Below are 57,671 nucleotides of genomic sequence, written 5' to 3' on the forward strand. Positions count from 1 at the left end.
GATCGTCGTCGCGGGGCATCCGGCGGTGGCGATGACCGGCTTCGCGCTGATGGGACTCGGCATCGCCGTGGTCGTACCGCTGTGCTTCGCGGCGGCCGGGCACGCCGGGCCGAACCCCAGCCTCGCCATCGCGGGTGTGGCCACCATCACGTACACCTCGGGGCTGATCGCGCCCAGCCTGATCGGCGGGGTGGCGCAGGCGACCAGCCTGACGGTCTCGTTCTGCGTGGTGACCGCTCTGACCTGCGGGCTCGCCGCGTTCGCGGGCGTGCTGCGCACCGCCGGGGGCGGGGACCGGGCCGAGGTCGAGCGGCAGGCCGCGGCAGTGCCCGACCCGCGGCCCTGAAGGCGCCGCACCACGGCGCGGGGCGGCGACAGGACGGCCAACGGGGCGGGCGCGGGACGGCGACAGGACGGGCGCGGGACGGCGTAGCGCCAGGTGAATCCGGCTCACCAGGGGGACCGCGCGGACGAAGTGCCGCCTGGTACCCCTGACAATGGTGCAGACCGTCTTCATGTACAGAGAAAGCGAAACCCCACCATGGACCTCGGCGTGCGCTGGAAGCTGCACGGTGACGGGAAGTCTCCCGCACCCGGAGCGGTGGTACGCCCCGACGAGAGGCTCACCTGGCCGCGCACGGTGGGCCTGGGCGCCCAGCACGTCGTGGCGATGTTCGGTGCCTCCTTCGTCGCCCCCGTGCTCATGGGCCTGGACCCCAACCTGGCCATCATGATGTCGGGCGTGGCGACCGTCATCTTCCTGCTCGCCACCCGCGGCCGGGTGCCCAGCTACCTGGGCTGCTCCCTGTCCTTCGTGGGCGTCGCCGCCGTGATCCGCGCGCAGGGCGGCACCAGCGCGACCGTGACCGGCGCCATCTTCGTCGTCGGTTTCGTGCTGTTCCTGGTCGGGCTCGCGGTGCAGCGCTTCGGCGCGCGGATCATCCATGCCGCGATGCCGCCGATCGTCACCGGCGCCGTCGTGATGCTGATCGGCTTCAACCTGGCCCCGGTGACCGCCTCCACGTACTGGCCGCAGGACCAGTGGACGTCGCTGCTGGTCATGCTCTTCACCGGTCTGGCCGTCGTCTGTCTGCGCGGTTTCTGGTCGCGCATCGCGATCTTCCTGGGCCTGCTGTTCGGGTACGGCATCTCGTGGCTCTTCGACCGGGTCTTCGGCAAGATCCACTCGAACGACGGCAGCGGCAAGGTCACCGACCACTGGCGGCTGAACCTCTCCGGCGTGGGCAAGGCCGACTGGATCGGGCTGCCCCACTTCCACGGTCCGGCCTTCCACTGGTCGGCGATCCTGGTCGCGCTGCCGGTCGTGATCGCCCTGGTCGCGGAGAACGCGGGCCACGTCAAGGCGGTCGGCGAGATGACCGGCGACCCGCTGGACGACAAGCTCGGTACGGCGATCTCGGCGGACGGCGTCGCCTCCATGCTGTCGACCGCGGTGGGCGGACCGCCGAACACCACCTACTCCGAGAACATCGGCGTGATGGCCGCGACCCGCGTCTACTCCACGGCCGCCTACTGGGCCGCCGCCTGCTTCGCGCTCCTCTTCGGCGTCTGCCCGAAGTTCGGCGCGATCGTCGCCGCGATCCCCGGCGGTGTCCTCGGCGGCATCACGGTCATCCTGTACGGCATGATCGGCCTGCTCGGCGCCCAGATCTGGCTGCACGGCAAGGTGGACCTGCGCAACCCGCTGAACCTGGTGCCGGCCGCCGCGGGCATCATCATCGGCGTCGGCAACGTCACCATGAAGTTCTCCGACAACTTCTCCCTCAGCGGCATCGCGCTGGGCACCCTGGTCGTCATCACCGGCTACCACGCGCTGCGCGCCTTCGCCCCGGCCCATCTCAAGGGCCAGGAGCCCCTGCTGGACGAGGGCACGTCGTCGTACGACGACTCGGCGGACGGCACGGACCCGCACACCCAGCCGTAGCGGCACGGCCGCCCGGTCACGGGTGAGGCCGCCGGGGAGGCGTACGCGTACGCGTCCCCGGCGGCGCGCTACCGACCGCCGGAGATCCGCGCCGATCCACGCCGATCCACGCCGGTCCGCGCCCTTCCGCGCCGCCCCGGAGTTCTCCCCGTCCCCCTTTTCCTCCGGCCCCCGTTCCCCCGTTCCGGCGAAGCGGCGGGCCGGTCGGCGCGCGGGCGGGCCCGGGGCTGGGACCCTTCCCCCATGGCGCAGTTGGAACACTTCACCACGCCCGTCGACGCGGTCCTGTCCCGTATGCGCGCGCTCGACGCGGAGCTGCCCGAGCGGGACGGGGTCGCCGTCTTCAACCGCGTCTATCTCACCGTCACCGGGGAGGTCGACCGGCGCCTGGACTCCGGGGAGTTCCCGGATCCGAGGGCGGCGGCAACGCTCGACGTACGGTTCGCCGAGCGGTACCTGGCCGCGGTCGACACGGCCGCGCGGGACCGCCGGCCGCCCGCCTGCTGGCGGCCCCTGTTCCAGCTCCGCCGCCATCCCGGTGTGCGTCCGCTGCAGTTCGCCCTGGCGGGCATCAACGCGCACGTCGGGCACGACCTGGCGCTCGCCGTGGTGGACGCCTGCCGCTCCCTCGGCTGCGAACCGGCGGACCTGGAGGACGAGTTCGACCGCGTGGGCGACCTCCTCGTCGCGCTGGAGGAACAGGTCCGCGAGGATCTGATGCCGGGCCCCGACCTGCTCCAGCTCGCCGACCCGCTGACCCATCTGCTGGGATCCTGGAGTCTGGAGCGGGCCCGGGACGCCACCTGGGCGACGGCCCGCGCCCTGTGGGCCCTGCGCCACTGCGAGGACGTCGCCGAGGAGTTCACCGAGCGCCTGGACGCGGCGGTCGGCTTCGCGGGCCGGATGCTGCTCACCCCGCTCGGCGACCGACCCGTCGCCGATCGCGCGCCGTAAGGGGAACCGCCGTACGGGGAACTGCCGTACGACCGTCCCGCGTTGAACCTGCGACCACCGATCGCGAAGGAGCAGCGGTATGACGATCCGGCTCGGCCTCGGTCTCCCCCAGATGCGCCAGTACTCCCCCGGCCAGGACGTGCCCGACGTGGCACGCACGGCCGAACGAATCGGCTACGACAGCCTGTGGGTCTTCGAACGGACCCTGTTCCCGGAGCCCGCGACCCAGGGGCTGTACGGCGTCGAGGGCCTTCCCTGGCCCGATCACTACCGGAACGTGGCGGACCCGCTGGTCACACTCACCCTGGCCGCCGCGGCGACCGAGCGGGCCGAGCTGGGCTCCAGTGTGCTGGTGGCGCCGCTGCACCTGCCGTTCCAGCTCGCCAGGACCCTGGCCACGCTGGACGCGGCGAGCGGCGGCCGGGTGATCGCGGGCTTCGGCACGGGCTGGTCGCTGGACGAGTACGCGGCCTCGGGGGTCAGGCCGTTCGAGGAGCGCGGCGCGGTCCTGGACGAGACCATCGAGGTGTGCCGCGCGGTGTGGGGCCCCGATCCGGTCGTCCACGACGGCCCGATCAGCAAGATCGCCTCCGCCGTGGTCGGGCCGAAGCCCGCCCGGCCCATCCCGATCCTGCTGGCCGGGGGCAACGGCAGGGCCTGGCGCAGGCTGGTGGACCACGCCGACGGCTGGCTCCCGGCAGGCATGGGAGCCGAGCGGCTCGCCGCCCAGTGGGGCCGGCTGCGGGAGATGGCCGAGGAGCGGGGCCGTACGCAGCCCATCCGCACGGTCCTGCGGGTGAACCTCGAACCGCGGGCGAAGCCGTACGACGGCGCCGACCGCCGGCCCTTCCAGGGGGACATGGAGCAGATCCTGGAGGACCTGGCGGAGCACGCGGCGCTCGGACTGGACGAGATGCTCGTCGATCTCCAGACGACCTCGCGGGACGCCCAGGAGCTGAAGGACGTCGCCGCCGAGGTGTTCGAGAGGGCGCGGGCGGCCGGGATCTGACCGGCCCGGCCCCCACCGCGGCGCCGCCCCCACCGCGGCGCCGCGACCGGCCCCGCGCCGCGCCCGGCCCGGCCCGCCCGGTCAGTCCTCGGGCAGTTCGGTCAGTCCTCGGGCAGTTCGACGGGGGCGATCTCGTCGTAGACGTCACCCGGGCCCGGGTTGGTCCGGTCGGTCTCGCCGCCGAAGTGGTGCATGACGCCCCAGACCGCGTTCAACGCGGTCTGGATCGCTCCCTCCGCCCAGCCGGCCGTCCAGGAGATGTCGTCGCCGGCGAGGAAGACGCCCCGCTTGTCCTCGGGCAGCCGGTCCTGCATGAAGTGCGTGAACAGGCGGCGCTGGTAGCGGTAGTGGCCGGGCAGGTTGGCCTTGAACGCGCCCATGAAGTAGGGCTCGTTCTCCCAGGAGACGGTCACCGGGTTGCCGATGATGTGCTTCCTGATGTCGACCTTCGGGTAGATCTCGCCGAGCGACTTGAGCATGACCTCCAGCCGCTCGTTCGCCGACAGAGGCAGCCACTTCAGGCTGTCGTCGCACCAGGTGTAGGACAGGCAGATGACGGCGGGCTTGTCCGGACCGTCGTCCAGCAGGTAGGTGCCGCGCGTCATACGGTCGGTGAGCGTCATCGACATGACGTCCCGGCCCGTCGGCTCTCCCTTGTCGTCGACGGCCTTGTCCAGCCAGAACGGCCGGTCGACCGGCACGAAGAGCTTGGAACTCTCCATGTAGTGGGTGCGCTCCATCGCCGTCCAGTGGTCGATGGGGAAGAGCGAGTCGTCGCAGGCGACCTTGGACAGCAGCATCCAGGACTGTGCGGTGAAGATGGCCGCCTGGTACGTACGGATGTCGCCGTTCGCGTCCGTCACGGTGATCTGGTTGCCTGCGGTGCGGTTCAGCCGGGTCACGGCCGGGCGGGGCTCGCCTGCCACGTGCAGGGAGCTCAGCGAGGTGCCGTACGGCCAGTGGACGATCTTCTCCGGCTCGCGCTCCCACAGGCGCAGCGGCAGTTGCTGCGAGCCGCCGACGATGCCGCGGTGGTGGTCGTCGGCCTCGGTGTAGACGACGCGCAGGATCTCCAGGATGGAGTTGGGGAAGTCGGTGTCCCAGCCGCCGGTGCCGAAGCCGACCTGGCCGAAGATCTCGCGGTGCCGGAAGGACTTGAACGACTCCGACTCGCAGAGGAAGCCGTAGAAGGTCTGGTCGTCGAGCTTCTCGACCAGCTTGGCCCAGATCTCGCGGATGCGCGGGACATCGCGCTCACGCATGGCGCGGTTCATGTCGGAGAAGTCGGCGCCCTCTTCGAGGCACCGGTTCCAGGCCTCGGCGACGTCACGGTAGACCTGGGGCAGATCCTCGACCGTCTCGGCGTAGTGCGACTCGCCCTTGAGGTCGACGACGGTCGAAGGGGTCGTCTCGGCAAGGGGGTTGGGGAAGGGCCTGGTCTCCAGACCGACCATGTCGATGTAGTGCTGGAGCGCGGTGGAGGAGGGCGGGAAGCGCATCGCGCCCATCTCGGCGGTCAGCGACTCGTCGCAGCCCTCGAAGCCGACCGTGCGCAGACGGCCGCCGATCTGGTCGGCCTCGTAGACGACCGGCTTGAGGCCCATCTTCATCAGCTCGTACGCGGCCACGATGCCGGACAGACCGCCGCCGATGACCGCGACCTCGGTGCCGTGCTCGGTGGCCGGTATCTGGCCCAGGCCCGCGGGGTGGGCGAGGAAGTCGTCGTAGGCGTAGGGGAAGTCCGGGCCGAACATGGTGATCGGCGGCTGCTGCTCACCGGCGTGCTCGACGGCGTTGGGCACCGTGGACGTCATGGGGTACGGACTCCTTGCGCGAAAGAACTCGGGGAAAGACTCAGGGGATTCAGACCAGGGACCCGTACAGGCCTGGACGGCGGTCCCGCAGATAGGGGTTGGCCTCGCGGGACGCGGCCAGGAAGGCCGGGTCGGCGTCGGCGAACACCAGCTGCTCCGCGCGCCCGGCACGGGCGCGGGCGACCCCGTCGGGCCCGGCCAGGGTGGACAGTCCGAAGAACTCGAACTCCCCCTCCTGGCCGACCCGGTTGGCGTACGCCACGTACATCTGGTTCTCGACCGCGCGCACCGGGATCATCGACTCGGCGACGAACTCGAACGGGTGCATGTTCGCGGTGGGCACGACGAGGAGGTCCGTGCCGGCCAGGGCGTGGGCGCGGACGATCTCCGGGAACTCGACGTCGTAGCAGATCACCAGGCCCACGGTCAGGCCGTTCAGTTCGGCCTGGACGACCCCGCGCTCGCCCGGCGTGAAGTGGTCGCGCTCGAAGCCGCCGAAGAGGTGCGTCTTGCGGTAGTTCGCGAGGCGGGTGCCGTCGGCGGAGATCAGCTGGGCGGAGTTGAAGACGCTCTCGCCGTCGCGCTCCGGGTAGCCGTACGCGATCGCCAGACCGTGCCGCGTGGCGATCTCCGCCACCGCGTCCGCGGATTCGCCGTCGGCGGGCTCGGCGAGGCGGGCGACGGCGTCGCCGATCGCGTACCCGGTGAGGAACATCTCCGGTACGACCAGCAGCCCGGCGCCCGCGGCAGCGGCCCGGCCCGCGGCCTCGTCGAGCACCTTCAGGTTCTCGACGGCGAAGCCGGGGCGGCCGGAGCTCTGCAGCAGGGCTGTGCGCATGCGGGATCCTCACCAGGGAAAAGAGGGGTTCGGGGTCGGTATGACGGTACGGGCGGGGTACGGGGCCGGACAAGAAGCAGCCGTTGCGCGCGGGTGTGCGGTTTGTTGCGTGGGCTGGGCCGCGGGCGGCGATTCGTTGCGCGCCGGCGGAAACGGTTCCCGGGGACGGTGGTCGCCCGGGGCGACGGACTCCGCACCGGCGCACGTCACCCGGAACTCCGGCGCTGGCCGGGGAGCCGCCCGCGCAGGCCGGGCTAGAGCTGCTTCAGCCGGTGCACGATCTCCCGCAGCAGGTCGGGGTCGGCCGCCGGACCGGTGACCGGAAGGCTGCGGGGCGCGTGGATGCGGACGAGTCCGGCCTCGGCGAGGTCGTCGAGGAGCACGCGTACGACGGTCAGCGGCAGGTCGGCGCCTGCGGCCAGCTCGACCACCGGGCGCGGGCCGCGGCGGATCTGGTCGAGCAGGGCCGCCTTGGCGTGGTCGACGCCGGTACCGGCCGGATCCGTCTCCAGTGCGGTGACCCAGGACATCAGGTTGATGGCGTGCCGGTCCGAGGGCCGGGTGCGGCCCCGGGTCACGGTGTACGGACGCACCATCGACCCGGTCTCGTCCTCGTACCAGTGCTCTTCGCTCACCGCGGCATCCGGGATCAGGGGGTCGAGCGGGCGGCCGCGTCCAGGTGGCGGCCGAGGCGGCGGACGAGCAGGGCCATCTCGTGGGCGAGCTGCCCGACATCCGTCCTGGCCTCGCTCAGCACGGCGAGGCGGCTGCCCTGGCCGGCCGGGGTGATGAAGAGGTAGGCGTCCTCCAGCATGACCATGGTCTGCCGCACCTGTCCCGCCTCGAAGCGCTCCCCCGCCGAACGGGCCAGACCGTGGAATCCCGAGCAGACGGCGGCCAGGTGCTCGATGTCGCGCCGGCGCATGCCGTCCGAGCAGCTCAGCGGAAGCCCGTCGGCGGTGAGCAGCACCGCCTGCCGCACGTGGTCGGTCCGCGCCACGAGATCGTCGAGCAGCCAGCCGAGATCCGTACCGGGGGCCCCGGCGGGCACGGCCGGGTTCTCGGGGTTCTGATCGTCACCGTACATCGTCGGTGTGCGTCCCTTCGTTGGCGGTCGGGCGGTCGGCTTCGGGGGGCACGGACGGGTGCCCGGTGGACGGGTGGCCGGTGGACGGTCGGCCCGTGGGCGGGTGGCCGCCGTCGCCGCGGGAGTCCTCCGTGAGCGCGGGCAGGCCCTTGCGGCCGCGGTCGAGGCCGCGCTGGAAGGAGCCGAAGATCGCCCGCATCTCCTCGGCGCCGACCTCGCGCTCGGGAGCCGTGTCGCGGGGCGGCGGATCAGCGCGCAGCTCGCGGGCGAGGGAGGCCTGGCGGGTGCGGGTGGGCAGCGCGGGAGCCTCCGGCTCCGGGCTGTCGTGACGCGGGGACTCGGCTCCCCCGCCGGGCCCGGACACCGGCGCCGGCCGCCGCCTGGCGGGCAGCTCCGCCACCTCGCGCCCGGTCGGCGCCGCGTGCCCGGTAGGCGCCTGCTGCCCGGTCGGCGTCTCACGCCTGGCGGGCACCTCACGCCTGGCGGGCACCTCACGCCTGGCGGGCACCTCGCGCTCGGTGGGCACCGAAGGCGCGATGGGTTCCTCCTGCCCGGTCGGCGCCGAAGGCCCGGCGACCTCGGCCGGTTCGGCCGGGCGCACCGCCGGTGGCCTTCCCGGCCCGGTCTCGGCGGACCGGCGCCCCCGTCGCTCGCGCCTCCCGGTCCGGCCGGCCGCCGCACCCACCGGTTCCACCTGCGCCAGCACCCCGTCCGGCAGGAGGACGACAGCGGTCGTACCGCCGTACGGTGAGTCCGCGAGGCGTACCTCGATGCCGTGCCGGGCGGCGAGGCGGCCGACGACGTACAGGCCGAGCCGGTCGTGGCGGGTGGGGTCGAAGGCGTCGGGGTCGGTGAGGGTGCGCTGGGCCTCAGCGCGCTGGTCGGCGTCGAGGCCGAGACCCCGGTCGTCGATCTCCAGGACGAAACCGCTGCCGACGCGGCCGGTGCGGAAGGTGACCTGGGTGTGCGGCGGCGAGAACACCGTGGCGTTCTCCAGGAGTTCGGCGACGAGGTGGACGACGTCGGCGACGGCGTCCGCCGCGACTCCGATCTCCGGCATCGGCGGCACCTCGACACGCGCGTAGTCCTCGATCTCGCTCACCGCCGAGGCGACGACGTCCGCGACGGGCACCGGACCCCGCCAGCGTCGGCCGGGCGTCGCGCCGGAGAGGATGATCAGGCTCTCGGCGTGCCGGCGCATGCGGGTGGTGAGGTGGTCGACGCGGAAGAGCTGCTGGAGCACGTCCGGGTCCTCGGTACGCCGTTCCAGGGTGTCGACGAGCTTCAACTGCCGGTGTACGAGCGCCTGGTTGCGGCGCGCGATGTTGAGCAGCACCGCGAACAGGCCGCGGCGCAGGGTGGCCTGCCTGACGGCGGCCTCGACGGCGGCGAGCCGCGCGGTGTTGAAGGAGCGGCCGACCTGCCCGATCTCGTCGTCGCGGACGTCGTCGGCGGCGAGCGGCGGCGCCTCGGCAATGGCGTCGACCTGTTCCCCGGCACTCAATCGGCGCATCACATCGGGCAGTTGACGGCTGCTGAGCAGGTCGGCGGCGTCGCGCAGGGCCTCCAGACGGCGCGAGACGCGTCGGGCGCCGCGTACCGAGAACCACAGCGACAGGACCACGGCGGCGAGCCCGGCGGCGCCGACGACGGCGGCCTTGGTCAGCTCACCGTAGGCGAAGGCGCGGCCGCGCACGGCGGAGTTCTCGGCGGCGCGGGTGCACAGCCGCATATAGCGCGTGACGGCGCGGTCGGTGACCGACCGCCAGGTGTCCGCCGAGACGGCCTCCCCGGCCGCGGCTGGGCCGGCCCGCAGCAGCGCGTCCTCGCCCCGTTCGAGCGAGCGGTGCAGGTCGCCGCGCTGGAAGCCCTCGAACAGGTGCCGCGAGTCGGCGGGCAGGTCCGGCACGTACGTCCGCTCGAAGACGCGCCGGTCCTCGATGGCCGCGGTCAGGGCGTCGTACTGCCGGTCGGTGAGCGTGCCGGCGGCGCGTGCCCCGGCGACCAGGGCGTCCTCCCGGGACACGAACTCCCGTACCCGGACCAGTTCGACGACGACCTGCGCCTCCCGGGCGAGCTGCCCGGCCTGGAGCGCGGTGAGCGCGGACTGGACGTCGAAGCCGGGTTCGACCAGCGCGCTGTACCCGGCGACGGCCCGGTCCCAGGTGACGCGCCGGGACAGTACGTCCTGGCGCAGCTTCTCCAGCTTCCCGGTGGCGGCGACCGCGGTGTCCAGGACGTGCCGCTGCCGGTTGGTGAGCCGGTCCCGGTCGCCGTCCCGGATCGCCCGCCGCATGTCCTCCACGGCCCGGTCGGTGCGGCGTTGCTGTCCGAGCAGGTCGCTCGCCCTGGCGGTGTCGAGCCCGGCGCCGAGGTAGGCGGCGGACAGTCGGCGTTCGATCTGGATCTGCCCGATCGCGGTGTCCACGGGGGTGCCGAAGTCCTCGTACACCCCTTGGAGCCGGATCAGGGCGCGCAGTTCCGAGGTGACGGACACCATGGCGAAGCTCCACAGGGCCATCAACGCGACCGCGGGGGCGAGGGCGAGGGCCACGATCCGCGCGCGGACGGTGGTGGGACGGCCGACGGGCCAGCGCATGGATTACCTGCCGGGGTTACCAGTCAGTAGAGTGCCGCACAACCTACGGGATCGTCATCTCGTATGCAATTGGTGACCGCCGGTAACCCGCGCCGTTTCCGTGGCGCGGCGCACGCTCGGCCCGGTGTCCCCGCCGCTCGGTCCCGCGCCCCGCCACTCGGCCCGGCGTCACCGCCGCTCAGCCCGGTGCCCCCGCCGAGAAGCGCCGCAGCAGGGGCGACAGCACCAGCACCGACTTGGTGCGCTCCACGAACGGCTCGCCGGCGATCCGCTCCAGCACCCGTTCGAAGTGGCGCATGTCGGAGGCGAAGACCTGGGCGATGGCGTCCGCGTCGCCGGTGACGGTGGACGCGGCCACGACCTCCTGGTAGCGCTCCAGGCCCCGCTGGATGGTCTCGGGCGAGGTGTTGCTGCGGCAGAAGATCTCGATGTACCCCTCGGTCTCCCAGCCGAGCGCCGCCGGGTCCACCCGGACCGTGAATCCGGTGATGGCTCCGGTCGCGCGCAGCCGGTCCACCCGCCGCTTGACGGCGGGCGCGGACAGTCCGACAAGCTGCCCGATGTCCGCGTAGGAGCGGCGGGCGTCCTCGGCGAGGGCGTGCACGATGCGTTCGTCGAGATCGTTCAGCACAGGGGTGGTTCACTTCTTCGGATCGGTCACTTGCTGCACGACCGTCGAGGCGCCCCGGTGGTCACGCGAGGGGGACGACGTCGGCCGTGTACGAGTAGAACACGAGCCCGGCCGGCATCCGGACATCACGGCGGCGGGCCCGCCGGTGACCACGCGCGGACACCCGTGGACACCCGTGGACCCCGGGAACGCCGCACGGCCCTCGTCGCCCCGGGCGGGGCGACGAGGGCCGTGCGGACGGGACGCGGGTCAGCTCCAGCTGGCGTGCAGCGGCTTGCCCTCGGCGTAGCCGGCCGCGCTCTGGATACCGACGATGGCCTTCTCGGCGAACTCCTCCAGGGAGGCGGCGCCGGCGTAGGTGCAGGAGGAGCGGACGCCCGCGATGATCGAGTCGATCAGGTCCTCGACGCCCGGGCGGGCCGGGTCGAGGAACATGCGGGACGTGGAGATGCCCTCCTCGAACAGCGCCTTGCGGGCACGGTCGTAGGACGACTCCTCGGAGGTGCGGTTGCGCACCGCGCGCGCGGAGGCCATGCCGAACGACTCCTTGTACAGGCGGCCGTTCGCGTCCTGCTGGAGGTCGCCCGGGGACTCGTAGGTGCCCGCGAACCAGGAACCGACCATCACGTTGGACGCGCCGGCGGCGAGAGCCATCGCCACGTCGCGCGGGTGGCGGACACCGCCGTCGGCCCACACGTGCTTGCCGTACTTCTTCGCCTCGGCGGCGCACTCCAGGACGGCGGAGAACTGCGGCCGGCCCACGCCGGTCATCATGCGGGTGGTGCACATGGCGCCGGGGCCGACGCCGACCTTGATGATGTCCGCGCCCGCGTCGATCAGGTCCTTGACGCCCTCGGCGGAGACGATGTTGCCGGCGACGATCGGCACCTGCGGGTCGAGACCGCGGACCAGCCTGACCGCGTTGATCATCGATTCCTGGTGGCCGTGCGCGGTGTCGATGACGAGCGTGTCCACACCCGCGTCGAGCAGCAGCTTGGCCTTGCCCGCCACGTCGCCGTTGATGCCGACGGCCGCGGCGACGCGCAGCCGGCCCCGCTCGTCGACGGCAGGGCTGTACAGCGTGGCGCGCAGGGCGCCCGTGCGGGTGAGGATGCCGGCGAGCCGGCCGTCCTTGTCGATGGCCGGGGCGTAGCGGCGGTTGTGCGCGTCGAGGGTGTGGAAGGCCTCGCGCGGGTCGATGTCCGCGTCGAGCAGCAGCAGGTCCTTGGACATGACCACTTCGAGCTGGGTGAAGCGGTCGACGCCGGTCAGGTCCTGGTCGGTGACGACACCGACGGGCCGCTGCTTCTCGTCGACGACCACACCGGCGTTGTGCGCCCGCTTGGGCAGCAGGGCCAGGGCGTCGGCGACGGTCTGGTGCGGGGCCAGCACGATCGGGGTGTCCAGCACCAGGTGGCGGCTCTTCACCCAGGAGATGACGTCGGTGATCACGTCGATCGGGATGTCCTGCGGGATGACCACCAGGCCGCCGCGCCGGGCGACCGTCTCGGCCATCCGGCGGCCGGCGATCGCGGTCATGTTGGCGACGACGAGCGGAATGGTGGTGCCCGTGCCGTCCGGCGAGCCGAGGTCCACGCCCTGACGCGAGCCCACCGCGGAGCGGCTCGGCACCATGAACACGTCGTCGTACGTCAGGTCGTACGCGGGCTGGATGTCATTGAGGAAACGCACGTGCCGCACATCCCAGTCGATCAGAGGTGACCCCCCGACGGGTGCGCCAGGGGGAAAAGAGCACGTACTTCATTCTCCCATGGCAGGGCTCGGGTCATGCCCCCACAGAACGTCCAGCGTGCCCGGATCGGGGCTGGGACGATCCTCCAAGCGCGAGGACGACGGCGAGTGCGGGAGTGCGGTCCACGGCCTCGGCGAACACGTCCTGGGCGGTGCGCCACTGGTCCGGGTCCGATTCCGCGAACGGCCGCCAGTCCCGTACGACGATCAGCAGCCCGCGTTCCACGGCCCCCTCGGGCCACAGGGTGTGGTCGGAGAGGGAGTCGACGAGCGCGTCCCAGTTGCGGCCGAACCAGTCGGGCAGCGCCAGGGCCGTCGCCGTGCGGTCCATCAGCCCGGCCTTGTCCGTGACCCCGTCGAGGTCGAGGGTGACGGTGACCCGGCCGGTCAGGTCTTCGCTCATCTCAGCACCGCCCGGAACGAGCTGTAGTGGTCATCGGTGTAGTAGATCTCGCCGCGCTGTCCGGTGACGATCCGCCGCGCCCCGCGGTCACGGGATCCCGGGGTCGTGACCGTGTACTCGTGGTAGTAGCCGCGTGCCTGTCCCGGCAGCAGCCGTTCGAAGTTCCCGAAGACGACGCCGTCCCTGGCGTACGGGAAGGGTCCGCCCTTGTCGATCAGGGCCAGGGTCTGCCGGGCCTCGGCCGGGAGGCGGGAGGCCGGGACGGTGGCCATGCCCCGGGCCCACGCCGGGGTGGAGGCGGCCGGGGAGAAGGTCCGGGAGACCGTCGGGGAGGCGGCCGCGCTGGAGGCGCCCGAGGCCGTCGGTGGACCGGTGCTCGCGCTCTTGCCCGAGCACCCGGTCAGCAGGACGGCGAGGGCGAGGAACACCCCCGCGAGTACGCGGGGAAGGCACCGCACCGGCGCACCGGGGCCACGCCTCGGGTACGCGTGGGGGACGAACCGCAGCAACATGCCGTCGATGCTGCCACGGCCGTCCCGTTACGACGTCGCCACGACCCGCCGGGTCAGGAGCCGTCGGGGTCCGCGCGGCTGAGCGCGGGCTTCGGCGTCGGCCCCGCCGTCAGCAGGTAGTCCGCGGCCGAGGTGTCCGTGACCAGGCTGGTGACCAGGCCCGAACGCAGCACCGCGTCGATCGCGGGCGCCTTGCGCTGCCCGCCCGCGATGGCCACGACCTCCGGGATGCGGCGCAGCTGGTCGGCCTTGACCGTGATGCACCGCTCCCCCAGGTCCCGGCCGATCCGGCGCCCGTCGGCGTCGAAGAGGTGCGCGGCCATCTCGGCGGCGACACCGAGCGAGGCGTAGTGCGCTCGCTCCTCGTCGCTGAGCATGTCGTGCACCGTCGAGATGCCCGGCTCCCAGGAGCCGATGGAGACGCAGGCGACCGTGACCTTGTCGAAGTACTCGAAGGCCCGGGCGATCCCGGTCTGGTTGCGCAGGGCCGCCGCGGTGGCGGCGTCCGGCAGCAGCATCGGCGCGTAGATGGGGTGCGCGTCGCCGCCCGACACCTGGGCGGCACGGCGTACTGCCTCGACCGAGCCGCGCTCGGACGTCCCCGCGTCGTACACGCCCGTCAGCTGTACCACCGTGCACGGCGGCAGCCGGTCGAGCGCCGCGGCCATGTGGATGGTCGACCGGCCCCAGGCCAGCCCCAGCACGTCGCCCTCGTCGACGAGTTCCCCGAGCAGGTCGGCCGCGACCTCGCCGAGATTCTCCGGATCCGGGGTCTCCTCGGCCTCGGCCGGGGACTCGACCACGACGGCGTGCCGCAGGCCGTAGCGGGCGCGGAGCGCGTCTGAGCGCTCGGCGTCCAGCTCGGCCGGGACGCGGATCTCGATACGTACGAGATCCCGTTCGAGGGCTGTCTCCAGGACCCGGGCCACCTTGAAGCGGCTGACGCCGAACTCCTCCGCGATCTGGATCTTGGACTTGCCCTCGAGGTAGAAGCGGCGGGCCATGGCCGCCGCCTGGACCAGCTCAGCGGGTCCCATCCGCATGGCTGACCGGCCCGCCGACATACCCGACACGGCGATCTCCTCACTGCTGTTCACACTCTGGATTCGCCGTTCATCCTTGCAGATCCGGCGCGACTGATCCGCCCTCATGGGCGGCGTTCACTTAACCGTTCACGCAGCCTTGGCTCAGTGGCCGCATGCCCAGGACGCCTGGGCGGTGGCGGCTTCCGCCTGAGCGCGCAGCGCCCGCACCGCCTGGGCCGGGTCCTCGGCGCCGTACACCGCCGAACCGGCGACGAACACGTCCGCTCCCGCCTCCGCGCACCGCTCGATGGTGGACGCCGAGACACCGCCGTCCACCTGCAGCCACAGCTGAAGACCGTGCTTGTCGATCAGCTCACGGGTGCGGCGGACCTTCGGCAGCATGACGTCGAGGAACGACTGCCCGCCGAAGCCCGGCTCGACCGTCATGATCAGCAGCATGTCGAGTTCCGGCAGGATCTCCTCGTACGCCTCGATCGGCGTGGCGGGCTTGAGCGCCATGGCGGCGCGGGCACCCTTGGCGCGGATCTCCCGGGCGAGCCTGATGGGCGCCGCCGCCGCCTCCACGTGGAAGGTGATGGACTGGGCACCCGCCTCCACGTACTGCGGCGCCCAGCGATCGGGGTCCTCGATCATCAGATGGCAGTCCAGCGGGATGTCCGTGGCACGGGCCAGGGACTCCACGACGGGCGTACCGAGCGTGAGGTTCGGGACGAAGTGGTTGTCCATGACGTCGACGTGGAGCCAGTCGGCGCCCTCGACCGCCTTCGCCTCGTCCGCGAGGCGAGCGAAGTCTGCGGACAGAATGCTGGGGTTGATCTGCACGGCCATGCCCCAAGCCTGCCATGCCCGGGGCACGGATGTTCGCGCCGGTCCACAGGCGGGACCGTTCGTCCTACTTATACGACGGTATGCCGAACCCTGTGGACAAGAAGTTCCCGGAGATCCGGAGCTTCACGAGCCGGGCGCGGCGCACGGCGATCGCGCACCGGTCTCGCCCGGGTGCCGCCGGCACCGCTGCCGCCGGATGTCGCTTCCGACGGCCCGTCCTGCCCGCTCGATGCCCGCCCGATGCCCGCCCGATGCCCGGCTGCCGCCTCTGTCCGTCGCCTCCGTCAGCCGGTCCGGCGGATGAGCGCCAGGTACATCGCGTCGGTGCCGTGCACATGCGGCCACAGCTGCACGTCAGGGCCCTCGCCGAGCTCGGGCACGCCGGGCAGCAGGGGCCGGGCGTCGATGAGTTCGGCGTCCGGGAACTCCTTGAGCAGGTCGGAGACGACCGCGCGGGTCTCGGCGAGGTGCGGCGAGCAGGTGGCGTAGCCGACGACACCGCCGACCCGCACCGAGTCCAGGGCGGTGCGCAGCAGGGCGCGCTGGAGCGGGGCGAAGTTTTCCAGGTCCTCGGGGCGCCGCCGCCACCGCGCCTCGGGACGCCGGCGCAGCGCGCCGAGTCCGGTGCAGGGCACGTCCATCAGCACCCGGTCGAAGGTGCCGGGCCGCCACGGCGGCCTGGTCCCGTCGGCCGCGATGACCTGGTACGGCCCCGGGTTGCCCGCCAGCGCCTTCGCCACGAGGCCCGCCCGGTGCGGCTGCTTCTCGGAGGCCAGCAGCGTGGCCCCGCGCTCGGCGGCGAGGGCGGCGAGCAGCGCGGCCTTGCCGCCGGGGCCGGCGCACCCGTCGAGCCACTTCTCGTCGGGGCCGTCGAGCGGCGCGTTCGCGAGCGCGAGGGCGACCAGCTGGCTGCCCTCGTCCTGCACACCGGCCCGCCCCTCGTGCACCGCCTCGACGGCACCCGGCTCACCGCCCTCGGAGAGCCGCACGGCGTACGGGGACCAGCGCCCCGGCACGGCGGCCTCCTCGCGCAGCAGTTCCTCGGTGGTGGCCCGGCCCGGCCGCGCGACCAGGGTGACCTCGGGCCGCTCGTTGTCGGCCTCCAGCAGGTCCTCGATACCGGCGCGCCCGCCGCCGAGGGAGTCCCACAGCGCGGAAACGACCCACCGGGGGTGCGAGTGCACGACGGCGAGGTGGTCCTCGGGGTCCTGGTCGTAGGGCGGCGCGACCTTCTCCAGCCACCCGTCGAGGTCGTGCTGCGCCACCTTGCGCAGCACGGCGTTGACGAACTTGGCCCGCCCGTCACCGAGCACGACGCGCGCCAGCTCGACCGAGGCCGACACCGCGGCGTGCGTCGGGATGCGGGTGCCGAGCAGCTGGTGCGCGCCCAGGTTCAGCACGTCGAGCACCGGCGGGTCGACCTCGCGCAACGGCCGGTCGATGCACGCCGCGATGACGGCGTCGTACGTGCCCTGCCGGCGCAGGGTGCCGTACACCAGCTCGGTGGCGAGGGCGGCGTCCCGCGCGTCGAAGTCGCCGTTCTCCCGCGCCTTGCGCAGCAGCGGCGGCAGCACCAGGTTGGCGTACGCGTCCCGCTCGTCGACCGCACGCAGCGCGTCGAAGGCGAGGATGCGGACGGGGTCCTTCTGGGGACGGCGGTAGGGCTTGGCGGGCTTGTGCGGCCGCCGGGACTGCTCGCTCACGAAAAGGTGCTCCGGATGTGAAGAAAGGTGTGCTTGTCCAGCCTACGTCGGGGTACTCGCGCCGCCACCTGCCGGGCTCAGCCCCCGAGCGTCTCCCCGTCGGCGATACGCACCCCGCGCGCCCAGTCGGCGGCCCGCATCGGCTTCTTGCCCTGGGCCTGCACCCACAGCAGTTCGACGGCGAAGGACCCGGTGCCCACGTGCACGCTGTTCTTGCCGACGGCCATCCGGCCCGGTGCGAGGTCCGTCCGCTCGGGCACGGGGGTGACCTGGATGAGCTTGAGCCGCTCGCCCCGGAAGGTGGTCCAGGCGCCGGGCGCCGGGGTGCATCCGCGCACGACCCGGTCGACCCGCAGCGCCGGCGTCGCCCAGTCCACCTGGGCGCCCTCGACGGTGATCTTCGGCGCGAGGGTGATGCCGTCGGCCGGCTGCGGTACGGCCTTCAGAGTGCCGTCCTCGATCCCGTCCATGGTCGCGGTGAGCAGTCCCGAACCGGCGAAGGCGAGCCGGGTGAGCAGGTCACCGCTGGTGTCGGTCGAGCGGATCTCCTCGGTGACGGTGCCGTAGACGGGTCCGGAGTCCAGACCCTCCTCGATGAGGAAGGTGGAGGCACCGGTGATCTCGTCCCCCGCCATGATGGAGTGCTGCACGGGCGCGGCTCCGCGCCAGGCGGGCAGCAGCGAGAAGTGCAGGTTGACCCAGCCGTGGGCGGGGATGTCGAGGGCGACCTTCGGCAGCAGGGCGCCGTAGGCGACGACGGGGCAGCAGTCCGGCCCGATCTCCCTCAGCCGCTCCAGGAACTCGGGATCGCGCGGCCTGACCGGCTTGAGCACCTCGATCCCGGCCTCCTCCGCCCGCTCCGCCACGGGTGACGCGACCAGCCTGCGCCCCCGTCCGGCCGGCGCGTCCGGCCGCGTGACGACGGCGGCCACCTCGTGCCGCCCGGAGGCGATCAGAGCGTCCAGGGCGGGAACGGCGACCTCGGGGGTACCGGCGAAGACGAGCTTCATGGGCGGATCGGAGCCTCTCGGACAGCGTGAACACGGGCGACGTACAAGTCTATGACCACGATCATGCGACCGGACACGGGCGGACAGCCACCCCCGAACAGCCCCACGGGCCGCCCGGCCGGGCGAGCCGTCCGACGGGGCCGGCACCCCACGGGCCGCCCCGCCTCGCCTGCCTCGGGAAACGGGTGGTGCGCGGGTGGCCGACGGCGTACGCATATGCCCGCACGCCCCCACCCCGTGACCAGCGGAGCGCACACGCGTTGGTCAAGAAAGAGTTGACCACACCGGGCCGCTTTCGCCGCCCAATTCCTTTCAACGCCGGTTCGAGAGGCTTGTTCATGGCCGACCACGCAACCCACGACGCCCAGGCCCGGGCCAGCCTGCACTTGCTGGTGCGGGACATCGAGCGGGTCCGCCGCCAGGTGGACGCACTGCGCACGCTCACCGCCCAGCTGGGCAACGTCTACCGCCCGCGCCGCTCCGGCCCGTCCACGGGCTTCGTCGTCTACGGGCGGGCTCCCGCCCCCACGGTCCGCCTCGCCCAGGAACTCCGGGACAGCGTCGAGACCCTGGTCACCGCCGCCGTGGACTTCGACCGCTCGCTCGGCTTCTCGTGGGACGCGGTCGGCTCGGCGCTCGGCGTCACCAAGCAGGCGGTGCACCGCCGCTACGGCGCCCGCCGTGCCGCGGCCCAGGCGGCGGCCGCCGCCGAGCGGACGACGGAGCCCTCGGGCACCCGCACCCTCAACACCACCCTGCCCGCCGTACCGACCGTCCCCGCGGCCCGTTCCATGCCGACACAACCGACCGCCGGCAGCCCCACGCTCCGCGACGAGGTCCGCCCGACGGCCTTCCCCGGCCCCCGCAACGGCTGACCTGCCCCACCGAACCCCACCTCCGCCGCCCTCCCGGGAGCTCCGGGAGGGCAGTCGTACGCACAGTCCAGTCCAGGCCAGGCCAGGCCACCGACGGTCAGCCGCGCCCGGACCGCGACCCGCCCACGGAAGCCGCGCGTGCCCCGCCCACCGAAGCCGGACGACCGGACGGATGCTCGGCAGGACGCTCGGCCGGACGGCAGGACGGACGGCAGGACGGACGGCAGGCCGGACGACCGGCAGAAATACGCGCCCTGATGCCGGGCGGCCATCGCCAGGGCCCCACCGCCGCCCCGGAGCCGGTGCCGGACGGCCCCCGCGCCCGCCCCCGCCTCGCCCCGCCCCGCCCCGCCCCGCCCGTCAGCCGATGTCCGGCGGGTCGATCCGTACCCGCACCGCTTCCCCGCTCCCCCGCGCCATGCGCGCGGCCTGCGCCGCCTTCAGGGCGTCGGCCAGCGTGGCACCGCTCCCCCGCGGCACCCGCACCAGCGCCCGCTCCCACTGCTCGCCCGGCGGCGGCGCCCCGGGCCTGCGCGGCCGTCCCGGCAGGGTGGGCGGCAGCGGGACCGGTCCCAGCACCTCCGCGTCCGGCGGGAGCTCGACGGCCGCCAGGAACTCCGCCACGGCCTCGGGCGTCCCGGACACGGCCGCCATCCGCGACACCGGCGGGAACCCCAGCTCGGCCCGCTCGGCCAGCTCTCGCATCGCGTACCCGACCGGGTCCCAGCGCACGAGTGCCTGGACGGGCCGCAGCGTCGGCTCGGCCACGACGGCCACCGTCCCGCCTTCCCCCTGCGGCCGTACCAGCGCGGCCGCGGCCATCCACCGACGCAGCGCGTCCTCGCCGGCCCGCAGGTCCGGACGCCCGAGCATGGCCCAGCCGTCCAGCAACAGAGCGGCCGCGTAGCCGCCCTCGGCCACCGGCTCGGCGCCCGGCGTGCTCACGACCAGCGCGGGTGCGCCGGGCACCGTGTCGAGCACATGCTCGCGCCCGGAGGTGCGCACCGGTACGGCGGGGAAGGCCCGCCCGAGTTCCTCGGCCGTACGGCGCGCCCCGACCACCTGGGCCCGGAGGCGGAAGCCGCCGCACTCCGGGCAGTGCCAGGCGCCCTCGTCACGGCCGCACCACTCGCACCGCAGCTCACCCGCCTCCTGAGCCAGGAGCGGCCCCGCGCAGTGCCGGCAGCGCGCGGGGGCCCGGCACTGAGCGCAGGCCAGACGCGGCACGTACCCGCGCCGGGGCACCTGGACCAGCACCGGCCCGTGCCGCAGCCCCTCGCGGACCACCTGCCACGCGAGGGTCGGCAGCCGGGCGGCGCGGGCGGCCTCGTCGCGCGCCAGGTCCTCGTCTCCCACGGTCCGCACCAAAGGCGCGGCCCGCCGCACCTGCTCGCGCCCGGCGAGCAGCGGGCGCGCCCAGCCGCTGTCCACGAGCTGCGCGGCCTCCACCGTGCAGCTCCAGCTCCCCAGCAGGAACCCGCACTTGTCCAGTCCGGCCCGCAACAGCAGCACGTCACGTGCGTGCGGCTGCGGGGCGTGCTGCTCGCTGAGGTTGTCGTCGCCGTCGTCCCAGACGGCCACGAGCCCGAGGTCGTGGACGGGCGCGAACATGGCGGCCCGCGTCCCCACGACGGCCCGTACGGACCCCCGTCGCACCGCGAGCCACTGCGCGTACCGCTTCTCGGGGCCGGCGTCGGCGGTGAGCAGCGCGTGCCGCCCCTCGCCGAGCAGCGCGGTCAGCGCGGCGTCGACCCGCGCGGCGGCCCGGCCGTCCGGTACGACGACGAGCGCGCCGCGTCCCGAGGCGAGCGTGGCGGCGACGGCCCGGGCCAGTTCCTCGCTCCAGCCCGGTCCCGGCAGGGCGTTCCACACGGCCCTGGGCGCGCCTCCGGAGGCCAGCGACTCCAGGAAGCCCGGCCCGTGCTCGTACCGCGCCCACGACCCGGCGTCCGGTGCCGGGGGCGGTGGCAGGGGCGCGGGAGACGGCCGCTTCTCGGCCCGCGCGCTGCGCGGGGGTACGGCGAGCTGCAGCACATCGGCGAGGCTGCCCGCGTACCGGTCGGCGACAGCGCGCGCGAGCCCCAGCAGTTCCTCGCCGAGCACCGGCTCGGGCGACACGACCTGGGCGAGGGCGGCCAAGGGCCCCGAGTAGTCGGACTCGGCCCGCCGCTCGATGAGGAAGCCGTCGATGAGGCCGCCGCCCTCACGGCGTCCGTCCCGCACGCGATGCCGCCCGGCCCCGAACCGCACGCGCACCCGCACCCCGGGCTGGGCCTCGGCGTCCAGTTCCTCGGGAACGGCGTAGTCGAAGTACCGGTCGAGGTGCAGCACGCCCTTGTCCACGAGCACCCGCGCGACCGGCAGTTCCCTGGCGAGCGCGGCCCCCCGCCAGGTCCGAGGCTTGGCCCGCGGCACGTCGGCGGAACGCACGGCCTCCCGGATGAAGGCGAGCTGCTCCGGCGGCGCCGCCTCGGCCCCGCCGTCCCCCGGCACGTTCTCCCTGCTCACGCTTGCATTCTTACCAAACCCCACTGACAAACGACCCGCCGGGCAAGGTCCGCCCGAGTGCCCCCGGCCCCCGTGTGGCCGGAACACGCCGAGGCCCGGCTCCCGAAGGGGAGCCGGGCCTCGGTGCGAGAGCCGTGCGGGACCTACAGGCCGGCGGCCTTGCGCAGGGCGTCCACGCGGTCGGTGCGCTCCCAGGTGAAGTCGGGGAGCTCGCGGCCGAAGTGGCCGTAGGCGGCCGTCTGGGCGTAGATCGGACGCAGCAGGTCGAGGTCGCGGATGATGGCGGCCGGGCGGAGGTCGAAGACCTCGTCGATCGCCTTCTCGATCCTGTCGGTCTCGACCTTGTTGGTGCCGAAGGTCTCGACGAACAGACCGACCGGCTCGGCCTTGCCGATCGCGTACGCGACCTGGACCTCGCAGCGCGAGGCCAGACCCGCCGCCACCACGTTCTTGGCGACCCAGCGCATCGCGTACGCCGCGGAACGGTCGACCTTGGACGGGTCCTTGCCCGAGAAGGCGCCGCCACCGTGGCGGGCCATGCCGCCGTACGTGTCGATGATGATCTTGCGGCCGGTCAGGCCGGCGTCGCCCATCGGGCCGCCGATCTCGAAACGGCCGGTCGGGTTGACCAGCAGGCGGTAGCCCTCGGTGTCCAGCTTGATGCCGTCCTCGAGGAGCGCCTTCAGCTCGGGCTCGACCACGAACTCGCGGATGTCGGGAGTCAGCAGGGACTCCAGGTCGATGTCCGAGGCGTGCTGGGAGGAGACCACGACCGTGTCGAGACGGACGGCCTTGTCACCGTCGTACTCGATGGTGACCTGCGTCTTGCCGTCGGGGCGCAGGTAGGGGATGGTGCCGTTCTTGCGGACCTCGGAGAGGCGCTTGGACAGGCGGTGCGCCAGGAAGACCGGCAGCGGCATCAGGGTCGGCGTCTCGTCCGACGCGTAGCCGAACATCAGGCCCTGGTCACCGGCGCCCTGGCGGTCCAGCTCGTCCTCGTCGCCCTCGACGCGGGACTCGTAGGCGGTGTCCACACCCTGCGCGATGTCCGGGGACTGCGCGCCGATGGACACCGACACGCCGCAGGAGGCGCCGTCGAAGCCCTTCTTCGAGGAGTCGTAACCGATCTCGAGGATCTTGCTGCGGACCAGGTTCGGGATGTCCGCGTAGGCCTTGGTCGTCACCTCGCCGGCCACGTGCACCAGGCCGGTGGTGATCAGCGTCTCGACGGCGACCCGGGAAGACGGGTCCTCGCGCAGAAGCGCGTCGAGAATGGTGTCGCTGATCTGGTCAGCGATCTTGTCGGGGTGACCCTCGGTCACGGACTCCGAGGTGAACAGGCGACGGGACACAACGCTCCCTGGGTTTGCAGCGGCTGCTGGCTGATCATTTGGCGGACTTGCCGGGGGCTGCGCCCGACGTCGTCCGAGAACAGTTTATCGGTCGCACGTGCCGTTCGGCCCACATGTCTCGCCTCTCGGGAGCGCTGTGACCTGCGGCACGGCCCTCTCCCGCAAGGCCCGGCGGCCTCGGCCGGGCTCTCCACGGTGCTTCGCGAGCCGGGAAAAACCGTCTAATGGCGGAAGGAATCACGGCACGGACGGCCGAATCAGGTCAACCCAGACGGGATGCCACGAGATCCCAGACCGTCTCGGCGAGGGCCTCCTTCGGACCATGCGGCACGGGGGTCTCGCTGCCGTCGGCTCCCAGGATCAGGGCCTCGTTCTCCTCCGAACCGAAGGTCTTGCGCTCCCCGACCTCGTTGACCACGAGCAGGTCGCAGCCCTTGCGGGCCAGCTTGGCGCGGCCGTTGGCCAGCACGTCGTCGGTCTCGGCGGCGAAGCCCACGACGACCTGCCCGGGACGGGCGCGGTCGGCCGAGATCTCGGCGAGGACGTCGGGATTGCGGACCAGGACGACGGGCTCGGGGTCCTGGCCGTCCTTCTTCTTGATCTTCCCGGCGGCGTAGGCGGCCGGGCGGAAGTCGGCGACGGCGGCGGCCATGACCACGGCGTCGGCGTCGGCCGCGGCCTTGAGGACGGCCTCGCGCAGCTGTACGGCGGTGCCGACCTGGACGACGTCGACGCCGGCCGGGTCGGGCATGCCGGTGTTGGCCGCGACGAGTGTCACACGGGCGCCGCGGGCCGCGGCCGTACGCGCGAGGGCGTAGCCCTGCTTGCCGGAGGAGCGGTTGCCGAGGAAGCGGACCGGGTCGAGCGGCTCACGGGTGCCACCGGCGGATACGACGACGTGCCGGCCCCTGAGGTCGGGCTCGGTGACGCCGCGGGCCAGCACCCGGCGGCAGACCTCGAAGATCTCGCCGGGGTCGGGCAGCCGCCCCTTGCCGGTGTCGACGCCGGTGAGGCGGCCGACGGCGGGCTCGATGACGACGGCGCCGCGGCGGCGCAGGGTGGCCACGTTCTCCTGGGTGGCGGGGTGCTCCCACATCTCGGTGTGCATCGCGGGGGCGAAGACGACCGGACAGCGGGCCGTCAGGAGCGTGTTGGTCAGCAGGTCGTCGGCGAGGCCGTGGGCGGCCTTGGCGAGCATGTCGGCCGTGGCGGGGGCCACGACGACGAGGTCGGCGTGCTGGCCGATGCGGACGTGCGGGACCTCGTGGACGGCGTCCCAGACCTCGGTGGACACCGGGTTGCCGGACAGGGCGGACCAGGTGGCGGCGCCGACGAAGTGCAGCGCGGAGGCGGTCGGCACCACGCGTACGTCATGGCCCGACTCCGTGAACCGCCTCAGCAGCTCACAGGCCTTGTACGCGGCGATCCCGCCGCTGACCCCCAGAACGACCCTCGGCTTGTCCGCCGTCGCTGTGTCCACCGTCTCCACCGTCTCTCCCCGGTTCGGCACCGTACGGGACCATCACACACCACAGGCCCGGCAGCATGACTGCCGGGCCTGTGGATAAGTCAAACGCGATCTGACGGTACTACTGCGCGGGGCCCTCGATGGCCTCGGACGTCAGCAGACCGGCGTTGATCTCACGCAGGGAGATCGAAAGCGGCTTCTCGTGGACGTGGGTGTCGACGAGCGGACCGACGTACTCGAGGAGACCCTCACCGAGCTGCGAGTAGTACGCGTTGATCTGACGGGCACGCTTGGCCGCGTAGATCACGAGGCTGTACTTCGAGTCGGTGGCCTCGAGGAGCTCGTCGATCGGAGGGTTGATGATGCCCTCGGGCGCGGTGATGGAAGAGGACACGCTCTGCCTTCCGATGGATGGGAAAGAATCAGTCGATGTGACCGGTGGACACCGTTCGCTGGACGGCAGTCACGATCACACAACGTCCATCAAGGCTAGCAGCTCGCGGGCCACGTCCTCGACGGAGGTGTTGACAAGGGTCACGTCGAACTCCGGCTCGGCCGCCAGCTCGGTCCTGGCCGCCTCCAGACGGCGCTCGATGACCTCGGGCGACTCGGTCCCCCGGCCGGTCAGCCTGCGCACCAGCTCGTCCCAGGAGGGCGGAGCCAGGAACACGAGCCGAGCCTCGGGCATGGACTCGCGGACCTGTCGGGCGCCCTGGAGGTCGATCTCCAGCAGGACGGGCTCGCCGTTCTCCAGCCGCTCCATGACGGCAGCACGGGGCGTGCCGTAACGGTTGCCGGCGAACTCGGCCCACTCGAGCAGCTCGCCGTTGGCGATCAGCTTGTCCATCTCCTCGTCGGTGACGAAGAAGTAGTGGACTCCGTGCTGCTCCCCGGGGCGGGGCTTGCGGGTGGTCGCCGACACCGAGAGCCAGTGCTCGGGGTGTTCCTTGCGCATATGGGCGACGACCGTGCTCTTGCCGACCCCGGAGGGGCCGGAGAGCACGGTCAGCCGCGGACGTTCACTCATGCAGCGATTATTCCAGCAATCCCGGTATGCCCGGGACTCCTGGTCCGCAGGAACGCGGACTCAGGAGCCGGTGCTGCCGAACTCACGCTCCAGGGAAGCGATCTGGTTGGTACCGAGACCACGCACACGGCGGCTCTCGGAGATGCCGAGTCGCTCCATGATCTGCTTGGCGCGGACCTTGCCCACGCCCGGCAGGGACTCGAGCAGTGCGGAGACCTTCATCTTGCCGATGACGTCGTTCTCCTGGCCCTGCTTGATGACCTCGTGCAGGGAGGCGCCGGAGTGCTTGAGTCGATTCTTGACCTCGGCCCGCTCCCGGCGAGCCGCGGCGGCCTTTTCGAGCGCGGCTGCGCGCTGTTCAGGGGTAAGGGGCGGAAGAGCCACGCCTACGTCACCTCGGATGTCGAACTGTCGGATACGGACCGGTGAGGAACCTAGTCGCCCCACACCTGGGGAGCTACGAGCAACACGCTGCCCGCTCTCCCCCACTGCCTTGCGGGGCGTGGGAGGTGCCCCCACTGCTCGGAGACTAGCGGCCAAGTCCGCCGGAGTCAGCGAGAACAGCGGAAAAGTCCTGGTCAGCCTTGGCCAGGCCAGACATTTAAGGCATAGTGCCCCGGATTTGAGGTTGTATTCACACCTGAGCAGCCCCGTCGGGTGTCGCCGGAGCCGCGAACGGCGGGATCAGACGCCCTCCAGAGCGGTCCGGATCTCTTCCGCGAAGCGCTCCGTGGCACCGCGCAGCGCGCCCACGTCGGGACCGTGACGAAGCACACCCCGGCTGACGTTCGGCACGACGTTGCGCACCGCCGCCCCGAAGACCGCGGGCAGGTCGGCCGGAGTCGCCCCCTGCGCGCCGACGCCGGGCGCGAGGAGCGGGCCGTTGATGGCGAGGTCGTACGACGACAGGTCGCCGACCGTGGCGCCGACGACCGCGCCGAAGGAGCCGAGCGGCTCCTCGCCCGCGTTCTCGGCGGCCAGGTGGGCCAGCATGGTCGCGCCCACGGTGCGGCCGTCGGCACGCACCGCGTGCTGGACCTCCGGGCCCTCCGGGTTCGAGGTCAGGGCCAGGACGAACAAGCCGGCGCCGCTCTCCCGGGCCAGCGCGACGGCGGGGCTGAGCGAGCCGTAGCCGAGGTAGGGCGAGACGGTGAGGGCGTCGGAGAACAGCGGGGCGTCCTTGTGCAGGAAGGCCTCGGCGTAGCCGGCCATGGTCGAGCCGATGTCGCCGCGCTTGGCGTCCATCACGACCAGGGTGCCGGCCGCGCGCGCCTCCTGGACCACCCGCTCCAGCACGGCGACGCCGCGCGAGCCGAACCGCTCGAAGAAGGCGCTCTGCGGCTTCATGACGGCGACCCGGTCGGCCACCGCCTCGACCACCGTGCGGCTGAACCGCTCCAGGCCGGCCACGTCGTCGTCCAGGCCCCACTCGGTGAGCAGGGAGGCGTGCGGGTCGATGCCCACGCACAGCGGGCCGCGCTCGTCCATGGCGCGGCGCAGCCGGGCGCCGAAGGGTTCCAGGAGCGTCATGCGGTCTTCCTCACATCGGCACCGACGGCGTCGGCGAGGGTGGCGTACGGGCTGGTGCGCAGCCGCGCGGCGAGGCCCTTGTGGATCGCGCGGGACCAGAAGGGGCCCTCGTAGACGAAGGCGCTGTACCCCTGCACCAGCGTGGCACCGGCGAGGATGCGCTGCCAGGCGTCCTCGGCGGTCTCGATGCCGCCGACGCCCACCAGGGTGATCCGGTCGCCCACGCGCGCGTAGAGGCGGCGCAGGACCTCCAGGGAGCGTGCCTTGAGCGGTGCGCCGGACAGACCGCCGGTCTCCTTCACCAGGGAGGCTCCGGACTTCAGGCCGAGGCCCTCACGCGCGATGGTGGTGTTCGTGGCGATGATGCCGTCCAGGCCCAGTTCCACGGCCAGGTCGGCGACGGCGTCGACGTCCTCGTCGGCGAGGTCGGGGGCGATCTTCACCAGGAGCGGCACCCGGCGGTGGGCGACCACGCGGTCGGCGGCCTCGCGCACGGCGCTCAGCAGCGGGCGCAGCGCCTCGGTGGCCTGGAGGTTCCGCAGGCCGGGCGTGTTGGGCGAGGAGACGTTGACGACGAGGTAGTCGGCGTAGGGCGCCAGGCGCTCGGCGGACTTCACGTAGTCGCCGACGGCGTCCGCCTCGGGTACGGCCTTGGTCTTGCCGATGTTGACGCCCACGACGGTCTTGAAGACGGGCTCGCGCGTGGCGAGGCGGGCCGCGACGGCGAGGGAGCCGTCGTTGTTGAAGCCCATGCGGTTGATCAGCGCGCGGTCGGCGACGAGCCGGAACAGCCGCTTTTTGGGGTTGCCGGGCTGGGCCTCGCCGGTGACCGTGCCGATCTCGACGTGGTCGAAGCCGAGCATCGACATGCCGTCGATCGCGACGGCGTTCTTGTCGAAGCCGGCGGCGAGCCCGAACGGCCCGTGCATGCGCAGCCCGAGGGCCTCCGTGCGCAGCTCCTTGTGGCGGGGCGCGAGCACGGCCGCGGCGAAGGTGCGCAGCACGGGGACGCGGGCGGCGAGGCGGATCCAGCGGAAGGCCAGGTGGTGGGCCTGCTCCGGGTCCATCCGCTGGAAGACCAGACGGAAGAAGTACTTGTACATCTCGGAAGTCCTCAGTCACTCATGAAGGCGGGGGCTCATGAAGGCGGGGGCTCATGAAGAGGGGGCTCATGAAGAGGGGGCTCATGAAGAGGGGGACACCGTTTCCGGTGTCCCCCTCGAAGGGCCGCTAGTCGCGGGATGCCGTCAGGTGTTCGGCGTGCTCCTGGAGCGAGCGGACGCCCACGTCTCCGTGGTTGAGGGCGTCGATGCCCTGGACGGCCGCGGCGAGCGCCTGGACGGTCGTCAGGCACGGGACCGAGCGGGCCACGGCCGCCGTACGGATGTCGTAGCCGTCGAGGCGGCCGCCGGTGCCGTAGGGGGTGTTGACGATGAGGTCGACCTCGCCGTCGTGGATCAGCTGGACGATGGTCCGCTCGCCGTCCGGGCCGGGGCCCTCGGACTGCTTGCGGACGACCGTGGCGTTGATGCCGTTGCGCTTGAGGACCTCGGCCGTGCCGGAGGTGGCCATCAGCTCGAAGCCGTGGGCGACCAGCTCGCGGGCCGGGAAGATCATCGAGCGCTTGTCGCGGTTGGCGACCGAGATGAACGCGCGGCCCTTGGTGGGCAGCGGGCCGTAGGCGCCCGCCTGCGACTTGGCGTACGCCGTGCCGAAGACGGAGTCGATGCCCATGACCTCGCCGGTGGAGCGCATCTCCGGCCCGAGGACGGTGTCCACGCCGCGGCCCTGGATGTCGCGGAAGCGCGACCAGGGCATGACGGCCTCCTTGACGGAGATCGGCGCGTCCAGCGGCATCTCGCCGCCGTCGCCGGTCCTCGGCAGCAGGCCCTCCTCGCGCAGCTCGGCGATGGTCGCGCCGAGCGAGATGCGGGCGGCGGCCTTGGCGAGCGGGACCGCGGTCGCCTTGGAGGTGAAGGGGACCGTGCGGGAGGCGCGCGGGTTGGCCTCCAGGACGTAGAGGATGTCGCCGGCCATCGCGAACTGGATGTTGATCAGGCCGCGCACACCGACGCCCTTGGCGATGGCCTCGGTGGAGGCGCGCAGGCGCTTGATGTCGAACCCGCCGAGGGTGATCGGGGGCAGGGCGCACGCCGAGTCGCCGGAGTGGATGCCGGCCTCCTCGATGTGCTCCATGACGCCGCCGAGGTACAGCTCCTCGCCGTCGTAGAGGGCGTCGACGTCGATCTCGATGGCGTCGTCCAGGAAGCGGTCGACGAGGACCGGCCGGGAGGGGCTGATCTCGGTCGACTCGGCGATGTAGGAGGCGAGGCGGGTCTCGTCGTAGACGATCTCCATGCCGCGGCCGCCGAGGACGTAGGAGGGGCGGACGAGGACCGGGTATCCGATCTCGTCGGCGATGGCCTTGGCCTCCTCGAAGGTGGTGGCCGTGCCGTGCTTCGGGGCCGGCAGGCCGGCCTCGGCGAGGACGCGGCCGAAGGCGCCGCGGTCCTCGGCGGCGTGGATCGCCTCGGGCGGGGTGCCGACGACCGGTACCCCGTTGTCCTTCAGCGCCTGCGCGAGACCGAGCGGCGTCTGGCCGCCCAGCTGCACGATCACACCGGCGATCGGGCCGGCCTGCGCCTCCGCGTGGACGATCTCCAGGACGTCCTCCAGCGTGAGCGGCTCGAAGTACAGCCGGTCGGAGGTGTCGTAGTCGGTGGAGACGGTCTCGGGGTTGCAGTTGACCATCACGGTCTCGTACCCGGCGTCGGACAGCGCGAAGGAGGCGTGGACGCAGGAGTAGTCGAACTCGATGCCCTGGCCGATGCGGTTGGGGCCGGAGCCCAGGATGATCACCGCGGGCTTGGTCCGGGGCGCGACCTCGCTCTCCTCGTCGTAGGAGGAGTAGAAGTACGGCGTCTTCGCGGCGAACTCGGCGGCGCAGGTGTCGACCGTCTTGTAGACCGGGCGGATGCCGAGCGCGTGCCGGACCTCGCGGACGACGTCCTCGCGCAGGCCCCGGATCTCACCGATCTGGTGGTCGGAGAAGCCGTGCCGCTTGGCCTCGGCGATCAGCTCGGCGGTCAGCTCGGGGGCCTGGGCCAGCTCGTCCGCGACCTCCTTGATCAGGAAGAGCTGGTCCACGAACCACGGGTCGATCTTCGTGTACTCGAAGACCTCCTCGGGGGTGGCGCCCGCGCGGATGGCCTGCATGACCGTGTTGACCCGGCCGTCGGTGGGCCGTACGGCCTCGCGCAGCAGCTCGTCCTTGTCGCCGGGGTCACCCACGAACGTGAACTGGCTGCCCTTCTTCTCCAGCGAGCGCATCGCCTTCTGGAAGGCCTCGGTGAAGTTGCGGCCGATGGCCATGGCCTCGCCGACCGACTTCATCGTGGTGGTCAGCGTGGAGTCGGCCTGCGGGAACTTCTCGAAGGCGAAGCGCGGGGCCTTGACGACCACGTAGTCGAGCGTGGGCTCGAAGGAGGCCGGGGTCTCCCGCGTGATGTCGTTCGGGATCTCGTCGAGGGTGTATCCGACGGCGAGCTTCGCGGCGATCTTGGCGATGGGGAAGCCGGTCGCCTTGGAGGCGAGGGCGGAGGAGCGGGAGACGCGCGGGTTCATCTCGATGACGATCACGCGACCGTCCTCGGGGTTGATCGCGAACTGGATGTTGCAGCCGCCGGTGTCGACGCCGACCTCGCGGATGATCGCGATGCCGATGTCCCGCAGGAGCTGGTACTCGCGGTCGGTCAGCGTCATCGAGGGCGCGACGGTGATCGAGTCGCCGGTGTGCACGCCCATCGGGTCGAAGTTCTCGATGGAGCAGACGACCACGACGTTGTCGTTCTTGTCGCGCATCAGCTCAAGCTCGTACTCCTTCCAGCCGAGGATGGACTCCTCCAGGAGCACCTCGGTGGTCGGGGAGAGCGTGAGGCCCTGGCCTGCGATGCGGCGCAGCTCGTCCTCGTCGTGGGCGAAGCCGGAGCCGGCGCCGCCCATGGTGAAGGAGGGACGGACGACGACCGGGTAGCCGCCGAGCGTCTCGACGCCCTTGAGGACGTCGTCCATGGAGTGGCAGATGACCGAGCGGGCGGACTCGCCGTGTCCGATCTTCTCGCGGACCACCTCGACGACGTCCTTGAAGAGGTCGCGGTCCTCGCCCTTGTTGATCGCCTCGACGTTGGCGCCGATGAGCTCGACGCCGTACTTGTCGAGCGTGCCGGCCTTGTCGAGCGCGATGGCGGTGTTGAGCGCGGTCTGGCCGCCCAGGGTGGGCAGCAGCGCGTCGGGACGCTCCTTGGCGATGATCTTCTCGACGAACTCGGGGGTGATCGGCTCGACGTAGGTCGCGTCGGCGATCTCCGGGTCGGTCATGATCGTCGCCGGGTTGGAGTTGACGAGGATGACGCGCAGGCCTTCGGCCTTGAGCACGCGGCACGCCTGGGTGCCGGAGTAGTCGAACTCGGCGGCCTGGCCGATGACGATCGGGCCGGAGCCGATGACCAGGACGGACTGGATATCGGTGCGCTTAGGCACGCTGGCCCTCCATCGGAGCTGTGCTCATCAAAGACGTGAAGCGGTCGAACAGGTAGGCGGCGTCGTGCGGGCCGGCTGCCGCTTCGGGGTGGTACTGGACGGAGAAGGCGGGCTGGTCGAGCAGCTGGAGCCCCTCCACGACGTTGTCGTTCAGGCAGACATGCGACACCTCGGCGCGGCCGAACTTCGTGTCGCTGACCCGGTCGAGCGGCGCGTCCACGGCGAAGCCGTGGTTGTGCGCGGTGACCTCGACCTTGCCGGTGGTGCGGTCCTGGACCGGCTGGTTGATGCCGCGGTGGCCGTACTTCAGCTTGTAGGTGCCGAAGCCGAGGGCGCGGCCGAGGATCTGGTTGCCGAAGCAGATGCCGAAGAGCGGGGTCTTCCGCTCCAGGACGGCGGTCATCAGCGCGACCGGGCCGTCGGCCGTGGCGGGGTCGCCGGGGCCGTTGGAGAAGAACACGCCGTCGGGGTTGACGGCGTAGACGTCCTCCACCGTGGCGGTGGCCGGGAGGACGTGCACCTCTATGCCGCGCTCGGCCATGCGGTGCGGGGTCATGCCCTTGATGCCGAGGTCGATCGCGGCGACGGTGAACTTCTTCTCGCCGATCGCCGGGACGACGTAGGCCTCCTTGGTGGCGACCTCCTCGTAGAGGCTCGCGCCCTTCATGTGGGGCTGGGCCTGGACCCGCTCCAGCAGCTCGGCCTCGGAGGCGATCGCCTCGCCGGAGAAGATGCCGGCGCGCATCGAGCCGCGCTCGCGCAGGTGGCGGGTGAGGGCGCGGGTGTCGATCCCGGAGATGCCGACCACGTTCTGCGCGTTCAGCTCGTCGTCCAGGGAGCGCTTGGCGCGCCAGTTGGACGGCACGCGGGCGGGGTCGCGCACGACGTAGCCGGAGACCCAGATGCGGCTGGACTCGTCGTCCTCGTCGTTCCAGCCGGTGTTGCCGATCTGCGGGGCGGTCGCGACGACGATCTGGCGGTCGTACGACGGGTCGGTCAGGGTCTCCTGGTAGCCGGTCATGCCGGTGGAGAACACGGCCTCGCCGAAGGTCTCCCCCACGGCCCCGTAGGCGCGGCCGCGGAAGATGCGGCCGTCCTCCAGGACGAGTACGGCGGGAGTCCTGGCGGCTCCCCTGGTGGAGGTGGTCATCGTGCGCCTTCCGTGTCGTTGATCATGTGGTTCAGGGTGTCGACCCATTCGGCGTGCTCGGCCGCGTGCTCGGAGCGGAAGCCGGAGTCGATCTCCTTGTCGCCGTGCGCCCAGGTCACGACCAGCAGTCCGCCCTCGGTGAGGACCTTGCCGGCGATGCCCTTGTCCAGCCGGGCGCCGCGCAGCGCGGCGGCGGGGACGAAGAAGTCGTCCGCTCCGGGGCGTACGACGTCCAGGCCCGCGTCCGTCAGGGTGAGCTCGACCCGGCTGCGGGTGCCGAGGCCGTGGGCCACGATGCGGTCCAGCCACTGCCCGGCGGTGGTGGAGCCGTGGTAGCGGCCGCTCAGCTTCAGTTTCGCCGGGCCGGACTCCTCCGGCGCGCTGGGAAGTTCCGGCAGGTCGCCCTGGAGGGTGCCGCGCCACTTCCAGCCCTCGCGCATCAGCCAGTAGAGGAGGGCGACGAAGAGGACGAGGCCGACGAGCCATCCGACGCGGGCGCCCCAGTCGGTCACCGCGGCGGATTTCTTCTCGTCCGCCAGGGTGGCGGTGAGACCGGTGGCCAGCAGAGTTGCAGGTGTCACGTGAGCTTCCCGTCGATGAGCGTCGCCTTGCCCCGCAGCCAGGTGTGGGTGACACGGCCCGGCAGCTCGCGGCCCTCGTAGGGGGTGTTGCGGCTGCGCGAGGCGAAGCCCGCGGGGTCCACCTGTCCACGGTATGCGGTGTCGACGAGGGTGAGGTTGGCGGGCTCACCCGGCGAGACGGGCCGTCCCTGTCCGGAGGCCTGTCCGATGCGCGCGGGCGTGAAGGACATGCGGTCGGCGACGCCCGCCCAGTCCAGCAGGCCGGTCTCGACCATGGTCTCCTGGACCACCGACAGGGCGGTCTCCAGGCCGACCATGCCCATGGCGGCCGCGGCCCACTCGCAGTCCTTGTCCTCGTGCGGGTGCGGGGCGTGGTCGGTGGCGACGATGTCGATCGTGCCGTCGGCGAGCGCCTCGCGCAGGGCCATGACGTCGCGCTCGGTGCGCAGCGGCGGGTTGACCTTGTAGGCCGGGTTGTAGGTGCGCACCATCTCCTCGGTCAGGAGCAGGTGGTGCGGGCAGACCTCGGCGGTGACCTGGATGCCGCGGGACTTGGCCCAGCGGATGATCTCGACCGAGCCGGCCGTGGACAGGTGGCAGATGTGCAGGCGGGAGCCGACGTGCTCGGCGAGCAGGACGTCCCGGGCGATGACCGACTCCTCGGCGACGGCCGGCCAGCCGACCAGGCCCAGCTCGGCGGAGACGACGCCCTCGTTCATCTGGGCGCCCTCGGTCAGCCGCGGCTCCTGCGCGTGCTGGGCTACGACACCGCCGAAGGCCTTCACGTACTCCAGCGCGCGGCGCATGATCACGGCGTCGTCGACGCACTTGCCGTCGTCGGAGAAGACGGTGACGCCGGCGGCCGAGTCGTGCATGGCGCCCAGCTCGGCGAGCTTCTTGCCCTGGAGGCCGACGGTGACGGCGCCGATGGGCTGCACGTCGCAGTAGCCGTACTCGCGGCCGAGCCGCCAGACCTGCTCGACCACACCGGCGGTGTCCGCGACCGGGAAGGTGTTGGCCATGGCGAACACGGTGGTGTAGCCGCCGGAGGCGGCCGCGCGGGTGCCGGTCAGGACGGTCTCGGAGTCCTCGCGGCCGGGCTCGCGCAGGTGGGTGTGCAGGTCGACCAGGCCGGGCAGCAGCACCTTGCCGTCGGCCTCGACGACCTCCGCGCCGTCGGCGGACAGACCGGTGCCGACCGCCTCGATGACCTCGCCGTCGATCAGGACGTCCTGCGGCTCGCCGCCGAGCACCTTCGCACCACGGATCAGGATCTTGCTCATGGGGTTACTTCTCCTCGTTGGTGCGGAATTCAGAGGTGGGCGCGAGGGCGGTGGCGGGCGCCGGGTGGGCGACGGCGGGCTCGTTGCCGCCCAGCAGCAGGTACAGGACGGCCATCCGGATGGAGACGCCGTTGGCGACCTGCTCGACGACCGTGCAGCGGTCGGAGTCGGCCACCTCGGCGGTGATCTCCATGCCGCGGACCATCGGTCCGGGGTGCATGACGATGGCGTGCTCCGGCATCTTCGCCATGCGGTCGCCGTCGAGGCCGTAGCGCCGCGAGTACTCGCGCTCGGTCGGGAAGAACGCGTCGTTCATGCGCTCGCGCTGGACGCGGAGCATCATCACGGCGTCGGACTTCGGCAGGGTGCTGTCGAGGTCGTAGGAGACCTGGCAGGGCCAGTTCTCGACGCCGACCGGCACCAGGGTGGGCGGGGCGACGAGGGTGACCTCGGCGCCGAGGGTGTGCAGCAGGTCGACGTTGGAGCGGGCCACGCGGCTGTGCAGCACGTCGCCGACGATCGTGATGCGCCTGCCGTCGAGGTCGCGGCCGAGGCCGGCGTCCCGGCCGAGCAGGCGGCGGCGCATGGTGAAGGCGTCCAGCAGGGCCTGGGTGGGGTGCTGGTGGGTGCCGTCGCCGGCGTTGATGACGGGAGCGTCGATCCAGCCGGAGTTGGCGAGACGGTACGGGGCTCCGGAGGCGCTGTGCCGGATGACGACGGCGTCCACGCCCATCGCCTCCAGGGTCTGGGCGGTGTCCTTGAGGGACTCGCCCTTGGAGACGCTCGATCCCTTGGCCGCGAAGTTGATCACGTCGGCGGAGAGGCGCTTCTCGGCGGCCTCGAAGGAGATCCGGGTGCGGGTCGAGTCCTCGAAGAAGAGGTTGCAGATCGTGCGGCCGCGCAGGGTCGGCAGTTTCTTGATCGGCCGGTCGGCGACCCGGGCCATCTCCTCGGCGGTGTCGAGGATCAGGACGGCGTCGTCGCGGGTGAGGTCGGCGGCCGAGATGAGATGACGCTGCATCTGTCAGGCTCCGTAAGGCGATTCTTATCGGGAGGATTGGGGCAGACCGGGGCGCGTGTGGGCATGCCGAAGCGGCCGTGCGCCTGGATCTGCTACTGGCCGGCCTGCTTCGCGCCGAGCAGCACGGTGTCGCGACCGTCCTCCTCGGCGAGCTGGACCTTGACCGTCTCCCGCAACGACGTGGGGAGGTTCTTGCCGACGTAGTCGGCGCGGATGGGGAGTTCGCGGTGGCCGCGGTCGACGAGGACCGCGAGCTGGACCGCGCGGGGGCGCCCGATGTCGTTCAGGGCGTCGAGGGCCGCACGGATGGTGCGGCCGGAGAAGAGCACGTCGTCGACGAGGACGACGAGGCGGCCGTCGATGCCGTCACCGGGAATCTCGGTGCGGGCCAGCGCACGCGGCGGGTGCATGCGCAGGTCGTCGCGGTACATGGTGATGTCGAGCGAGCCGACGGAGACCTTGCGGTCGGTGATCTGCTCCAGCTTGGCGGCGAGCCGCTGGGCGAGGAAGACGCCGCGGGTCGGAATGCCGAGGAGCACCACGTCGTCGGCGCCCTTGGCGCGCTCGACGATCTCGTGGGCGATGCGGGTGATGACGCGTGCGATGTCGGGACCCTCGAGTACGGGCCGGGCATCGGACGCGGGCGGGTTCGCGTACGTGTCCATACGAAACGGACCCCCTTCTCCGCCTCACGGGACGGACTTTAAAGGACGTCGGATTTGCGCCATACACGTTACCAGGTCTCCAGATGACTCCCGTCCACCCCCTTGCCTCCCCCGCATCACCCGGTTGGCGCAATCGGGTGCCGCGACCACGGAAGAGTCGGTGTGGACCATTCGGCTTGACGCATGAGAGTCACGCTGCGTAACCTCACAGTGAGTTACCAGCCGCGCGGCGGGAAACACAGCCGGCCGCGTCGACACAGTGTCCGGGGAGCTATATGTCCAGCGAATACGCCAAACAGCTCGGGGCCAAGCTCCGGGCCATCCGCACCCAGCAGGGCCTTTCCCTCCACGGTGTCGAGGAGAAGTCCCAGGGACGCTGGAAGGCCGTGGTGGTCGGTTCGTACGAGCGCGGCGACCGTGCCGTGACCGTGCAGCGCCTTGCAGAGCTGGCCGATTTCTATGGCGTCCCCGTGCAGGAGCTGCTGCCGGGCACCACGCCGGGCGGGGCCGCCGAGCCGCCGCCGAAGCTGGTCCTCGACCTCGAGCGACTGGCCACCGTGCCGGCCGAGAAGGCGGGCCCGCTGCAGCGCTACGCGGCGACGATCCAGTCCCAGCGCGGCGACTACAACGGCAAGGTGCTCTCGATCCGCCAGGACGACCTGCGCACTCTCGCCGTGATCTACGACCAGTCCCCCTCGGTCCTCACCGAGCAGCTGATCAACTGGGGCGTCCTGGACGCGGACGCGCGTCGCGCGGTCGCCCACGAGGAGAGCTGAGCACTCCGCGAACTCAGCAGAAACGTGCCGTCGGGGTGGCCGGAACTTTACGGTTCCGGCCACCCCGGCGGTTTTCTCGTGCCCGTCCCCGCGGACCTGCGACTCCGTCCCCCGCCCCCGCGGACCCGCGGCCTCGCGGCCGGACATACGAACGCCGGAGGGCCCACAGCAGGCTCTGAGGCTTGCTGTGGGCCCTCCGGCGTTCCACTCGTACCGTCTTACGCCTCGTCGCGGCGCAGAGACGGCTTCAGCTCCTTCAGACGGCCAAGGAGGCCGTTGACGAAGGCGGGCGAGTCATCCGTGGAGAACTCCTTGGCCAGCTGCACCATCTCGTCCAGCACGACGGCGTCCGGGGTCTCGTCGACCCAGATCAGCTCGTACGCGCCCAGACGCAGGATGTTGCGGTCGACGACCGGCATCCGGTCGAGCGTCCAGCCGACGGCGTACTGGGAGATCAGCTCGTCGATGCGGGCCGCCTTCTCGGCGTAGCCCTCGACCAGCTCCATGGTGTACTCACTCACCGGCGGCTGCCGGGTGTCGTTCCGGGACAGCCGGACCCAGTCCGCGAGGACCGTCAGGACGTCGGCGCCGCGCTGGTCGCCCTCGAAGAGGATCTGGAAGGCGCGCTTGCGGGCCGTGTTGCGAGCGGCCACGGTTAGCTGTTCACCCGGCCGAGGTAGTCGCTCGTGCGGGTGTCGACCTTGATCTTCTCACCGGTGGTGATGAAGAGCGGCACCTGGATCTGGTGACCGGTCTCCAGGGTGGCGGGCTTGGTGCCACCGGTGGAGCGGTCGCCCTGTACACCGGGCTCGGTCTCGGCGATGACCAGCTCGACGGCGGCCGGCAGCTCGACGAAGAGCACCTCGCCCTCGTGCTGGGCGACCGTGGCGGAGAAGCCCTCGATCAGGAAGTTGGCGGCGTCGCCAACGGTCTTGCGGTCGATCATCAGCTGGTCATACGTGTCCATGTCCATGAAGACGAAGTACTCGCCGTCCATGTACGAGAACTGCATGTCGCGCTTGTCGACGGTGGCCGTCTCGACCTTGACACCGGCGTTGAAGGTCTTGTCGACGACCTTGCCGGAGAGCACGTTCTTGAGCTTGGTGCGCACGAAGGCAGGGCCCTTGCCGGGCTTGACGTGCTGGAACTCGACGACGGACCAGAGCTGGCCGCCTTCGAGCTTGAGCACCAGGCCGTTCTTGAGGTCGTTCGTGGAAGCCACGGTTGCGGAATCTCCTGGACTGACGTGGACGACCTGGGGGCACGCACCTTAAAGCGCGAGCAGCTCCTTGGTCGTGATGGTGAGTAGCTCGGGTCCGCCGTCCGCCTCAGGGCGCACGACGAGCGTGTCATCGATACGGACACCGCCCCGGCCCGGGAGGTGGACCCCCGGTTCGACGGTGACTGGCACGCAAGCGTCCAGTTTACCCATTGCCGCGGGGGCGAGCTGCGGGTCCTCGTCGATTTCGAGTCCGACGCCGTGTCCGGTGAGCGGCGAAAGCGCCTCCGCGTACCCCGCGGAGTCCAGAACGTGCCGTGCGGCCCGGTCGACATCCCGGTACGCGGCACCGGGCACCAGGGACTCACGCCCGGCGCGCTGGGCGGCGAAGACGAGGTCGTACAGCTCGATCTGCCACTCGGCGGGCGAGGTCCCGATGACGAAGGTACGGCCGATCTCGCAGCGGTAGCCACGGTAGGTGGCGCCGAGGCAGACGGAGAGGAAGTCGCCCTCCTCCACCCGCCGGTCGGTGGGACGGTGGCCGCGCCGGCCGGAGTTCGGGCCGGTGGCCACGGAGGTCGCGAAGGCCGGCCCGTCGGCTCCGTGGTCGACCAGGCGCCGCTCCAGCTCCAGCGCGAGGTGGCGCTCGGTACGGCCGACCAGGATGGACTCCAGCAGCTCACCGAGGGCCTGGTCGGCGATCTCGGCGCCGATGCGCAGGGAGGAGATCTCCTCCTCGTCCTTCACCACCCTGAGCTGCTCCACGGCGCCCCCGAGGTCGGCGAGACGCAGGGCGGGGGCCGCCGAGGCGGCGGCCCGGTGGCGGGCGACCGTGAGGTGGTGCTCCTCCACCGCCAGGGAGTCGGCGCCCTGCGCGGCGGCGAGGCCGGCCGCGGCGACCGCGGCGTCGGCGGCCGGCGAGGACAGCACATGCAGCCTCAGGGCCTCGTCGGGACGGCCCTCGGCAGGCCGGTCGTCCGGCGGGCCGGTGCAGACCAGCAGGTCCTCGCTCCCGCCGAGCAGCAGTACGGCGCCCTGCGGGGCGGCCGCGGCGAGATAGCGCACGTTGGCAGGGCGAGAGACGAGCGCTGCCGCGGTACCGGCCGCGTTGCAGCGTTCCCTGAGCTGGGCCCGGCGGGTCGCGTACACCTCTGACATGAGATGAGCGTAGGAGTTTTGCCCGAGTTGTGCTTTTTGGGTGGGCCGAGTGGGGTGGGGGCGGTGGGTACGGCGGTTCGCCGCACGGTGGCACGTGGGCTACGGGCTACGGGCTACGGGCTACGGGCTACGGGCTACGGGCTACGGGCCGATGGTGGCCCGCCGCGCGGCCCCCGCTCACCAGCTCGGGGGGCTCGCTATCGCCCTGGCCAGGACCTCGTCCAGGACTCGGGCCGTGCCGGGGACGTCCAGCTGCGAGTTGTCGATGATCGGGAGGCCCGAGCCGTACCAGCCGGCCATGCGGCCGTGGATGCGGGCGACCTCCTCGTCGGTGAGGCGGCGGTTGCCGGTGCGCTCGGCGTTGCGCTCCAGGACGACGTCGAGGCCGGGAAGGAGGACCACCGGGAGCAGGCCGGGGCCCACATGGCGCTTCCAGCCGCCGAGCCCGACGACCGGGCGGTCCGGGAAGACGGCGTCGTCGAGGATGCAGGAGATGCCGTTGGCCAGGAAGTTCCGGGCGGCGAACCCGCAGGTGCGGCGGGCGAGGCGGTACTGGGCCTCGGAGTTGTCGTTCCAGCCGGTCTGGGGGTCGGCGAAGCCCGCGCGGACCCATTCGCGCACGTCGTCGAGGCTGATGTGCGCGGTGGGCACCCGGCGGTGGTCCGCCCAGTACTTGGCCACGCTGGTCTTGCCCGCGCCCGCCGGGCCGATCAGGAGCACGGCGAGGGTGGTGGCCGCCGGATCCGGCGCGGAGGCCGCGGCCGGCGGTGCGGCGGGCATGCCGACGGGGCCGCCGGGCGGCAGCGGCACATGGCCGGTGACGTCCTGGCCCACCGGGGCGACAGGAGGCGTCGGAGCCGCCGGATGCCGCTGGGCCGGAGGCTGCGCGGCCGGAGGCGCGGGATGCTGCGGGGCCGAGGGCCGCGCCGGCGGAGCGGCGGGGTGCTGTGGAGCCGGGGGCTGCGCGGCCGGGTGCCGCGGGGGCGCGGCGGGGTGCTGGGGCGGGGCGGCGGGATGGCGGGGAGGCGCGGGCGGCACCGGGCCCGACGGTGCGCCGGGACCCGGTCCCGCACCGGGGAAGCCCGGTGCCGGAGCAGGGGCCGGCCCTGGTGGTGGCGGGGGTACAGGTGCGGCGGGAGCGGGCCCCTGAGGTGCTCTCGGGTGCGGGCCCGGGTGGTGCGCGGCCGGCGCCCAGCCGGCGTGTGGTCCCTGCCCCGGCTGGTGGGGCGGCGGCAGCGGAGACCCCACTGCGTGCTGCATCCGTTGCCACTCCATCTCGTACACACTCGGCGCCGGAAAGCGGTACGCGTCCCGCTCCCTACCGAACGGTACCGCCCCCGGCCGTCGTTTGGTGAAACGACCGGGGGCGGCCCGAAGTGCCCGTTCCGGCAAGGGAATCGGGCGCAAAAGGAACAGCGTGGGACCTACTGGCCCACTTCGCCGTAGGCGGCGAGCAGGACGGCCGGGTCCGGGCCCTCCAGGACGGTCGGCTTGGCCAGACCGTCGAGGACGATGAAGCGCAGCAGGTCGCCGCGGGACTTCTTGTCGACCTTCATCGTCTCCAGCAGCCGGGGCCACTGGTCGTAGCGGTAGGTCAGGGGCAGGCCGACCGCTTCGAGGACCGTGCGGTGCCGGTCCGCCGTCGCGTCGTCCAGCCGGCCCGCCAGGCGGCCGAGTTCGGCGGCGAAGTGCATGCCGACGGCCACCGCGGCGCCGTGCCGCCACTTGTAGCGCTCGTTCTTCTCGATGGCGTGGGCGAGCGTGTGGCCGTAGTTCAGGATCTCCCTGCGGCCGGACTCCTTCAAGTCGGAGGAGACGACGTCGGCCTTGACCCGGATCGAACGCTCGATCAGCTCGGCCGTGTGCGGGCCCTCGGGGGACCGGGCGGCCTCGGGGTCGGCCTCGATGAGGTCCAGGATCGCCGGGTCGGCGATGAAGCCGGCCTTGATGATCTCGGCGAGGCCGGAGACGTAGTCGTTGACCGGGAGGGAGTCCAGCGCGGCGAGGTCGCACAGGACGCCGGCCGGCGGGTGGAAGGCGCCGACGAGGTTCTTGCCCTCGGCGGTGTTGATGCCGGTCTTGCCGCCGACCGCCGCGTCCACCATGGCCAGCACGGTGGTGGGGATCGCGATCCAGCGCACGCCGCGCAGCCAGGTCGCGGCCACGAAGCCGGCGAGGTCCGTGGTCGCGCCGCCGCCGACGCCGACGATGACGTCGGTGCGGGTGAAGCCCGACTGCCCGAGCGCCTTCCAGCAGTAGGCGGCGACCTCGGCGGTCTTGGCCTCCTCGGCGTTGGGCACCTGGATGGCGACGGCCTCGTAGCCCTGCCCGGCCAGTTCGGCGCGCAGGGCGTCACCGGTCTCGGCCAGCGCCTCGGGGTGGATCAGCGCGACCCGCTTGGCTCTGTCGCCGATCAACCCGGCCAGCTCGCCCAGGAGCTGCCGGCCCACCAGCACCTCGTAGGGGTCGGTGCCGGCCGTGCCGGCCACCTGGATCCGGGTGACTGCGTCGCTCATGCTTCCTTCAACTCCAGTGCGTCCAGCGCTGCTTGGGTGACCTCTTCGGGGGTGCGCCCGTCGGTCGGTACGACCGCGGTGGCGACCTCCTCGTACAGGTGCCGCCGCGCCTCCATCAGCTCGCGCCACTGCTTGCGCGGATTGACGACGGCGAGCAGTGGCCGGGCCACGTTGAGGCCGGTGCGCCGCACGGCCTCCTCGACGTCCATCGAGAGGTAGACCACCCGCTGCCCGGCGAGCAGCGCGCGGGTGTCCGGGTCGAGGACCGCCCCGCCGCCGAGCGCGAGGACACCCTCGTGCTCGGTGAGCGCGGTGTGCACCGCGCGCTTCTCCATGGCACGGAAGGCGGGTTCGCCCTCGTCCACGAAGATCTCGGCGATGGTGCGGCCCTCGGCGGCGACGATGTCGTCGTCGGTGTCCCGGTAACCGGTCCCGAGCCGCTCGGCCAGCATCCGCCCGATCGTGGACTTGCCCACGCCCATCGGGCCGATCAGGACGACGGCGGGCACGGCGCTCATCCGATCGTGAGGTTGTCGAGGTACGACCGCACGTTGCGGCGGGTCTCCGGGACGCTGTCGCCGCCGAACTTCTCCGCGACCGCGTCCGCGAGGACGAGCGCGACCATGGCCTCGGCGACGATGCCGGCGGCCGGGACCGCGCACACGTCGGAGCGCTGGTGGTGGGCCTGGGCGGCCTCGCCGGTGGCGACGTCGATGGTCTGCAGGGCCCGGGGCACGGTCGCGATCGGCTTCATGGCGGCGCGGACGCGCAGCAGCTCGCCGGTGGTCAGACCGCCCTCGGTGCCGCCGGAGCGGCCGGAGGCGCGCTTGATGCCCTCGGGGGTGGTGAGGATCTCGTCGTGCGCCTTGGAGCCGGGCACGCGGGCCAGCTCGAAGCCGTCGCCGACCTCGACGCCCTTGATGGCCTGGATGCCCATGAGGGCGGCGGCCAGACGGGCGTCCAGCCGACGGTCCCAGTGCACGTGCGAGCCGAGGCCGACGGGCACGCCGTAGGCGAGCACCTCGACGACGCCGCCGAGCGTGTCGCCGTCCTTGTGGGCCTGGTCGATCTCCGCGACCATCGCCTTCGACGCGTCGGCGTCCAGGCAGCGCACCGGGTCGGCGTCGAGCTTGTCGACGTCGGCCGGGGTCGGGTAGACGCCGTAGGGCGCCTTGGCCGAGGCCAGCTCGACGACGTGGGAGACGATCTCGATGCCGGCCGTCTCCTTCAGGTACGACCGCGCGACGGCGCCGAGGGCCACCCGGGCCGCCGTCTCACGCGCCGAGGCGCGCTCCAGGATCGGCCGGGCCTCGTCGAAGCCGTACTTCTGCATGCCGGCGAGGTCGGCGTGACCGGGGCGGGGCCGGGTCAGCGGCGCGTTGCGGGCGAGCCCGTCGAGGATCTCGGGGTCGACCGGGTCGGCCGACATGACCTGCTCCCACTTGGGCCACTCGGTGTTGCCCACCATGACCGCGATCGGGGAACCGAGGGTGAGGCCGTGCCGGACGCCACCGAGGAAGGTGACCTCGTCACGCTCGAACTTCATGCGCGCACCGCGGCCGTAACCGAGCCGCCGCCGCGCGAGATGGTCCGCGACCATGTCCGTGGTGATCGGCACGCCGGCGGGAAGTCCCTCCAGCGTCGCCACGAGTGCGGGACCGTGGGACTCTCCGGCCGTCAGCCAACGCAGCCTGCTCAACGGTGCTCCTCCGTGTTCGCGCCCGCTACTGCCCCGCGTACGCATCTGCTCGCGTACGGCGACGGCCCGACCGGGTGCGCGATTCCGGCCTGCCACCCCCGATCCTCCCACGCCGGAGGCCGGATCCGATCCTCGGTCCGGATGACGGGGTCGGGTGCCGCGAAAACGGAACCTCATGTTCAGCCCGCCGCGAACCTCATGTTCAGCCCGCCGCGAGAGCCCTCTCGCCCTCCTGGCGCATGCCCAGGACGCCGGAGAGCGGCCTGTCGTCCCCTCTCCATGACGTCGCCCCGCCGAGCGACTCGACGGGGCGACGCGATCAGGAACCCGGAGCGATCACCGGCGTCCGGGGCAGCCGGGGCCGCACCGGAACCGTGCGCTCAGGCGCAGTTCCCGAAGGGGCTGGTGCGGCACCACGCTATGGCCGGATCTCGCCGCCGGTTCCGTAGAGCGCTCGTTCTCCGGCCGCCCTCATCGCCGCGAGCGGTGCGCGAGAACGCCCCGTCATCTGCTCGACCTGGAGCACGGCCTGGTGGACCAGGAGGTCGAGGCCGCCGACGACGGCTCCGCCGAACATGGACCAGCGGGCCGCCAGTTCGGTCGGCCAGGGGTCGTAGAGCACGTCGAAGAGCGTGGTCGGGCGCTCGGGCACGGCGGCGGCGAGGGCGTCCGTGGTGCCGGCCGGGGTGGTGGCGATCACCAAAGGCGCGTGCAGCGCCTCGGCCGCGTCCGCCCAGTCCGCCGTACGCACCTGGACGTCGAGCCGCTCGCCCCACTGCCGCATCTCGGCGGCGCGGGTCTCGCTGCGGACGTAGGCGACGACCTCGCCGGTGCAGATCCGGGCCAGGGCGGCCAGCGCGGAGGATGCCGTGGCGCCGGCTCCGAGGATCGCGGCGGAGCCGACCTCCTCGATACCGTGCTCGCGCAGCGCGGCGACCATCCCCGGGATGTCCGTGTTGTCGCCGACGCGGCGGCCGTCCTCGGTGAACACGACCGTGTTGACGGCATCCACGGAGGCGGCCGTCTCACTGACCTCGTCCAGCAGCGGGATGACGGCCCGCTTCAGCGGCATGGTCAGCGACAGCCCGGCCCACTCCGTCCCGAGCCCCTCGAAGAAGCCCGGCAGCCCCGCCTCGTCGACCTCGAAGCGGTCGTACGACCACCCGGTGAGCCCGAGCGCTTCGTAGGCAGCCCGGTGCAGCACCGGGGAGAGGGAGTGGGCGATGGGCGAACCGAGCACGGCCGCCCGGCGGGGGTCGGTTGCCCCTGGTGTCATTGAACCTGTCCCTTGCGCCTCGCGGATCCGGTGTGCGTCTCCGCGCCTTCGTGCTTGTCCCGCAGGGCACCCGTCAGGTGGGTACCCGGCACACCCGTCTGTCTCCGTGCCTCAGTGGCCCGCTTGTTTCCGCGCCAGCTCGTACTTCGCCACGTTCCGGTTGTGTTCCTCGAGGGTGACCGCGAACGCCGTCTCGTTCTCGTTGATCGAGACGAAGTAGTACCAGGGACCCGGGGCCGGCTTCAGTGCCGACTCGATGGCCTCGGCGCCGGGGTTGCTGATGGGCCCGGGCGGGAGCCCCTTGACGTAGTAGGTGTTGTACGGATTGTGGATCTTCCGCAGGTCGCTGACCGTACCGACGTCCAGAGTGCTCTGGCCCCTGAGGTAGTTGATGGTGGAGTCGAACTCCAGCCTTCCGGCCGTCTCCTGGTTGTCCGGCTTGAGGCGGTTGTAGACGACGCGGGCGACCTTGTCGAAGTCGTGCTTGTACTTGCCCTCGACCTGCACCAGGCTCGCCAGCGTGAGCAGCTGCTGCGGACCATCGAGGCCCAGCTCCTCGGCCTTGCCCGCGAGGTCGTACTGCTTGTACTGCTCGTCGGCCCGGGCGACCATCGACTTCAGGACGGCCTTGGGCTTCATGCCCTTGGCCACCGGATAGCTGGACGGGAAGAGGAAGCCTTCCAGGGGGTCCGAGATATCCTTGTTGTTGGCCCAGGACGGCAGCCCGAGGTCCTTCCAGTCCTTCTTGGCGACGGCCGCCGTGGTGCCCTTGGAGACCTGCAGACGCCTGTCGATCTCCTCGTACACCCAGACGTTGCGCCTGCCTTCGGGAATGATGAGGTTGTCACGGCTCTTCGGGCTGAGCATCAGCTCCACGGCGCTGGCCGCCGACATGTGCTTCTGAAGCGTGTAGACGCCGTCCTGGAGCGTTTTGCCGTTGGGGTTCGCCTGCTGGGCGGAGATGAACGCGTCGACGCTCTCGACGACACCCTGCTCCTTGAGTTTGCGGCCGATGTCGTATCCGACGGCCCCCTTGGGGATCTCGACCTGCACCAGCTCGCCGTTGCCCTTGCCCGCGAAGTCCGGCGCCGGGGCGACACGGTTCTTGTAGAACTGGTAGCCGAAGTAGCTGACGCCGGCGAGGCCGCCGCCGAAGACCAGGACGACGACCATGCAGGCGCAGCCGGTGCGCTGCTTCTTGCCCTTGACGGGCTTGCGGCCCTTGGTGCGGCGCTCGCCTCGGCCGGAGCGGCTCTCGGACTCGTCGTCGGAATCGTCGTCGCCGTCGTCACCGTCGGCGAAGAAGGCCTGCTCGCCCTCGTCCTCGCCCGGGTCCCAGCCGGTCTCGGGGTCGGGTCCGGGTGACGGTTCGGGGGTCCTGCGGCCGGGCGGCACGGGCGGCGGGTAGGCGTCCTCGGTGCCGTAGAGGTCCGGCTGTTCGGCGCCGTAGGCCACGGGCTGCTGGCCGTACGGGTCGCCCGGGTCCGCGGCGTAGGGCACATGGCCGTGCGTGCCGGTGGCGTCCCAGCCGCCCTGGTGCTGGGACTGGGCCTGGGGCTGCTGGCCGTACTGCTGCTGGGCGTGCCCGGCGTACTGCGGGTCGGCGTACGGCTGACCCTGCTGGTCGTACTGCGCGTGGCCCTGCTGGTCGTACTGAGGCTGACCCTGCTGGTCGTACTGAGGCTGTCCCTGCTGGTCGTACTGAGGCTGAGCCTGCTGGCCAGCGTACGGCTGACCCTGCTGGTCGTACTGCGCGTGGCCCTGCTGGTCGGCGTACGGGTACGGCTGCTGGCCGTACCCGGACTGCTGCTGCTCGTGGGTCCACTCGCCGTGCTGCGGCTGCTGCGGGTACTGCTGCTGCGACTGACCGTCGTAGGGGGCCTGCTGACCCGGGTGGGCCTGCTGTCCTCCCCATCCGCCGTCCCCGTACAACGGGTCCTCCGGATGCCACGGTTCGGAGCCAGGGCCCCGGCCATACTCAGTCATCGATCCCCTAGAGCCGCGAGACCGGCGGTCGCCCGGCCGGTGCACCGGCTTCCGTTCCGCCTCTTTGCTGTGCGTCGACTGTTCGAACACCGACGCATCGCGCGGAACGTTACCGTATCGCGATCAGATGACCACTTCGACGCCCTCGCCGGGTGCTTTACCTGACACCCGTTCGGATTCCAAGGCCTGTTGCAGGATGATCACGGCGGCCGCCTGGTCGATGACGGAGCGGCCCTTCTTGGATTTCACACCGGAAGCACGCAATCCCTGACTGGCCGTCACGGTCGTCATGCGCTCGTCCACCAGCCGGACCGGCACGGGCTGGATGCCCTTGGCCAGCTCCTGGACGAACACGCGGACCTTGGCCGCGGCCGGGCCCTCGCCCCCCTTGAGGGAGCGAGGGAGGCCGACGACGACCTCGATCGGTTCGTACTCCTCGACGAGCTGCCGCAGTCTGCGGTGGGCTGCCGGGATGTCACGTCCGGGGACCGTCTCCACCGGAGTGGCGAGAATCCCGTCGGGGTCGCACGAGGCGACCCCGATACGGGCGTCCCCGACGTCGATCGCGAGTCGACGTCCTCTGCGCATGTTCCTGACCGTTTCTTACTTGGCGGTCTCGGTGACGAGACGTTCGACGGCTTCGACGGCCTCACCGACGGCAGCCGGGTTCTGGCCTCCGCCCTGGGCGACGTCCGGCTTGCCGCCACCGCCGCCGCCGAGGGTCTTGGCGGCGGTGCGGACCAGGTCGCCGGCCTTGAGGCCGCGCTCACGGGCGGCGTCGTTGGTGGCGATGACCGTGAGCGGCTTGCCGTTGTTCACCGTGAACAGGGCCACCACGGCGGCCCGGCCGCCCTGGATGCGGCCGCGCACGTCGAGGACCAGCTTGCGCAGGTCGTCGGGGGTCGTGCCGTCCGGGACCTGACCGGTGACCAGGGCCACACCGCGGACGTCCTTGGCGGACTCGGCGAGGCCGGCGGCGGCCTGGAGCACCTTCTCGGCGCGGAACCTGTCGATCTCCTTCTCGGCGTCCTTCAGCTTGCCGAGCATCGTGGAGACCTTCTCCGGCAGCTCCTCCGAGCGGCCCTTGAGCAGCTCGGTGAGCTGGTTGACGACCGTGTGCTCGCGGGCGAGGAAGTTGTAGGCGTCGACGCCGACGAGGGCCTCGATACGGCGCACACCGGAGCCGATGGAGGACTCGCCGAGCAGCTTCACCAGGCCCAGCTGGGCGGTGTTGTGCACGTGCGTGCCGCCGCACAGCTCCTTGGAAAAGTCGCCGATGGTCACGACGCGCACGCGCTCGCCGTACTTCTCGCCGAACTCGGCGATGGCGCCCTGCTTCTTGGCCTCGTCGATGCCCATGACCTCGGCGTGCACGTCGAGGTCGTGCGAGAGCACCTCGTTGATGCGCTGCTCGACGTCGGTCATCACGGCCGTCGGAACGGCGGACGGCGAGCCGAAGTCGAAGCGGAAGCGGCCGGGCTGGTTCTCGGAACCGGCCTGGGCGGCCGTCGGGCCGAGGGCATCGCGCAGGGCCTGGTGGGTCAGGTGCGTGGCCGAGTGGGCGCGGGCGATGGCCTTGCGGCGCAGCCGGTCGACCGAGGCGTCGGCCTTGGCACCGACGGTCACCTCGCCGAACTGGACGACGCCCTTGTGCACGTACACGCCCGGGACCGGCTTCTGGGTGTCGCGGATCTCGATGACGGCACCGGTGTCGACCTTGATACGGCCGGTGTCGCCGATCTGGCCGCCGCCCTCGGCGTAGAACGGGGTGCGGTCGAGGACGATCTCGACCTCGTCGCCCTCGGTGGCGGCCGGCGAGGACACGCCGTCGACGAGGATGCCGACGATCGTGGTCTCGCCCTCGGTGTCCGTGTAGCCGATGAAGTCGGTGGCGCCGGCCTTGTCGGCGATCTCGCGGTAGGCACCCATGTCGGCGTGGCCGGTCTTCTTGGCCTGGGCGTCGGCCTTGGCGCGCTCCCGCTGCTCCTTCATCAGGCGACGGAAGCCGTCCTCGTCCACGGCGAGGCCCTGCTCGGCGGCCATCTCCAGGGTGAGGTCGATCGGGAAGCCCCAGGTGTCGTGGAGCAGGAACGCCTTCTCACCGGCGAGGACCGTGCCACCGGACTGCTTGGTCTCGGTGACGGCGGTGTCGAGGATGTTGGTGCCGGCCTTCAGCGTCTTGAGGAAGGCGTTCTCCTCGGCGACGGCGACCTTCTCGATGCGCTCGCGGTCGGTGATGAGCTCGGGGTACTGCTGGCCCATCATCGCGATCACGGTGTCGACCAGGTCCTTGACGACCGGTCCGGTGGCGCCGAGCAGGCGCATGTTGCGGATGGCGCGGCGCATGATGCGGCGCAGCACGTAGCCGCGGCCCTCGTTGCCCGGGGTGACACCGTCGCCGATGAGCATCACGGAGGTGCGCATGTGGTCGGTGACCACGCGCAGCGAGACGTCAGAGCCGTGGGCGGCGCCGTACTCGACGCCGGTCAGCTCGGTGGCCTTCTTGATGACGGCCATCGAGGTGTCGATCTCGTACATGTTCTGCACGCCCTGCAGAATCATGGCGAGGCGCTCGAGGCCGAGGCCCGTGTCGATGTTCTGGCTCGGCAGGTCCCCGAGGATCTCGAAGTTGTCCTTGCCGATGCCCTCGCCCCGCTCGTACTGCATGAAGACGAGGTTCCAGATCTCGACGTACCGCTCGTCGTTGACGGCCGGGCCGCCCTCGACGCCGAACTCGGGGCCGCGGTCGTAGTTGATCTCGGAGCAGGGGCCGCAGGGGCCGGGAACGCCCATGGACCAGTAGTTGTCCTTCATGCCCAGGCGCTGGATGCGCTCCTTGGGCACGCCGACGACCTCGTGCCAGATGCGCTCGGCCTCGTCGTCGTCCTTGTAGACGGTGATCCACAGGCGCTCGGGGTCGAGGCCGTAACCGCCCTTGTCCTGGGGGCTGGTGAGCAGCTCCCAGGCGAACTTGATGGCGCCTTCCTTGAAGTAGTCGCCGAAGGAGAAGTTGCCGCACATCTGGAAGAACGTGCCGTGGCGGGTGGTCTTGCCGACCTCTTCGATGTCGGGCGTGCGCACACACTTCTGCACGCTGGTGGCGCGCGGGAAGGGGGGCTTGACCTCACCCAGGAAGTAGGGCTTGAAGGGAACCATGCCGGCCGGGACGAGGAGCAGAGTCGGGTCGTCCGCGATGAGCGACGCCGAAGGGACGACGGTGTGCCCGCGCTCCTCGAAGAAGCTCAGCCAGCGGCGGCGAATCTCGGCCGACTCCATCAGTGGTCCTCATTCCGGTTGTACGAGTACGTCGTGTTCTCGATGTACTTCGGGTTGCTGCGGTTGTTCTCGATGGCGGTGAACCGCCGGGGCTCGGGAAGCTCGGGGCTGTTCTGGATGCCCAGGGCGTCCTCCAGCTCGGCCTCCCGCTGCGCCATGTTGTCGCGGACGTCGAGCGCGAAGCCGACCGCCCGGTCCTTCAGGCGCTGACCGGTCTCCAGAGCCTTGTTGGCCGCGCTCGCGGCGAGGTTCTCGGGAGTCAGCTGCTTCAACTTGCGGTTGACCTTGGTGGTGGCCCACACACCGGCTGCGACGCCCGTGGTGAACCAGAACGTACGGCGGAACATCCCTGACCTAGTCCCTCTTTCCGCGGTTGTTCCGCTTGCCCCGTCGGGCGGACGGAACCGTCCGGCCCACGATCACCGTACGCCTCGGCGCCTTCGCGGGCGTGTCCTCTTTGCGGCCGCCGAGGGCCTGGCGCACGCCGTAGCCGAAGGCCGCGACCTTCACCAGCGGTCCGCCGAAGGTGGAGGCGACGGTGGACGAGAGCGCGGAGGCGTTCGACGTGACCTCCTGGACGTCGGAGGCGATCGCGTCGACGCGGTCGATCTGGGTCTGCGCCGACCGCACGGCCGTGGACGCGTCCGCGAGCAAGGGGACGGCCTGGTCGGTCACATCCGCCACGAGTTTGGTGGTCGCCTTGAGCGTCTGGGCCAGCCTCGCCAGAGCGACGGCGAGGAAGGAGACCAGGATCGCCCAGAAGACGGCCACCAGAATCCCGGCCACCTCTCCACCGGACACTGTGCGCACCCGCTCCCTGAAACGTGCCTGAGCATTGAAAGTCGTGCTCCGAGCCTATCGCGCCGGTGGCGGGGCTCCGCACCGGATTACCGTCCGCGGCGGTGCGGGATCCGCGGCCTGTTCCGTGCGTGGCCGGCGGCCCGGTCCGGGGAAACGCGAACCCGCCGCCTCGCCCGCCCGAAAGGGCGGGGAGACGGCGGGCTGAAGTGCTGCGCCGGGGCTGGGATCAGCGGGCGTAGTACTCGACGACGAGCTGCTCGTCGCAGATCACCGGGATCTCCTTGCGGTTCGGCTCGCGGTCCAGGCGGAACGCCAGGGCCTTGAGGTTCACCTGCAGGTAGCGCGGGGTCTCACCGTCGGCGGCGAAGCCACCCTCGCGGGCGACCTGGAACAGCGTCTTGTCCTTGGAGCGGTCGCGGACCTGCACGACGTCGTCCGGACGGACACGGAAGGACGGCTTGTCGACCTTCTGGCCGTTGACCTGGATGTGGCCGTGGACGACCATCTGGCGGGCCTGGTAGATCGTGCGGGCGATGCCCGAACGCAGGACCAGCGCGTCGAGACGGCGCTCGAGCTCGATGATCAGGGCCTCACCGGTCTTGCCCTGGACCTTGGAGGCACGCTCGTAGGCGCGGACGAGCTGACGCTCGGACACGTCGTACTGCGCGCGCAGACGCTGCTTCTCGAGCAGACGGACCTTGTAGTCCGAGTTCTGCTTGCGGCCGCGGCCGTGCTCGCCCGGCGGGTAGGGGCGGGCCTCGAAGTACTTGACGGCCTTCGGGGTCAGCGCGATGCCGAGGGCACGCGACTTCTTGACCTTGGGGCGGGACTGGTTCGCCATGAACCAAACACCTCGTTTTATCTGTGCGAATACGGCTTCACCAGGGTTAGAGGAGGTCGCATCCGCAGCCGGGGAAATAACCCTCCGGGTCCGTTGCCGGACCTGGTGGGCAGCCGCTCCCTGGTCTGGGCACATACGTGCAGCACGCGAGTGGCCCACCGGCCGGTCCCGGGATTCCGGGTGGTGGTGGGCTGCCCGCGACACCGTTCGACGGTGCGCGACGCTCCTGGAGATCCCGGTCCTCACGGTCCGGTACTCCGGCTGGATGTCCCGCTCTGGTGAGCCGATCCCTTCGGGAAGGGGCCGGACACGGGACTCAGCACTTCGGAGCAGTCTACAGGTCGCTCAGGACCGCTTGCGACCGAGGTGCTTCCTGGTCCACTCCACGGCGTCCGCGTAACGGGCCTCTGCGCCGTTACGGGTGGGGGTGTAGTACTCGCGGTCCTTGAGGGCGTCCGGGGCGTACTGCTGGGCGGCGATGGCGTTCGGCTGGTTGTGCGGGTAGACGTACCCCTGCGCGTGGCCGAGCTTCTTGGCGCTCTTGTAGTGCCCGTCGCGCAGGTGGGGTGGCACGGGTCCGGCGTGGCCCTTGCGTACGTCCCCCATCGCTTCGCGGATCGCGGTGGTCGCCGAGTTGGACTTGGGGGCGAGGGCGAGGGCGATGGTGGCGTGGCTGAGGGTGAGCGCCGCCTCCGGGAAGCCGATCAGCGCGACGGCCTGGGCGGCGGCGACGGCTATGGGCAGCGCGTTCGGGTCGGCGACGCCGATGTCCTCGCTGGCGGAGATGATCAGGCGCCGGGCGATGAAGCGGGGGTCCTCGCCGGCCTCGATCATCCGGGCCAGGTAGTGCAGTGCCGCGTCCACGTCGGAGCCGCGGATGGACTTGATCAGCGCGCTCGCCACGTCGTAGTGCTGGTCACCGTCGCGGTCGTACTTCACGGCGGCGCGGTCGACCGTCTCCTCCAGGGTCTGGAGGCTGATCTCCGTCTCGCTCTTGTCGAGGGCCGCGCCGGCGGCTGCCTCCAGGGCGGTCAGGGCCCGGCGCGCGTCGCCTCCGGCGATCCTGAGCAGGTGCTCCTCGGCGTCCTCGGGGAGGGTGAGGGCGCCGCCGAGGCCGCGCTCGTCGTCGAGGGTGCGGCGCAGCAGGCCGCGCAGGTCCTCCTCGCCGAGCGGTTCCAGGGTGAGCAGCAGCGAGCGGGAGAGCAGCGGGGAGATCACCGAGAAGTACGGGTTCTCGGTGGTCGCGGCGATCAGGGTCACCCAGCGGTTCTCGACGGCCGGGAGCAGGGAGTCCTGCTGTGCCTTGCTGAAGCGGTGGATCTCGTCGAGGAAAAGGACGGTCTCCTTGCCGAAGCCGCCGGCGGCGCGGCGCGCGCCGTCGATGACGGCACGGACCTCCTTGACGCCGGCGCTGATCGCGGACAGCTCGACGAAGCGACGGTCGGTCGCCTTGGACACCACGTGCGCGAGGGTGGTCTTGCCGGTGCCGGGCGGCCCCCACAGCACCACCGAGGACGGGCCGGCCGGGCCGCCGCTGCCCTCGTCGACGAGTCTGCGCAAGGGTGAGCCCGGCTTCAGCAGGTGCTGCTGGCCCACGACCTCGTCGAGGGTGCGCGGACGCATCCGGACGGCCAGGGGGCTGCTGGTCGGGTCCTTTTCCTGGCGCTCTTCGGCGGCGGCGGTGAACAGGTCGGCTTCCACGCTGAAAACCCTAAGACACGGCACTGACAATTGGGACCGGCCGCCTGCGGGGCTGTCCGCGCGGGGCCGTCCGTCCGCCGCCCGTCATCTGTCCGTCTGCCGTGCTTCAGCCGTCCGCCGGACCGTTCGTCAGAGCGTCCACCGGTTCGCCGGCGGCCGTCAGCTGGTCCAGAAGTCCCACCAGCGGGTGAGGATCAGCATGCCGATGATGCCGACGTGCAGGACCGGCAGGACCCACGTGAACTCGCCGAAGAAGGACTTCAGCGGGCGCGGGGCCGGCAGGAAGTCGTTGCGGACGTTGAACGACGTCACGTACCAGAACATGACGATCGTGGCGACCCAGGCCAGCGAGCACCACAGGCACAGCGCGTTGATCCGGTACAGGGACTGGAACTGCAGCCATGTGCAGAATCCCACTCCGAACAGCGTGCCGAAGTTGAAGGTCAGCCAGTACCAGCGCGGGAAGCGGGCCCGGGCCAGCAGGCTCACGCCGACGCAGACGACGATGCCGTAGCAGACCAGGCCGAGCATCGGGTTCGGGAAGCCGAACGCGGCGGCCTGCTTGCTCTCCATGACGCTGCCGCAGGACACGACCGGGTTGAGGCTGCACCCGGGGGTGAAGGTCGTGCCCGCGACCTTGGCCTCGAGCAGTTTGAACTTGTCGATCGTGATGACCCACGCGGCGAGCAGTCCGGCGGCGCCGGTGATCATCAGGAGCAGCGCGAAGGCCCGGCTCCCGCCCACGGCACGCGTCCCGGCGGCCCCGTGCTCGGGCCCGGGCTCGGTGGAGACGTCTTTGACTGTCGTCTTGCTCATCACGCCGATTCCGTCTGCTGGAGAGGGGACCTTCTTCGGGCAGTGGCCATTGTGCCGCACCGGCCTGTGTGTCCGCCGTTCGATGGACACAAGGAGGTACGCGCGGTGGGCCCGGACCGTTCGGAAATCGCCGGGACGAGTTAACCGGCGCCCTCGGAGTTGACGGTCCGCCAGGACATGGAAAAGGGCGCCGGGAGCACCGGCGCCCTTCCGTACGGGCCATGGGCCGTACTAGGGCCTCTCTTCCGGATCTTGCCGGGGTCGCGGCGTCTGGCACGCACATCTGCGGCGTTGTCGTCACTCTCCCCCAAGCTCTCGGCTTCGCTCGAGCAGGGAGGGACCCCCATCGCGCCGCGTCGACTCCCTCCTCCGCCTTGCAGCTGCACGCACCAGACCCCGCTCGGGTAGGCCAGAAGGCACCGCAGACCGGAGCCGGCCTGATCCGGAAGAAAGACCCTAGCCGAGCCGGGACTTCAGCTCCGTGACGATCTCGTCCACGCCGACCGCCGTCTGCTCACCGGACTCCATGTCCTTGAGCTGGACGACGCCCTCGGCGAGGTCGCGCTCGCCGGCGACGAGCGCGAAACGCGCGCCGGACCGGTTGGCGGCCTTCATCGCCGCCTTCAGGCCCTTGCCGCCGTAGGAGAAGTCCGCCGCGATGCCGGCCTTGCGCACCTCGGTGACCTTGGCGAACAGGACGCGGCGGGCCTCCTCGCCGAGCGGGACGGCGAAGACACTGGTCGCGGACGGGATGTCCAGTTCCACACCCTCGGCCTCCAGGGCGAGGACCGTGCGGTCGACACCGAGGGCCCAGCCGACCGACGGGAGCGCGGGGCCGCCGATCATCTCGGACAGGCCGTCGTAGCGGCCGCCGCCGCCCACCGCGGACTGGGAACCCAGGCCGTCGTGCACGAACTCGAAGGTGGTGCGGGTGTAGTAGTCGAGGCCGCGGACCAGCTTGGCGTCGTCCTCGAAGGCGACGCCCGCCGTGGTGATCAGGTCGCGGACCTCCTCGTGGTAGGCCTTGCAGGCGTCGCACAGGTAGTCGCGCAGCAGCGGCGCGCCGGTCAGCTGCTGCTGGACCGACTCGCGCTTGTCGTCGAGGACCCTGAGGGGGTTGATGTCGACGCGGCGGCGGGTGTCCTCGTCCAGGTCCAGGCCGCGCAGGAAGTCCTGCAGCGCGGCCCGGTACACCGGACGGCACTCCTTGTCGCCCAGGCTGTTGAGCAGGATGCGGAAGTTCCTGAGGCCCAGCGAGCGGTACGCCTGGTCGGCCAGGATGATCAGCTCGGCGTCCAGCGCCGGGTCCTCCGCGCCGATCGCCTCGGCACCGACCTGGGAGAAGTGGCGGTAGCGGCCCTTCTGGGGGCGCTCGTAGCGGTAGTACGAGCCGGAGTACCAGAGCTTGACGGGGAGGTTGCCCGCCTTGTGCAGGTTGGCCTCCAGCGCCGCGCGCAGGACGGAGGCGGTGCCCTCGGGGCGCAGGGCGAGCCTGTCGCCGCCCTTGGTCTCGAAGGCGTACATCTCCTTGGTGACGATGTCGGTGGACTCGCCGACACCGCGCGCGAAGAGTTCGACGTTCTCGAAGCCGGGGGTCTCGATGTAGCCGTACCCGGAGTTGCGCAGCGGGGCGGCGATCGCCTCGCGCACCGCGAGGTACGTGGCGGAGGCCGGCGGGATCAGGTCGTAGGTGCCCTTGGGGGCCTTGAAGGTGCTCACGGAAAAAGCTCTCTCGTCACATTCCTCGTCGGGGAGCCTCGGGGGCTCCCTGGCCGGCCGCCACCTGCCGCAGATAGGGGTTGGTGGCGCGCTCCTGGCCGATGGTCGTCTGGGGACCGTGGCCGGACAGGACCACGGTGGAGTCGTCGAGCGGCAGGCACACACGTGCCAGCGACCCGAGCATGTCCTCCATGGATCCGCCCGGCAGGTCGGTGCGTCCGACGGAGCCGGCGAACAGCAGATCCCCGGAGAAGAAGACCGACGGGATGTCGGTGTTCTCGGGCATCTGGAAGGTCACCGACCCCTTGGTATGGCCCGGGGCGTGCGCGACGGAGAACTCCAGCCCGGCGAGCGAGAGCCGCGCGCCGTCGCTCAGCTCCCTGACGTCGTCCGGCTCCCCCACGGTCAGCTCGCCCATCAGCGGCATGCCGATGGACCTGCCGAGCGCCTTCTCGGGATCGCTCATCATGTAGCGGTCCTCGGGGTGGATCCAGGCCGGTACGCCGTGCGCGCCGCACACGGGGACGACCGAGGCCACGTGGTCGATGTGGCCATGGGTGAGGACGACCGCGGCGGGCTTGAGCCGATGCTTCTTCAGCATGTCCTCGACTCCCTGGGCCGCCTGGTGGCCCGGGTCGATGATCACGCACTCCTCACCGGCGGCGGGGGCGACGACGTAACAATTCGTCCCCCAGGCACCGGCTGGGAACCCGGCAATGAGCACGATCGTCCTCTGTTGTGTCGATACGGGAGGGCTTGCGGGCGGGCGCCCGTGGTCCAGAGCCTACCGGCGCTGCCGTTTCCTCAGCGAACCCATATACGGTACGGGGCTACAAGCGGCTGTCGGCAAACAGGACGCACGCGTACCGGTCGACACACGACAGGCATGAGGAGAGAACCCGGTGGTCAGCCAGGAGCAGCGGCGGCGTCAGCTCGCCCGGGAGAAGTTCTTGCGGCAGCAGCAGCGGCGCACCAGCGCGCGGCGCAAGGCACGGATGCGCAACTCCGTGATCGCGTCGGTCCTCGGCGTGGTCGTGATCGGCAGCCTCGCGCTGTACACGACCGGGGTGCTGAAGGGCGACGACAAGAAGGCGAACGCGAGCGCCGACGTGACGCCGAGCGCGTCGTCGGCGAGCAAGGCGCCGGACCCGTGCCACAAGCCGGCCGCGGGCTCGGTGAAGAAGCTGAGCTGGAAGAAGGAGCCGGCGATGTCGATCGACACGTCGGCGAAGTACACGATGAAGCTCGCCACGACGTGCGGCGAGATCGACGTCGCGATGAAGCCGGCGGCGGCCCCGCACACCGTGAACTCGTTCGACTTCCTGGCGGGCAAGGGCTACTTCGACCACACCAAGTGCCACCGCCTGACGACGAACAACATCTACGTGCTGCAGTGCGGTGACCCGACGGCCACCGGCAGCGGCGACCCGGGCTACAAGCTCCCGGACGAGAACCTGAAGGACAAGAGCCTGAAGGGGAACACGTACCCGACCGGCACGGTGGCGATGGCCAACGCCGGCCCGAACACCGGCGGCAGCCAGTTCTTCCTCGTGTACAAGGACAGCCCGCTGCCGCCCAACTACGCGCCGTTCGGCACGATGGACGCGGCGGGTCTGAAGGTGCTGGGCAAGATCGCCGCAGCGGGCGAGAACACGGGTGGGGGCGACGGCGCCCCGAACGCGACAGTCGTGATCGACAAGGCGACGGTCACGAAGTCCTGACGTTCCGGAGCGCGGACGGCGGCTGCCTGCCGCCCG

52 protein-coding genes (1 of these 52 running past the window's edge) are annotated in these 57,671 nt (G+C 71.5%); 7 read left to right on the forward strand and 45 right to left on the reverse strand.

Annotated elements, in window-relative coordinates; all coding sequences use genetic code 11:
• The 4 genes from OIB37_RS07075 to OIB37_RS07090 all read left to right on the forward strand — a co-directional run.
• Nucleotides 1–346: the final stretch of an MFS transporter gene (locus tag OIB37_RS07075; protein WP_330456665.1), read on the forward strand. The gene continues 869 nt to the left of window position 1, outside the view; the window shows 346 of its 1,215 coding nt (coding positions 870–1,215); the start codon falls outside the window, past its left edge; its stop codon occupies nucleotides 344–346.
• 195 nt (nucleotides 347–541) lie between these two features.
• A complete protein-coding gene (locus OIB37_RS07080; protein ID WP_330456666.1) occupies nucleotides 542–1,945 on the forward strand; it encodes a uracil-xanthine permease family protein in 1,404 nt (467 codons plus the stop codon).
• 243 nt (nucleotides 1,946–2,188) lie between these two features.
• Complete coding sequence (locus OIB37_RS07085) at nucleotides 2,189–2,899, forward strand: DUF5995 family protein (protein WP_330456667.1); 711 nt, start codon at nucleotides 2,189–2,191, stop codon at nucleotides 2,897–2,899.
• 79 nt (nucleotides 2,900–2,978) lie between these two features.
• A complete protein-coding gene (locus OIB37_RS07090; RefSeq protein WP_330456668.1) occupies nucleotides 2,979–3,908 on the forward strand; it encodes an LLM class F420-dependent oxidoreductase in 930 nt (309 codons plus the stop codon).
• Between the two features lie 101 nt (nucleotides 3,909–4,009).
• Here the strand turns inward: OIB37_RS07090 and OIB37_RS07095 are convergent, their stop codons facing one another.
• The 13 genes from OIB37_RS07095 to fmt form a co-directional block, all read right to left on the reverse strand.
• The gene (locus OIB37_RS07095; protein WP_330456669.1) at nucleotides 4,010–5,722 is read right to left on the reverse strand and encodes a flavin monoamine oxidase family protein; all 1,713 of its coding nucleotides are present in this window, start codon (nucleotides 5,720–5,722) and stop codon (nucleotides 4,010–4,012) included.
• A gap of 49 nt (nucleotides 5,723–5,771) precedes the next feature.
• Nucleotides 5,772–6,560, reverse strand: coding sequence for a carbon-nitrogen hydrolase family protein (locus tag OIB37_RS07100; RefSeq protein ID WP_330456670.1), 789 nt, complete (start codon nucleotides 6,558–6,560; stop codon nucleotides 5,772–5,774).
• 254 nt (nucleotides 6,561–6,814) lie between these two features.
• Nucleotides 6,815–7,195 (reverse strand): DUF742 domain-containing protein, encoded by a 381-nt coding sequence (locus OIB37_RS07105; RefSeq protein ID WP_330456671.1) that lies wholly within the window; start codon nucleotides 7,193–7,195, stop codon nucleotides 6,815–6,817.
• A gap of 14 nt (nucleotides 7,196–7,209) precedes the next feature.
• Nucleotides 7,210–7,647 (reverse strand): roadblock/LC7 domain-containing protein, encoded by a 438-nt coding sequence (locus tag OIB37_RS07110; protein ID WP_330456672.1) that lies wholly within the window; start codon nucleotides 7,645–7,647, stop codon nucleotides 7,210–7,212.
• Complete coding sequence (locus OIB37_RS07115) at nucleotides 7,637–10,246, reverse strand: sensor histidine kinase (RefSeq protein WP_330456673.1); 2,610 nt, start codon at nucleotides 10,244–10,246, stop codon at nucleotides 7,637–7,639. Before OIB37_RS07115 ends, OIB37_RS07110 begins: the two co-directional genes overlap by 11 nt.
• A 178-nt stretch (nucleotides 10,247–10,424) precedes the next feature.
• Nucleotides 10,425–10,877, reverse strand: coding sequence for an Lrp/AsnC family transcriptional regulator (locus tag OIB37_RS07120; protein WP_330456674.1), 453 nt, complete (start codon nucleotides 10,875–10,877; stop codon nucleotides 10,425–10,427).
• A 249-nt stretch (nucleotides 10,878–11,126) separates the two neighbouring features.
• Nucleotides 11,127–12,569: a GuaB1 family IMP dehydrogenase-related protein gene (locus OIB37_RS07125; protein WP_330456675.1), complete on the reverse strand. Its 1,443-nt coding sequence runs from the start codon at nucleotides 12,567–12,569 to the stop codon at nucleotides 11,127–11,129.
• A 94-nt stretch (nucleotides 12,570–12,663) separates the two neighbouring features.
• Nucleotides 12,664–13,032 carry a barstar family protein gene (locus OIB37_RS07130; RefSeq protein WP_330456676.1) on the reverse strand — a complete coding sequence of 123 codons (369 nt, stop codon included), beginning with the start codon at nucleotides 13,030–13,032 and terminating at the stop codon, nucleotides 12,664–12,666.
• On the reverse strand, nucleotides 13,029–13,544 hold the full coding sequence (locus tag OIB37_RS07135; protein ID WP_330456677.1) for a ribonuclease domain-containing protein: 516 nt from the start codon (nucleotides 13,542–13,544) through the stop codon (nucleotides 13,029–13,031). Before OIB37_RS07135 ends, OIB37_RS07130 begins: the two co-directional genes overlap by 4 nt.
• 53 nt (nucleotides 13,545–13,597) lie before the next feature.
• Complete coding sequence (locus OIB37_RS07140) at nucleotides 13,598–14,641, reverse strand: sugar-binding transcriptional regulator (RefSeq protein ID WP_330456678.1); 1,044 nt, start codon at nucleotides 14,639–14,641, stop codon at nucleotides 13,598–13,600.
• A 90-nt stretch (nucleotides 14,642–14,731) separates the two neighbouring features.
• A complete protein-coding gene (gene rpe, locus OIB37_RS07145; protein WP_330456679.1) occupies nucleotides 14,732–15,418 on the reverse strand; it encodes a ribulose-phosphate 3-epimerase in 687 nt (228 codons plus the stop codon).
• A gap of 284 nt (nucleotides 15,419–15,702) precedes the next feature.
• Nucleotides 15,703–17,121, reverse strand: a complete 1,419-nt coding sequence (locus OIB37_RS07150; protein WP_330456680.1) for an RsmB/NOP family class I SAM-dependent RNA methyltransferase — start codon at nucleotides 17,119–17,121, stop codon at nucleotides 15,703–15,705.
• Between the two features lie 77 nt (nucleotides 17,122–17,198).
• Nucleotides 17,199–18,131: a methionyl-tRNA formyltransferase gene (gene fmt / locus OIB37_RS07155; RefSeq protein ID WP_330456681.1), complete on the reverse strand. Its 933-nt coding sequence runs from the start codon at nucleotides 18,129–18,131 to the stop codon at nucleotides 17,199–17,201.
• Nucleotides 18,132–18,469: 338 nt separating this feature from the next.
• Here fmt and OIB37_RS07160 point away from each other — a divergent pair, with 338 nt between their 5' ends.
• Nucleotides 18,470–19,006 (forward strand): hypothetical protein, encoded by a 537-nt coding sequence (locus OIB37_RS07160; protein WP_330456682.1) that lies wholly within the window; start codon nucleotides 18,470–18,472, stop codon nucleotides 19,004–19,006.
• A 360-nt stretch (nucleotides 19,007–19,366) separates the two neighbouring features.
• Here OIB37_RS07160 and OIB37_RS07165 read toward each other — a convergent pair whose 3' ends face one another.
• The 14 genes from OIB37_RS07165 to pyrR form a co-directional block, all read right to left on the reverse strand.
• The gene (locus OIB37_RS07165; protein ID WP_330456683.1) at nucleotides 19,367–21,514 is read right to left on the reverse strand and encodes a primosomal protein N'; all 2,148 of its coding nucleotides are present in this window, start codon (nucleotides 21,512–21,514) and stop codon (nucleotides 19,367–19,369) included.
• Nucleotides 21,515–21,657: 143 nt separating this feature from the next.
• Nucleotides 21,658–22,866, reverse strand: a complete 1,209-nt coding sequence (metK, locus tag OIB37_RS07170; protein WP_330456684.1) for a methionine adenosyltransferase — start codon at nucleotides 22,864–22,866, stop codon at nucleotides 21,658–21,660.
• A gap of 262 nt (nucleotides 22,867–23,128) precedes the next feature.
• Entirely contained in the window at nucleotides 23,129–24,346 is a 1,218-nt protein-coding gene (coaBC, locus tag OIB37_RS07175; protein ID WP_330456685.1) for a bifunctional phosphopantothenoylcysteine decarboxylase/phosphopantothenate--cysteine ligase CoaBC, read from the reverse strand.
• A gap of 109 nt (nucleotides 24,347–24,455) precedes the next feature.
• Complete coding sequence (gene rpoZ / locus OIB37_RS07180) at nucleotides 24,456–24,728, reverse strand: DNA-directed RNA polymerase subunit omega (RefSeq protein WP_039649019.1); 273 nt, start codon at nucleotides 24,726–24,728, stop codon at nucleotides 24,456–24,458.
• 75 nt (nucleotides 24,729–24,803) lie between these two features.
• Entirely contained in the window at nucleotides 24,804–25,361 is a 558-nt protein-coding gene (gene gmk, locus OIB37_RS07185) for a guanylate kinase (protein ID WP_330456686.1), read from the reverse strand.
• Between the two features lie 60 nt (nucleotides 25,362–25,421).
• Nucleotides 25,422–25,745 (reverse strand): integration host factor, encoded by a 324-nt coding sequence (locus OIB37_RS07190; protein WP_330456687.1) that lies wholly within the window; start codon nucleotides 25,743–25,745, stop codon nucleotides 25,422–25,424.
• A gap of 300 nt (nucleotides 25,746–26,045) precedes the next feature.
• Nucleotides 26,046–26,891, reverse strand: a complete 846-nt coding sequence (gene pyrF / locus OIB37_RS07195) for an orotidine-5'-phosphate decarboxylase (protein ID WP_330456688.1) — start codon at nucleotides 26,889–26,891, stop codon at nucleotides 26,046–26,048.
• Nucleotides 26,888–27,994, reverse strand: a complete 1,107-nt coding sequence (locus tag OIB37_RS07200; RefSeq protein ID WP_330456689.1) for a quinone-dependent dihydroorotate dehydrogenase — start codon at nucleotides 27,992–27,994, stop codon at nucleotides 26,888–26,890. Before OIB37_RS07200 ends, pyrF begins: the two co-directional genes overlap by 4 nt.
• Nucleotides 27,995–28,121: 127 nt before the next feature.
• A complete protein-coding gene (gene carB / locus OIB37_RS07205) occupies nucleotides 28,122–31,430 on the reverse strand; it encodes a carbamoyl-phosphate synthase large subunit (protein ID WP_330456690.1) in 3,309 nt (1,102 codons plus the stop codon).
• Nucleotides 31,423–32,580, reverse strand: a complete 1,158-nt coding sequence (gene carA, locus OIB37_RS07210; RefSeq protein WP_330456691.1) for a glutamine-hydrolyzing carbamoyl-phosphate synthase small subunit — start codon at nucleotides 32,578–32,580, stop codon at nucleotides 31,423–31,425. The genes carB and carA overlap by 8 nt, the downstream gene beginning before the upstream one ends.
• Complete coding sequence (locus tag OIB37_RS07215) at nucleotides 32,577–33,161, reverse strand: PH-like domain-containing protein (RefSeq protein WP_330456692.1); 585 nt, start codon at nucleotides 33,159–33,161, stop codon at nucleotides 32,577–32,579. Before OIB37_RS07215 ends, carA begins: the two co-directional genes overlap by 4 nt.
• Entirely contained in the window at nucleotides 33,158–34,444 is a 1,287-nt protein-coding gene (locus tag OIB37_RS07220; RefSeq protein WP_330456693.1) for a dihydroorotase, read from the reverse strand. Before OIB37_RS07220 ends, OIB37_RS07215 begins: the two co-directional genes overlap by 4 nt.
• A 4-nt stretch (nucleotides 34,445–34,448) precedes the next feature.
• A complete protein-coding gene (locus OIB37_RS07225) occupies nucleotides 34,449–35,465 on the reverse strand; it encodes an aspartate carbamoyltransferase catalytic subunit (RefSeq protein ID WP_330456694.1) in 1,017 nt (338 codons plus the stop codon).
• A 92-nt stretch (nucleotides 35,466–35,557) separates the two neighbouring features.
• Nucleotides 35,558–36,130: a bifunctional pyr operon transcriptional regulator/uracil phosphoribosyltransferase PyrR gene (gene pyrR, locus OIB37_RS07230; RefSeq protein WP_330456695.1), complete on the reverse strand. Its 573-nt coding sequence runs from the start codon at nucleotides 36,128–36,130 to the stop codon at nucleotides 35,558–35,560.
• Nucleotides 36,131–36,405: 275 nt separating this feature from the next.
• Between pyrR and bldD the strand changes: the two genes are divergently transcribed.
• Nucleotides 36,406–36,906, forward strand: a complete 501-nt coding sequence (gene bldD, locus OIB37_RS07235; protein WP_330456696.1) for a transcriptional regulator BldD — start codon at nucleotides 36,406–36,408, stop codon at nucleotides 36,904–36,906.
• Between the two features lie 218 nt (nucleotides 36,907–37,124).
• Here bldD and nusB read toward each other — a convergent pair whose 3' ends face one another.
• From nusB to OIB37_RS07325, 18 genes are all read right to left on the reverse strand, one after another.
• Nucleotides 37,125–37,559, reverse strand: a complete 435-nt coding sequence (gene nusB / locus OIB37_RS07240) for a transcription antitermination factor NusB (protein ID WP_330456697.1) — start codon at nucleotides 37,557–37,559, stop codon at nucleotides 37,125–37,127.
• 2 nt (nucleotides 37,560–37,561) lie between these two features.
• Complete coding sequence (gene efp / locus OIB37_RS07245) at nucleotides 37,562–38,128, reverse strand: elongation factor P (RefSeq protein WP_330456698.1); 567 nt, start codon at nucleotides 38,126–38,128, stop codon at nucleotides 37,562–37,564.
• 48 nt (nucleotides 38,129–38,176) lie between these two features.
• Nucleotides 38,177–39,283, reverse strand: a complete 1,107-nt coding sequence (locus OIB37_RS07250) for a M24 family metallopeptidase (RefSeq protein ID WP_330456699.1) — start codon at nucleotides 39,281–39,283, stop codon at nucleotides 38,177–38,179.
• Between the two features lie 177 nt (nucleotides 39,284–39,460).
• Nucleotides 39,461–40,543 carry an AAA family ATPase gene (locus tag OIB37_RS07255; RefSeq protein WP_330456700.1) on the reverse strand — a complete coding sequence of 361 codons (1,083 nt, stop codon included), beginning with the start codon at nucleotides 40,541–40,543 and terminating at the stop codon, nucleotides 39,461–39,463.
• A 164-nt stretch (nucleotides 40,544–40,707) separates the two neighbouring features.
• Nucleotides 40,708–41,799 (reverse strand): 3-dehydroquinate synthase, encoded by a 1,092-nt coding sequence (gene aroB / locus OIB37_RS07260; RefSeq protein ID WP_330456701.1) that lies wholly within the window; start codon nucleotides 41,797–41,799, stop codon nucleotides 40,708–40,710.
• Entirely contained in the window at nucleotides 41,796–42,317 is a 522-nt protein-coding gene (locus OIB37_RS07265) for a shikimate kinase (RefSeq protein ID WP_330456702.1), read from the reverse strand. Before OIB37_RS07265 ends, aroB begins: the two co-directional genes overlap by 4 nt.
• Nucleotides 42,314–43,498: a chorismate synthase gene (gene aroC, locus OIB37_RS07270; protein WP_330456703.1), complete on the reverse strand. Its 1,185-nt coding sequence runs from the start codon at nucleotides 43,496–43,498 to the stop codon at nucleotides 42,314–42,316. Before aroC ends, OIB37_RS07265 begins: the two co-directional genes overlap by 4 nt.
• A 418-nt stretch (nucleotides 43,499–43,916) precedes the next feature.
• Nucleotides 43,917–44,774: a shikimate dehydrogenase gene (locus tag OIB37_RS07275; protein WP_330456704.1), complete on the reverse strand. Its 858-nt coding sequence runs from the start codon at nucleotides 44,772–44,774 to the stop codon at nucleotides 43,917–43,919.
• 111 nt (nucleotides 44,775–44,885) lie between these two features.
• A complete protein-coding gene (gene mltG, locus OIB37_RS07280) occupies nucleotides 44,886–46,760 on the reverse strand; it encodes an endolytic transglycosylase MltG (RefSeq protein ID WP_330456705.1) in 1,875 nt (624 codons plus the stop codon).
• Between the two features lie 123 nt (nucleotides 46,761–46,883).
• Nucleotides 46,884–47,348 carry a Holliday junction resolvase RuvX gene (gene ruvX / locus OIB37_RS07285; protein WP_330456706.1) on the reverse strand — a complete coding sequence of 155 codons (465 nt, stop codon included), beginning with the start codon at nucleotides 47,346–47,348 and terminating at the stop codon, nucleotides 46,884–46,886.
• A gap of 15 nt (nucleotides 47,349–47,363) precedes the next feature.
• Nucleotides 47,364–50,036 (reverse strand): alanine--tRNA ligase, encoded by a 2,673-nt coding sequence (gene alaS, locus OIB37_RS07290; RefSeq protein WP_330456707.1) that lies wholly within the window; start codon nucleotides 50,034–50,036, stop codon nucleotides 47,364–47,366.
• The gene (locus OIB37_RS07295) at nucleotides 50,036–50,383 is read right to left on the reverse strand and encodes a hypothetical protein (RefSeq protein ID WP_330456708.1); all 348 of its coding nucleotides are present in this window, start codon (nucleotides 50,381–50,383) and stop codon (nucleotides 50,036–50,038) included. The genes alaS and OIB37_RS07295 overlap by 1 nt, the downstream gene beginning before the upstream one ends.
• 7 nt (nucleotides 50,384–50,390) lie before the next feature.
• The gene (locus OIB37_RS07300) at nucleotides 50,391–50,837 is read right to left on the reverse strand and encodes a DUF948 domain-containing protein (RefSeq protein ID WP_330461785.1); all 447 of its coding nucleotides are present in this window, start codon (nucleotides 50,835–50,837) and stop codon (nucleotides 50,391–50,393) included.
• 226 nt (nucleotides 50,838–51,063) lie between these two features.
• On the reverse strand, nucleotides 51,064–51,678 hold the full coding sequence (rpsD, locus tag OIB37_RS07305; protein WP_135788065.1) for a 30S ribosomal protein S4: 615 nt from the start codon (nucleotides 51,676–51,678) through the stop codon (nucleotides 51,064–51,066).
• Between the two features lie 345 nt (nucleotides 51,679–52,023).
• Entirely contained in the window at nucleotides 52,024–53,379 is a 1,356-nt protein-coding gene (locus OIB37_RS07310) for a replication-associated recombination protein A (protein WP_330456709.1), read from the reverse strand.
• Nucleotides 53,380–53,538: 159 nt separating this feature from the next.
• The gene (locus OIB37_RS07315) at nucleotides 53,539–54,195 is read right to left on the reverse strand and encodes a vitamin K epoxide reductase family protein (protein ID WP_330456710.1); all 657 of its coding nucleotides are present in this window, start codon (nucleotides 54,193–54,195) and stop codon (nucleotides 53,539–53,541) included.
• A 456-nt stretch (nucleotides 54,196–54,651) separates the two neighbouring features.
• Nucleotides 54,652–55,914 (reverse strand): histidine--tRNA ligase, encoded by a 1,263-nt coding sequence (gene hisS / locus OIB37_RS07320; RefSeq protein WP_330456711.1) that lies wholly within the window; start codon nucleotides 55,912–55,914, stop codon nucleotides 54,652–54,654.
• A gap of 16 nt (nucleotides 55,915–55,930) precedes the next feature.
• Nucleotides 55,931–56,638, reverse strand: a complete 708-nt coding sequence (locus tag OIB37_RS07325) for an MBL fold metallo-hydrolase (RefSeq protein ID WP_330456712.1) — start codon at nucleotides 56,636–56,638, stop codon at nucleotides 55,931–55,933.
• A 178-nt stretch (nucleotides 56,639–56,816) separates the two neighbouring features.
• Between OIB37_RS07325 and OIB37_RS07330 the strand changes: the two genes are divergently transcribed.
• Entirely contained in the window at nucleotides 56,817–57,635 is an 819-nt protein-coding gene (locus OIB37_RS07330; RefSeq protein WP_330456713.1) for a peptidylprolyl isomerase, read from the forward strand.
• The last annotated feature ends 36 nt before the right edge of the window (nucleotides 57,636–57,671 follow it).

Origin of the sequence: Streptomyces sp. NBC_00820 (genome assembly GCF_036347055.1) — a bacterium.
Lineage (GTDB): Bacteria > Actinomycetota > Actinomycetes > Streptomycetales > Streptomycetaceae > Streptomyces.

Coding starts and splice junctions, on each gene's coding strand:
- OIB37_RS07080 (WP_330456666.1), top strand. CDS start 542: ATGGACCTCGGCGTGCGCTGGAAGCTGCACGGTGACGGGAAGTCTCCC.
- OIB37_RS07085 (WP_330456667.1), top strand. CDS start 2,189: ATGGCGCAGTTGGAACACTTCACCACGCCCGTCGACGCGGTCCTGTCC.
- OIB37_RS07090 (WP_330456668.1), top strand. CDS start 2,979: ATGACGATCCGGCTCGGCCTCGGTCTCCCCCAGATGCGCCAGTACTCC.
- OIB37_RS07095 (WP_330456669.1), bottom strand. CDS start 5,722: ATGACGTCCACGGTGCCCAACGCCGTCGAGCACGCCGGTGAGCAGCAG.
- OIB37_RS07100 (WP_330456670.1), bottom strand. CDS start 6,560: ATGCGCACAGCCCTGCTGCAGAGCTCCGGCCGCCCCGGCTTCGCCGTC.
- OIB37_RS07110 (WP_330456672.1), bottom strand. CDS start 7,647: ATGTACGGTGACGATCAGAACCCCGAGAACCCGGCCGTGCCCGCCGGG.
- OIB37_RS07115 (WP_330456673.1), bottom strand. CDS start 10,246: ATGCGCTGGCCCGTCGGCCGTCCCACCACCGTCCGCGCGCGGATCGTG.
- OIB37_RS07130 (WP_330456676.1), bottom strand. CDS start 13,032: ATGAGCGAAGACCTGACCGGCCGGGTCACCGTCACCCTCGACCTCGAC.
- OIB37_RS07135 (WP_330456677.1), bottom strand. CDS start 13,544: ATGTTGCTGCGGTTCGTCCCCCACGCGTACCCGAGGCGTGGCCCCGGT.
- rpe (WP_330456679.1), bottom strand. CDS start 15,418: ATGGCCGTGCAGATCAACCCCAGCATTCTGTCCGCAGACTTCGCTCGC.
- fmt (WP_330456681.1), bottom strand. CDS start 18,131: ATGAAGCTCGTCTTCGCCGGTACCCCCGAGGTCGCCGTTCCCGCCCTG.
- OIB37_RS07160 (WP_330456682.1), top strand. CDS start 18,470: ATGGCCGACCACGCAACCCACGACGCCCAGGCCCGGGCCAGCCTGCAC.
- gmk (WP_330456686.1), bottom strand. CDS start 25,361: ATGAGTGAACGTCCGCGGCTGACCGTGCTCTCCGGCCCCTCCGGGGTC.
- pyrF (WP_330456688.1), bottom strand. CDS start 26,891: ATGACGCTCCTGGAACCCTTCGGCGCCCGGCTGCGCCGCGCCATGGAC.
- OIB37_RS07200 (WP_330456689.1), bottom strand. CDS start 27,994: ATGTACAAGTACTTCTTCCGTCTGGTCTTCCAGCGGATGGACCCGGAG.
- carA (WP_330456691.1), bottom strand. CDS start 32,580: ATGACCACCTCCACCAGGGGAGCCGCCAGGACTCCCGCCGTACTCGTC.
- OIB37_RS07220 (WP_330456693.1), bottom strand. CDS start 34,444: ATGAGCAAGATCCTGATCCGTGGTGCGAAGGTGCTCGGCGGCGAGCCG.
- OIB37_RS07225 (WP_330456694.1), bottom strand. CDS start 35,465: ATGCAGCGTCATCTCATCTCGGCCGCCGACCTCACCCGCGACGACGCC.
- pyrR (WP_330456695.1), bottom strand. CDS start 36,130: ATGGACACGTACGCGAACCCGCCCGCGTCCGATGCCCGGCCCGTACTC.
- bldD (WP_330456696.1), top strand. CDS start 36,406: ATGTCCAGCGAATACGCCAAACAGCTCGGGGCCAAGCTCCGGGCCATC.
- OIB37_RS07250 (WP_330456699.1), bottom strand. CDS start 39,283: ATGTCAGAGGTGTACGCGACCCGCCGGGCCCAGCTCAGGGAACGCTGC.
- OIB37_RS07255 (WP_330456700.1), bottom strand. CDS start 40,543: ATGCAGCACGCAGTGGGGTCTCCGCTGCCGCCGCCCCACCAGCCGGGG.
- aroB (WP_330456701.1), bottom strand. CDS start 41,799: ATGAGCGACGCAGTCACCCGGATCCAGGTGGCCGGCACGGCCGGCACC.
- OIB37_RS07265 (WP_330456702.1), bottom strand. CDS start 42,317: ATGAGCGCCGTGCCCGCCGTCGTCCTGATCGGCCCGATGGGCGTGGGC.
- OIB37_RS07275 (WP_330456704.1), bottom strand. CDS start 44,774: ATGACACCAGGGGCAACCGACCCCCGCCGGGCGGCCGTGCTCGGTTCG.
- mltG (WP_330456705.1), bottom strand. CDS start 46,760: ATGACTGAGTATGGCCGGGGCCCTGGCTCCGAACCGTGGCATCCGGAG.
- ruvX (WP_330456706.1), bottom strand. CDS start 47,348: ATGCGCAGAGGACGTCGACTCGCGATCGACGTCGGGGACGCCCGTATC.
- alaS (WP_330456707.1), bottom strand. CDS start 50,036: ATGGAGTCGGCCGAGATTCGCCGCCGCTGGCTGAGCTTCTTCGAGGAG.
- OIB37_RS07295 (WP_330456708.1), bottom strand. CDS start 50,383: ATGTTCCGCCGTACGTTCTGGTTCACCACGGGCGTCGCAGCCGGTGTG.
- rpsD (WP_135788065.1), bottom strand. CDS start 51,678: ATGGCGAACCAGTCCCGCCCCAAGGTCAAGAAGTCGCGTGCCCTCGGC.
- OIB37_RS07315 (WP_330456710.1), bottom strand. CDS start 54,195: ATGAGCAAGACGACAGTCAAAGACGTCTCCACCGAGCCCGGGCCCGAG.